Origin of the sequence: Streptomyces sp. NPDC048191 (assembly GCF_040652655.1) — a bacterium.
Lineage (GTDB): Bacteria > Actinomycetota > Actinomycetes > Streptomycetales > Streptomycetaceae > Streptomyces.
On the sequence record NZ_JBEZMO010000010.1, the window covers coordinates 210881 to 262495 of the forward strand.

Sequence of the window (51615 nt, forward strand, 5' to 3'; positions counted from 1 at the left end):
ATGACGGGCAGCGGCTGGCTGCCGGTGCCGTAACCGTCGGACTTCAGCGCGGAGATGATGCCGATGGAGATGCCGTCGTAGGGCGAGAGCACCGCGTCGACCTTGCCGCTCTTGTAGGAGGAGGTGAGGATGTCCTCCATGCGCTTCTGCGCGGTGGTGCCGTCCCAGCGCAGGGTGGTGACCTGGGTGAGCTTGGTCTGCCCGGACTTGACGACCAGTTCCTTCTTGTCGATGTACGGCTGGAGCACCTTCATCGCGCCGTTGAAGAAGTACTGGGTGTTGTTGTCGTCGTTGGACCCGGCGAACAGCTCGATGTTGAACGGGCCCTTCTTGCCGCTGTCCAGTCCGAGCTTGTGCACGATGTAGGTGCCCTGGAGGGTGCCGACCTTCTCGTTGTCGAACGAGGCGTAGTAGTCGACGTTCTTGGTGCCGAGGATCAGCCGGTCGTAGGCGATGACCGGGATGTTGGCCTGGGCGGCCTCCTGGAGCACGTTGTTCAGGGACTTGTTGTCGATGGCCGCGATGATCAGGCCCTTGACGCCCTGCGTGATCATGTTCTCGATCTGCGAGACCTGGGTGCTCGGGTCGTCCTCGCCGTAGACCAGCTTGGTCTTGTAGCCTTTGGCCTTGAGGTTCTTGACCATGTCGTTGCCGTCGTTGATCCACCGCTCGGAGGACTTCGTCGGCATCGCGATGCCGATCGTGGCGCCCTTGACGTCGCCCGTCTTCTCCTTGCTGCCGCCCGAGCCGCTCTGCCCGCAGGCGGTCAGGGTGAGGGCGAGCGAGGCGGTCGCGGATATCGCGGCGAGTGCGGCTCTGCGGTTGCGCATGGTGATCCGTCCTTGATTCGTGTCGGCGTTGAGAGGGGTCACGCGGTGATGGAGAAGCGGTTGAGCCTTCCGGGCAGCCGGGAGCCGAGCGGCGCCATGTCGCCGTCCGCGCCGTGCCGGGCGAGCAGGTCCAGGGCGAGCCGGCCGCGCCGCACCCGCTCCCGGGCGGTGTCCAGGGTCACGTCCCTGAGGTGGGTGCCCCACGGGTAGATGCCGGGCGCCTTGGACAGACCGAACTTCAGGTAGAGCGGGGCGCCGCGCCGGATCAGCTCCGCGACCTCGTACATGCGCACATAGCCGCCGAGGTCGTCGGGGGCCTCGATGTACATGTCCATGGGGGCGCCGGAGACCCGGCGGATCTCGGTGAGGTGATCCAGCGTCAGATCGCTGGGCACGTTGACGGAGTCGGCGCCGAGCCGCTCGAAGACGGCGTACGCGGCCGGGTTGACGGGGCCGATGAGCGCCGAGACCTTCAGCGTGGTGTCGGCCGGGATGATGCCGGTCTCCCGGGCCCGGTGCAGCGTCCACAGCACGCCCTCGTCGGCGACCAGCAGGCACTTGACGCCCAACTCGGTGGCCCGCACGGCGTCTTCGACGCACCCGGCGACGGCGTCGTGACCCCGTGCGCGCAGTCCGGCTCCCCGTGAGTCGGAGCGCACCGAGCCGCCGATGTCCCAGGTGCCGCGCGGGCCGGTGAACAGACAGAGTTCGATGTCGCGTTCGGCGGTGGCCTCGACCATCTCGGTGATCTCGGCGTCGGTGAGCATCCACACGCCGCTGCCCTGGCTGATCCGGTGGATCGGCACATCCAGGCGCGAGGACTCCTTCAGGACGACCGCCAGCGCTTCGGGACCCTCGCACGAGGGGATCTCGGTGCGCCAGCGGCCGCCGCCCGGGAAGCTGTGGGGAGAGGCGTCGGCGGGGTCGAGGGCGGGCGCGGCCAGGCCGAGCGTGGCGAGCACCTGCTCGCCGGGCCTGCGGGCTGCCGGAGCGGAAGCGTCGGTCACTAGCTGTCCTTAGTGTTCGGTATTTCGGACGAGGTTCGCAGCTCGGGGCGGGGGACGGCCCGGGTGGCGCTGCGAAAAAGGCGGCCGTGGTGGTACGCCGGTCAGGGCGCCGTCAGGTCACGTCCTGACCGGCGTACGTCTCTAGGGGCGCAGCAGCACCTTGCCCACCTTCGGATCGCCGGCCCCGACCAACTCGATGGCCTGCGGGAACTCGGTCAGCGGCAGCTCGTGCGTGACCAGCGGCAGCGGCTGGAGCAGCCCGGCCCCGAAGACCCGCACGGTGTGCGCCCAGGCGTCCGGCGGCGCCCCGAAGACGGTGTGCACCTCCAGCTGCCGTACGACGAGATCGGTGGGGTCGAGCCCGTCCGCGCCCGGTGCCGGGATCCCGGTCAGGACCAGCCGTCCGCCGCGCCGGAGCAGTGCGGCGGCGGTGCGTGCGGCGGAGGCCGAGCCCGCCGTCTCGACGACGACGTCGAAGTCGTCCGGGAGCTCCTGGTCCTTGAGCCGGAAGTCGGTCGCCCCGAACCGCCGTGACAGCGCTTCCCGGTCGTCTCTGGTGCCGACGACGAGCAGCTCCGCCGGTGAGACCGCTTTCAGGAACTGCACGGCGAACATCCCGAGGGTGCCGGTACCGACCACCGCGACCCGCTCGCCCGGCCGGGCGCCCGCCTTCAGGGCGGCGGCCGCGACACAGGCGGCCGGCTCCAGCAGGGCGGCGGCGGTCAGGTCGGCGTCGTCCGGCAGCACGTGCAGCAGCCGGGCCGGGAGGGTCAGGGTGGCGGCCATGGCACCCGGCTGGGTGAACCCGGTCTCCTCGTAGCCGTGGGCGCACAGGGTGGTCTCGCCGGCGTGACAGCGGTCGCACACCTGGCAGTTGCGGAAGCCCTCACCGACGACCTTGCGGCCGACGAGGCCCTCCGGCACCCCGGCGCCCACCGCGGCGACCGTCCCCGACCACTCGTGGCCGGGCGTGAGCGGGTAACGGACGTACCCCTCGGGCCGGTTGCCCTGGTACACCTCGCGGTCGCTGCCGCAGATGCCGACCGCGTGCACGGTCACCAGCGCCTCGCCGGGACCGGGCGCCCGGGGCGTGTGCTCCTCGACGCGGTGCCGGCCCGGAGCCTCGACGACGACCTGGGAACTCACTTCGTACCCTTCGGCTTGCGCTGCTCCCAGCCCTCGGCCCACAGGTCGAACCGGGCCTGCTGCTGCGGGAACTCGGCGGCGGCCTCGACGTCCAGCTCGACCCCGAGACCGGGCGCCTCGGACAGGTGGAAGTACCCGTCCACGACCTGCGGCGCCCCCTTGACCACCTTCTTGATCTCCGCGTCCGCGAAGTCGTTGAAGTGCTCGAGGATCTTGAAGTTCGGCGAGGTGAATCCGACCTGGAGGGAGGCGGCGGTGAGCACCGGGCCGCCGACGTTGTGCGGCGCGACCAGCATGTAGTGCGTCTCGGCGGTCGCCGCCAGCTTGCGGGTCTCCCAGATGCCGCCGATGTGGCCGACGTCGGGCTGGAGGATGTCCACGGCCTGGCTGTCGAAGAGCTCGCGGAACTCGATCCGGTCGTGGATCCGCTCACCGGTGGCGACCGGGACGTCCACCTTGGCCGCGACCTTCTCCAGCGCCTTGAGGTTCTCCGGCGGGACCGGCTCCTCCAGCCAGGCCGGCTTGAAGGGGGCCATCTCCTTGGCGAGCCGCACGGCGGTGGCGGGGGAGAAGCGGCCGTGCATCTCCAGCATCAGCTCGGCCTCGGGGCCGATCGCGTCCCGCACGGCCTCGATGAGGGAGACGGCGTAAAGGGTTTCCCGGTGATCCAGCTCGAAGTGCCCGGTGCCGAAGGGGTCGATCTTCAGCGCCTTGTATCCGCGCTCCATGACCCCCTGGGCGGCCTTGTGGTACGCCTCCGGCGTTCGCTCGGTCGTGTACCACCCGTTGGCGTACGCCTTGACCCGGTCCGTCACCTTGCCGCCGAGCAGCTGCCACACCGGCACGCCCAGCGCCTTGCCCTTGATGTCCCAGCAGGCCATCTCGACGACCGCGATGCCGGACATGACGATCTCGCCCGCTCGGCCGTAGTCGCCGTACTTCATCCGGCGTACCAGATCCTCGACCGCGAACGGGTCCGAGCCGAGGATGTGATTGGCCTCGGCCTCCCGCAAGTAGCCGATCAGCGCGTCGGTGTGACCGAGCATCCGGGTCTCGCCGACTCCCGTGATCCCCTCGTCGGTGTGCACCTGGACGTAGGTCAGGTTGCGCCACGGCGTGCCGACCACGTGTGTGCTGATTCCGGTGATGCGCACGGCAGTTGCCCTTCAGCTGTTCGAGATTTCGTCACACGTTCGAAATGTTGGCGTGACAGTAAGGACGGGGTGGCGGGGGTGTCAATGGGGCGAACAGGTAACGGTTTCGACAAGCCTTTCGAGAATTATTTCGGTGATCCACAAAACCTTCACAGACACCCCTAGGAACGTTACCGGCGAGGAATCTAGTCTTCCGGCGTCATGGACTACTGCCACCCGTGCCAACGGCACCTCAACGGCGCCCTGGCCTGCCCCGGGTGCGGGACTCCGGCGCGCCCGGCGGCCGATCCGACGGTCGCCTACGCGCACGCGCACGCGGGGACGGGTGGCATGCCGGGTCACGGCGGTCACGCGCCCGCCGAAGGCGCTTACGACACCCCGTCAGCGGGGTACGGCGGGTACGACGCGCGCATCCCGGCCCAGGGTCACGGCGCGCCCCAGGAGTGGGATGCGCGGTCCGAGCCCGAGCCCGCGGCCGACCACGACCACGACCACGACCGCGACCACGATCCCGACCCCGGCCCGGACGGCGACCCCGAGCCCACGGCCGGGTCCGAGTCCGGTGGCCGGGCCGCCCGGCGCAGGGCACGGGGCGGTGCCACCGTGAGCCCGGCCGACGCGGACTCCAGCCGTCGCGACCGCAAGGCCGCCGCGCACCGGCGCCGGCGCCGGCGTGCCGTGCTGATCACCGCGGGCTTCGTGCTGGCCGCGGGCAGCCTCGGCCTCGCCGAACTCGGCACGGACGCGCCCTTCTCGCCCTTCTCCAGCGCACAGCGCCCGGCGGGCGGTACCGCGGCCGACGGCGGCACGTCCTCGGCGTCCCCCGGCGGCACCGCCGACCCGGCCTCCGGCGCCTCCGGCACCGCCCCCGGCGCGCACGGCTCCGCGTCCCCGAGCGGCACTTCCTCCGCGTCCGCCTCCAAGTCGCCCAAGGACAAGCAGTCCAAGTCGCCCGAGGCGAAGGACACGGCCGCGGCGCAGCAGACCGCCGCGACCGGTTCCGGCGCCACACACCCTGCCCCGGTGCCCCCTGCCCCGTCCCGGCCGGCCGGCACCCCGACCAGCGCTCCGACGACCTCGCACCCGTCCCCGACGCCCGCGCCCAGCAGCACCTGCAGGCGTTTCCTGTGGTGGTGCTCCTGAGCGCTGCCGCGCTGGAGCGCGCCACCCCGCGCCATCCGCCATCCGGGGCAGCGGCAACACCCAGGGGCTCCCGCGGAGGTTGAGTCGAACGGGTGCATCGCGCCGTACCGGTCTCGGGAACGTCCGACGCGGGAACGGGCGTTGTGCGAGGGGGAGCAGCGAGCAGCGGCTCACTTGAGGAGAGCGGATGACGCAGCAGATCGGCGTACACGGCACGGTCGCCGAGGGTTTCGAGGTGGTGCGCGAGGAGTTCGCCGCCTTCGTCGCCGGAGAACGGGACGACTACGAGGGCCAGTTGTGCGCGTATGTACACGGGCGGCGGGTCGTCGACCTGTGGGCGGGCGGGGAGGCGGACTCGCTGTACGGCGTGTTCTCGTCCACCAAGGGCGCGGCGCACCTGGTGGTCGCGCTCCTGGTGCAGGACGGCACGCTGGAGCTGGACCGCAAAGTCACGTACTACTGGCCGGAGTTCGCCGCCGAGGGCAAGGGCGCGGTGACCCTGAGGGACCTGCTGGCGCACCGGGCCGGACTGATCGGGATCGACGCCGGGTTCTCCGCCGAGGAACTGGCCGACGACCGGGCGATGGCCGAACGGCTCGCCGACCAGAAGCCGTTCTGGCGCCCGGGGACGGCCTTCGGCTACCACGCGCTGGTGATCGGCGCGCTCACCGGCGAGGTGGTCCGCCGGGCCACGGGACGCACGCTCCAGGAGGTGTACGAGGAGCGGGTGCGCGCGCCGTACGGGACGGACTTCTTCCTGGGGCTGCCCGAGTCCGAGGAGCGCCGCTTCCGCACGGTCCAGCCGATGCTCCCCACCCCCGAGCAGCAGGCGCTGCTGGACGCCCTGCCGACCGGCCCGCACACGCTGAACTCGATCGCCTTCAACGGCCACGTCCCGTCGCCGGGCACGCTGGACGAGTACGCCAACTCCCGTCTCGTACGGGCCAAGGGACCGGCGTCGGCCGGTGGCGTCGCCTCCGCGCGCGGGCTCGCGACGATGTACGCGGCGGCGATCAGCGAACTGGACGACCGTCCCCCGCTGCTGAAGCCGGACACGGTGGCCGAGGTGGGTCAGATCCACTCCGTCGGCCACGACCTGGTGGCCCGCGCCCACAAGTCGTACGGCCTCGGCTTCCAGGCCACCGCCGACATGTGGCACCCGGTCCTGGGCGCGGGCACCTTCGGCCACAGCGGCGCGGGCGGCAGCCAGGCCTTCGCCGACCCCCGCAGCGGCCTGGCGTACGGCTACACACGCCGGCGGATGGCGTTCCCGGGCGGGGCGGCACCGGAGAACGACGGGCTGGTGAGAGCGGTGCACAGGGCGGCGCTGGCGAGCTGAGGAGCACCCCGTGGCGGACCCCCGCCGAAAGAAGAGACCGCACCCCACGTCCAAGGGTGCGGCCTCCGCTGTCTGAAACGACGGTGCTCAGACCAGCGTCACGGTGATGTTGCCCCGCGTCGCCTTCGAGTAGGGGCACACCTGGTGGGCCTTCTCCACGAGGTCCCGGGCCGCCTCGGCGGAAACGCCGGGAATGCTGGCCGAGATCTCCACGATGATCCCGAACCCGTCGTCGTTCTTGCCGATGCCGACCTTCGCGGTGACGGTCGACCCGGAGACGTCGGCGCCCTCGGCCCGGGCGACGACTCCCAGCGCCCCCTGGAAGCAGGCGCTGTAACCGGCGGCGAACAGCTGCTCCGGGTTGGTCCCGGCGCCGCTGCCGCCCATCTCCTTGGGCGGGTTCACGACGACGTCGAGCCGGCCGTCATCCGTGGCGACCCGGCCGTCCCGCCCGTTCTCGGCGGTGGCGACGGCGGTGTACAGGACGTCGGACTGTGTGATGGGCATGCGGTTGTCCTCTTCCTCGGTCCGCCACGACTCGCGCCCACGATCGACGGCGGATTTCGGAAAGAAGTTACCGCATGACGAAAACCCAGCAGAAGCCGTGGCCCGTCAGAGCTTGACGATCATCTTGCCGATGTTGTCGCCGCGCAGTACCCCGAGGAACGCCTCCAGGTTGTTCTCGATGCCCTCGACGACCGTCTCGCGGTACTTCAGCTCGCCCGAGGCGACCCACGGGCCGACCTTCTGCACGAACTCCGGCTGCAGGTCGTAGTGGTCGCCGACCAGGAAGCCCTCGATGCGGCCCCGGGTCTGGATCAGCCGGGCGAGGTTGCGCGGGCCGGGCGCGGGCTCGGTGTTGTTGTAGACCGAGATCATGCCGCAGACGGCGATGCGGCCCCCCTCGCGGAGCGAGCCGATGGCGGCCTCCAGGTGGTCACCGCCCACGTTGTCGAAGTAGACGTCGATGCCGTCGGGCGCGGCCTCCCGCAGCTGCTCGCTCACCGGGCCGTTCTTGTAGTTGAACGCGGCGTCGAAGCCGTACTCCTCGACCAGCAGCTTGACCTTCTCGTCGGAACCCGCCGAGCCGATGACCCGGGAGGCGCCCAGCAGTTTGGCGAGCTGACCGACCTCGCTGCCCACGGCACCCGCGGCGCCGGAGACGAACACGATGTCGCCCTCCTTGAAGGAGGCGGTGCGCAGCAGGCCGGCGTAGGCGGTCAGGCCCGTCATGCCGAGGACGCCGAGGTACGCCGACAGGGGCACCTCGTGGGCCTTGTCGTCGACCTTGACGGCCGGGATGACCGCCGGGCCCACCTTGACGGCGTTCCTGGCGTCCACGACCGCGTACTCGCGCCAGCCGAAGAAGTGCAGGACGTGGTCACCGGCCTCGATGCCCTCGGCGTGGGAGGTGATCACCTCGCCGACCGCGCCGCCCTGCATGACCTTGCCCAGCTCGAAGGGGGCGGCGTACGACTTCGCGGCACTCATGCGGCCGCGCATGTACGGGTCCACCGAGAGGTACTTGTTCCGTACCAGCACCTGGCCCTCGCCCGGGGCCGGGACCGGGGTCTCGACGAGGGCGAAGTCCTCGGGCTTCGGCCAGCCGACGGGGCGGCTGAGCAGGTGCCACTCGCGGTTGATCATGACGCGCCTTTCCTCTTGCTTCGGGCTGATTGTTTCAGAACCTGAAACAACCATGCGCTTCAATATTTCATGATGTCAAGTAAGCGGGTATCGTGGCAGGCATGGCCACATCACCGAAGCCCCACCGCCCCGACGCCCTGACGATGGAGGTCGTCGAACTCATCGGAGACGTGGTGGCCCGCTTCTACGCGGACTACGAGGAGGCCGCGGGCGAGCACGCGCTGACCGGACCGCAGGCCCGGCTGCTCAGCCTGCTCTCGGTGGAGCCGCTGCCGATGCGGAAACTGGCGCAGAAGCTGAAGTGCGAGCCGTCGAACGTCACGGGCATAGTGGACCGCTTGGAGAACCGGGGCCTGGTCGAGCGCCGTCCCGACCCGGACGACCGTCGGGTCAAGGTGGCCGCCGCCACCGACGAGGGCCTGGCCGTCGCCCGTGACCTGCGCGAAGGCCTCCATTTCGCCCGCGAACCCCTCGCCGGCCTCTCGGACGACGAACGCCGCTCCCTGCGCGACCTGCTGCGCCGGATGCTGACCGGCTGACCGGACGCGGGCCGGCCGCCTCGGAGTCCGGGTACCGGACGGCCGGACCGATCGGCGGACAATCGGTAAAGTGCCCGCCATGCACGATCTTGGGGCGGGATTCGGTTATCTGCTGAAGGGCCAGCGCTGGATGGCCCGGCACGGCCGCAGTTACGGCTTCGGGCTGCTGCCCGGGCTGGTCACCCTCGTCCTCTACGCGGCCGCGCTGGTCGCGCTCGCGGTGTGGGGCGAGGACGCGGTCACCTGGGCGACGCCCTTCGCGGACGACTGGTCCAGCCCCTGGCAGGGCCTGTTCCGCGGCTTCCTCACGGCCGTCCTGTTCGCCCTCGGCCTGCTGCTGGCCGTGCTGACGTTCACGGCGGTCACCCTGCTGGTCGGCCAGCCCTTCTACGAGAACCTGTCGGAGACGGTCGACGCCGACGTCTCGCCCGACGGCACCGCCCCGCGCTCGGAGCTGCCGCTCTGGCGCGAGCTGTGGATCTCGGCCCGCGACAGCCTGCGCGTCCTGGTGCGGGCCGCGCTGTGGGGGGTGCTGCTCTTCGCTCTCGGCTTCCTGCCGTTCGCCGGGCAGACCGCCGTACCCGTGATCGGCTTCTTCGTCACCGGTTTCTTCCTCACCGAGGAACTGACCGCCGTGGCCCTGCAGCGCCGGGGTGTCGAACTGCGCGCCCGGCTCGCCCTGCTCCGCTCCCGCAAGACCCTGGCCTGGGGCTTCGGTGCGCCCCTCGGCCTGGCCTTCCTGGTCCCGTTCGTCGCGGTGTTCCTGATGCCGGGCGCGGTCGCGGGCGCCACGCTCCTCGCCCGCGACCTGCTCGGCGAGGAGAACGCCGGCGACGGCTCCGCTCCCGACGGGGAGCCCCAACCGGAGGACGTCACCCCGTGACCCAGATACTCGCCGTCGGCGTCATCACGGTCCTCGCCGTCATCGCGCCCGGCGCCGACTTCGCCATGATCGTCCGCAACAGCTATCTGTACGGCCGCCGCACCGGCCTGTTCGCCGCCGCGGGCGTCGCCGCCGGCGTCCTGGTCCACGTCACCTACACCCTGCTCGGCGTCGGCCTGCTGATCGCCTCCTCCACCGCCCTGTTCACGGTGATCAAGCTGATCGGCGCGGCCTACCTCGTGTACGTCGGCATCCGCACCTACCGCACCCGCGGCGAGCTGAAGATCGACCTCGACGACCGCCGCGAGCTGACCCCGTTCGCCGCGCTGCGCACCGGCTTCCTCACCAACGTGCTCAACCCGAAGACCACCCTCTTCGTCGTCTCCACCTTCGCCCAGGTCGTCGGCCCCGACACGCCGCTCTACCGGCAGGTGGGGTACGGCCTGTTCATGTCGCTGGCCCACCTGCTGTGGTTCGGCGTGGTCGCCACGTTCTTCTCGCAGGCCCGGATGCGGGCCCTGATGCTGCGCGGGCAGAAGGTCCTCAACAAGGTCATCGGCTCGGTCCTGGCAGGCCTCGGCATCAGCCTCGCGCTCGCGCCGTCCCACTGAGCGGCGCCCGGTCAGCCCGGGATCCGTTCCGCGACGCGCGGCCGGAACCCCTGCCGCACGGCCGCGTCCAGGAGGGTGCCCTCGGGGCGTGGGCTGCCGGAGGCCCGGTCGGCGTCGGCGAGCCGGGCCGGCCGCACCGGTGCGCCGGCCACCAGCATGACCTTCGAGGTCCCGCGGCTGTTCCGCCCGGAGGCACAGGTGGAGGTGGAGGTGGAGGTCGTGGCGGCCGTACGACCCGCGTGAGGGGGAAGGGCCGGCCTCAGTCCGCCGGCTCGCCCAGCAACCGCAGGAAGTCCCTGAACGCCCCCGGCATGTCCACCGATTCCGGATCCAGGAGCCACTGGTACTGCAACCCGTCCATCACCGCGACCAGCAGCGGAGCGGTCCGCTCGGGGGTGAGCCCGTTCGGCAGCCGGTCGCCGTACTCCGCGCGCAGGACCGACGCCATGGACTCCCGCACCCGGCCGTACCGCTCGGTGAAGTACCCCCGCGCCGGATGCCCCTCCGTCACGCTCTCCCCGAGCAGCGCCGAGAAGGTCTGGATGATCGCCGGCCGCATCGCGTTGTAGTCCACCAGGGAGGCCAGCAGGTCCACCCGCCACTGCGTCGTGTCCGGCACCGCGTCCCACCGGTCCCGCTCCTGGAGCACGGCCACCAGCAGGGCGTCCTTGGTGGGGAAGTAGTGCAGCAGACCCTGCTGGGTGAGGCCGACGCGCTCGGCGACCGCGGACAGGCTCGCGCCCCGGTAACCGCGCTCGGCGATCACCTCCAGGGCCGCCCCGACGATCTCCGCGCGCCGCTCCTCGCCCCTGACCCTCGCGTTCATGCCATCAACCTACGGCATCACCCCTCCGGAAAAATAACGGCAAGATAACGAAACCTACCGCTCTACAGGTAACGGATGCACGATGGAGGACACCTGCACGGACGTCAACGAGGAGGCACCGCGATGGCGGGATCCCAGCCCACCCCGGCCGACACGGCCCGCGAGGCGGTCGTCGAGGCCGCTCTCGGCACGCTCGACCTGGAGGCCAAGACGCGGCTGCTGGCCGGTCAGGACATGTGGACCCTGCCCGCTCTGCCGGAGATCGGCCTGGGGTCCCTCGTCATGTCCGACGGCCCGATCGGCGTCCGGGGCGTGCGCTGGACCGCCGACGACCCCTCCGTGGCCCTGCCCTCGCCCACTGCGCTCGCCGCCACCTGGGACCCCGAACTCGCCCGCCGGGCCGGTGTGTTGCTGGCCCAGGAGGCCCGGCGCAAGGGCGTCCACGTACTGCTCGCGCCCACGGTCAACCTGCACCGCTCCCCGCTCGGCGGCCGGCACTTCGAGTGCTACAGCGAGGACCCGTACCTGACCGGCGTCATCGCAGCCGGTTACGTCTCCGGCGTCCAGTCCGGCGGAGTCGGCACCACGGTCAAGCACTTCGTGGCCAACGACGCCGAGACCGACCGCTTCACCGTGAACAACCTGGTCTCCGGGCGCGCCCTGCGCGAGCTGTACCTGGCACCCTTCGAGGCCGTCGTCGAGAACGCCCGTCCGTGGGGCATCATGACCGCCTACAACAGGGTCAACGGCACGACCATGACGGAGCACCACCACCTGGTCAACGAGGTCCTGCGCGGCGAATGGGGTTTCGACGGCTTCAACGTCTCCGACTGGATGGCCGCCCGGGACACGGTCGGCGCCATCGACGGCGGTCTGGACGTGGCCATGCCCGGACCGCGGACCGTCTACGGCGCCGCCCTCGCCGAGGCCGTGCGGGACGGCAGGGTCGCCGAGGCCACCGTCGACGCCGCCGTACGGCGCGTGCTGCGGCTGGCGGCCCGCGTCGGCGTCCTGGAGGGTGCCGAACCCGTCGTACCCGAACCCCCGGCCCCGGTCGACGGCGAGGCGCTGGCCCGCGAGATCGCCCGCCGCTCCTTCGTCCTCGTCCGCAACGAGAACGCCGCACTGCCGCTGCGGCCGAACGGCACGGTGGCGCTGATCGGCGCCGCCGCCCGTGACGCCCGTGTGCTCGGCGGCGGCTCCGCGACCGTCTTCCCGGCCCGGATCGTCTCCCCGCTCGACGGCCTCACCGCCGCCCTCCCCGAGGGCGCGCTCAGCTATGCCGTCGGCGCCGACCCCGCCACCGAACTCGCGGTCGCCGACCGGGGGTTCGCCCTCAGGGCCGTCTGCCGCGACGCCGCCGGCAACGTGATCGGCACCCGCTCCGCCCCGAACGGACTGATCCAGTGGATGGGCTCGGACCTCCCCGACGGCGTCACCCACGACACCCTGCACACCGTCGAGCTGACCGGCACCTTCATCCCGCGGGCGACCGGCCCGCACACCTTCGGCATCAAGGGCATGGGCGCCTTCACCCTCACCCTCGACGGCACCACGTACTTCGACGACGTCCAGCGCCCCGGCAAGGACGACCCCTTCGAGGCCTTCTTCGGCGCCCCCGTGCCCCGCGCCCAGGCCGAACTCACCGCCGGCGAACCGGTCGACGTCTCCCTGACCCACGTCGTCCGGCTCCCCGACGACGTCCCGATGAAGGTCGTCACCTTCGCCCTCGCCCACAGCGAGCCGCAGCGCGACGCCGACGAACTGATCGCCGAGGCCGCCCGGACGGCCCGGAACGCCGACACGGCCGTCGTCGTGGTCGCCACCACCGACCGCGTCGAGTCCGAGGGTTTCGACCGTACGGACCTCGGGCTCCCCGGCCGCCAGGACGACCTGGTCCGCGCGGTCGCCGCCGCCAACCCGAACACCGTGGTCGTCGTCAACTCCGGCTCCCCGGTGGAACTGCCCTGGCGCGAGGAGGTCGCCGCCGTCCTGCTCGGCTGGTTCCCCGGCCAGGAGGGTGGTGCCGCCCTCGCCGACGTCCTCACCGGCACCCATGAGCCCGGCGGCCGGCTCCCCACCACCTGGGGCTCCCTCGCCGACGCCCCGGTCACCCGGGTCACCCCGGCCGACGGCGAACTGCCCTACACCGAGGGTGTGTTCATCGGCCACCGCGCCTGGGAGAAGGCCGGCCGGACCCCGGCCTACCCGTTCGGGCACGGCCTCGGCTACACCGACTGGGCCTACGAGTCCCTGGACGTCGAAGCCACCACCGCGCGCATCCGCCTGCGCAACACCGGCGAGCGGCCCGGGCGCGAGGTCGTCCAGGTTTACGTCTCCCCGGCCGCGCCCGACCCCGAGCGCCCGGCCCGGCAGCTCGCCGGCTTCGCCTCCGTCGAGGCCGGTCCCGGCGAGAGCGCCGAGGTGACCGTCGCCCTCCCGCGCCGTGCCTTCGAGGTCTGGGACGAGAAGGCGAACGCGTGGGCGTTTGTGAAGGGTTCGTACGAGATCGCTGCCGGACGCTCGATCACGGACCGCAGGCTCACCGCGCCGATTAACGTCTGATCCGGGACAAGTCCCCCACGAGCAGCCCCGGTCCGGGACCTGACCCCTGGACCGGGGCTCGTCGTCTGCCGGTACGTATAGACTCCCGGCCCGCGAACACCGGAACACACCGGGCACGGGGGAGAGACGACGTGTATCCAGGCCAGCAGCAACAGCCGGGCCCGTACGGGCAGCAGCCACCGCCGGCCCCCTACGGGCAGCAGCCACCACCGGGCCCGTACGGGCAGCCACCGCAGTACCCACAGCCGTACCCGCAACAGCCCTACGCGCCGCAGCAGCCGTATCCGCCCCAGCAGTCCGCCCAGCCGCCCGCGCAGCACCTGGGCGAGGGCCGGATGCGGCTGGACCCCAGCCTCACCCCGGCCCAGCGGGAGCTGGCGCTGAGGATCCAGGCCAAGTCCAAGCCCATGGCCTACGGCATGGTCCTCGGCATCCCGCTCACCTTCGGCGGCGCCCACTACGGCATCACCCAACAACCCCTCGGATTCGTCGCGGCCCTCGCCGGACTGGGCCTGCTGGCCTTCGGTGTCTTCTCGCTGCTGCAGATGCAAGCACTCAAGCGGCAGCTGCGCCTGATCACGGCGGACGCCTGGCGTTCCCCGGCCGCGCATCTGCCCGGCGCCCGCAAGGCCGCCACCCAGGCCGCCTATCTCAACGGCCTGCTGGTCCTGCTCTCCCTCGCCGCGACGGGCTACCTGCTCTACAAGGGCGCGGGCTGGGGCGCGTACGGCAACTCCCTCGGCTTCGGCGCCCTGACGCTCGCCGCCGCCCTGCCCTTCGGGATGGCGCTGGCCGCCGCGACGACCGTCCCGCAGCTGCTCCAGGTGATCCCGGCCGGGGCGAAGGTGGGGCGGAGCCTGTACTCGATCATCTTCGTGCTGGCGACGACCGTGACGGGTGAGGGCATCAAGGGCCACGACGCCGGTGCGGTCGCGGGCGGTGTCGCGACCCTGCTGATCTGCGGCGGCGCGATGTCCCTGCTGGGCAAGGCGGCGAAGCGGATGCGGGGCGAGACCCCCTAGCGGACCCCGAACGCGTACACCGTCTCCGACCGGAAGACCTCCCCCGGCCGCAGCACCGTGCTCGGAAAGCCCGGACGGTTCGGGGAGTCCGGGAAGTGCTGGGTCTCCAGGGCGATGCCGTCGCCCGGGGCGAACGGGTCGGACAGGTGGCCGGCGGTGTACAGCTGGAGGCCCGGCTCGGTCGTCGCCACGGTCAGGGTCCGGCCGGAGGCCGGGTCGTGCAGCTCGGCGACCTCCTCCGGGACGTCGGTCACGCCCTTGTCCAGGACGAAGTTGTGGTCGTAGCCGGAGCCGACCTTGCGGGAGGCGCGGAAGTCGAACCCGGATCCCGTCACGTCCTGGAGAGTGCCCGTCGGGATCAGGTCCGCGTCGACCGGCGTGAAGCGGGAGGCGGCGAGCCGCAGTTCGTGACCGCCCGCGTGGCCCGAGCCGGCCAGGTTGAAGTAGCTGTGGTTGGTGAGGTTGATCACCGTCGGCGCGTCGGTGACCGCCTCGTAGGCGATCCGCAGCGCACCGGAGGCGTCCAGCGAGTACGTCGCCGACACCTCGACCCGGCCCGGAAAGCCCTCCTCGCCGTGCGGGCTCACCCGGCGCAGCCGCACCCCGTGCGCCCCGTCCTCGAGGGGTTCCGCCTCCCACACCCGCTTGTCGAAGCCGAGTGCGCCGCCGTGCAGGGAGTTCGGGCCGCTGTTCCGCTCCAGGGCGTAGACGGCACCGTCCAGCGGGAAGCGGGCATGCGCGATCCGGTTGGCATACCGGCCGACCAGGGCGCCGAAGTAGGGCTCCGGGTGTGCGAGATAACCGTCCAGGCCGGCGAAGCCCAGCACCACGTCGGCCGTCCGGCCCTCCCGGTCCGGCACCTCGACGGACCGCACGATCCCGCCGTACGTCAGGACCTCCACCCGTGTCCCGGCGCGCTCCAGCGTCCAGCGGTGGACCTCGGTACCGTCGGAAAGTGTGCCAAAAAGTTCGCTCATGTGGAAAACAGTAGGCGATCGGTGCCTCACGCAACCGGATGGGCCGCCGTGATCGTCCGGTACGCGATCGACGCGAGCCGGGCCTGGCCGTCCCTGCTGGGGTGGAACCAGTCCCAGTGGCTGAGCTGGTCGGTGCCGAAGCGGTAGTCGTAGACCGCGTTGCCGTCGAAGCGGCAGCGGCTGTCCTTGGCGCAGACCTCCTTCAGCACCTGGTTGTACTCCACCACCCGCTGCTGCACCCGGTCCCGGCGCACCACGGCCGCGCTGGTCAGGTCGTCCGCGTCGGACAGCATCGACGGACAGATGCCGAGCTTCCACACCTCCTTGCCCAGCGGACTGGCCCGCCCCTGCGACCACAGCCGCTTCAGGTTCGGCACGCTCGCCACGTACACCTGCGTCCTCGGCCGGCTTTCGCGCAGCGTGCGCAGCGCCTCCTCGAAGTCGGCACGGAAGTCGGCCACCGGGGTCATCGCCGACGCCGAGGCCCGGCAGGCGTCGTTCGCGCCCACCATCACCGTCACCAACTCCGGGTCGCGCCGAGCCGCCTGGGACATCTGCTCCGGCAGATCCGCCATCCGGGCGCCGGTCACCGCGTAGTTCCAGCTGCGCTCCGCCGCGCCCGCGGCCCCGAGCAGCCGCACCGCCAGGCTGTCGACCCGCGAGTCGCTGCCCGTGGCCCAGGACACCTCGGGGCAGTCCGACAGCACCGTGCACGCGTCGAAGCCGCGCGTGATGGAGTCACCGACCGCGGCGATCGAGTCCGGGCTGCGGTTCCACAGCGGCGCGGGTCTGACGGCGCGCGCCTTGGTGCCCCCGGGTGCGGGTGAACCGCCCCCGGCGTCGCATCCGGCGACGCCCAGCACGGCGGCCGCCATGACGGCGAGAGCGACCCGCGCACGGCTGCTTCGCTTCCGCATCCCCTGGTGATCCCCTCGTCGTCGGACCCGGGCGTCGTCGAATCCGGTGTTTGCGGTGCTCCCTCCCATAACAACGTGCGAGGGTTCCCGACCGGGCACCTTGGAACGGAGCACCCCCGTACAAGCGTCCCCCTGGGTGAATGGCGGAGGTTTCCTGGCGCCGGGACCGACGGTACGTCACACTCCTTGCACCGCCGCAGGGTAGCCTCGCCATCAACGCGGCCGTCGTGCCACAGCCGCCAGCCAGCCAGCAAGATGTCCCGCTCTGCCCGGAGGTTCCGGTGACGACACGTGGAGTTCTGTACGTGCACTCCGCGCCGCGCGCGCTGTGCCCGCACGTCGAGTGGGCCGTCGCCGGGGTGCTCGGCACGCGCGTCAGCCTCGACTGGATCCGGCAGCCCGCGGCCCCCGGCACCTGGCGCTCGGAGTTCTCCTGGCAGGGCGAGGCCGGTACGGCCTCCAAGCTCGCCTCCGCGCTGCGCGGCTGGCACCTCCTGCGCTTCGAGGTCACCGCCGAGCCCTGCCCGACCGCCGAGGGGGAGCGCTACAGCTGCACCCCCGAGCTCGGCATCTTCCACGCCGTCACCGGCATCCACGGCGACATCCTCATCCCCGAGGACCGTCTGCGCGCGGCGCTGACACGGTCTCAGCGCGGGGAGACCGACCTGGAAGCAGAGATCGCGAAGCTCCTCGGGAAGCCCTGGGACGACGAGCTGGAGCCCTTCAGGTACGCCGGCGAAGGTGCCCCGGTCCGCTGGCTGCACCAGGTGGTGTGAGTTTCTCATCCGGACGTGCGCGAGGGCCCCTGCCGGTCGGCAGGGGCCCTCGCGCACGTTCTCAGACGGTCCGGAACGCCAGGACGACGTTGTGTCCGCCGAAGCCGAACGAGTCGTTCAGTGCGGCGATGCGGCCCTCGACGGGCAGCTTGCGGGCCTCGCCCCGGACGACGTCGGCGTTGGCCTCCGCCTCGGGGTCGATGTTCTCCACGTTGATCGTCGGCGGCGCCACCCGGTTGTACAGCGCGAGCACGGCCGCGACCGACTCCACGCCGCCCGCGCCACCGAGGAGGTGACCGGTCATCGACTTCGTCGCGGAGACCGCCATGTGGTCCGCGTCGTCGCCGAACACCTTCCGCAGCGCCTTCAGCTCGGCGATGTCACCGGCCGGCGTCGACGTGGCGTGCGCGTTGACGTGCACGATCTCGGACGGGTCCAGGTCGGTGTTGTCCAGCAGGTTCTGCAGCGCGTGCGAGATGCCGCGGCCCTCGGGCTCCGGCTGCACGATGTCGTGGCTGTCGGCGGAGATGCCCTGCCCGACAGCCTCCGCGTACACCCGCGCCCCGCGCTTCGCGGCGTGCTCGGCGGACTCCAGGACGATCACGCCGGCGCCCTCACCGAGGACGAAGCCGTCGCGGTCGACGTCGTAGGGACGCGAGGCACCCTGCGGGTTCTCGTTGTTCTTGGACATCGCCATCATGTTGCCGAACGCGGCGATCGGCAGCGGGTGGATGGCCGCCTCCGTACCGCCGGCGACGACGACGTCGGCGCGGCCGGTACGGATCATCTCGATGGCGTAGCCGATGGCCTCGGCGCCCGAGGCGCACGCGGAGACCGGCGTGTGCACGCCCGCCCGGGCGCCCACGAGCAGGCCCACGTTGGCCGAGGGGCTGTTCGGCATCAGCATGGGGACGGTGTGCGGGGAGACGCGGCGCACGCCCTTCTCCCTGAGCACGTCGTACTGGTCGAGCAGTGTGGTCACGCCGCCGATGCCGGAGGCGATGACGGCGCCCAGCCGGTCCGGGTCGATGCTGCCGTCCTCGCCGGCCTTGCCGGTGAAGCCCGCGTCCTTCCAGGCCTCCTGAGCGGCGATCAGCGCGAACTGCGCGGAACGGTCCAGCTTGCGGGCCTGCGGCCGCGGGATGACCTCGGTCGGCTCGACGGCGACCGGGGCCGCGATCTTGACGGCCTGCTCGGCCGCCCAGTCCTGCTCCAGGGGCCGCACACCGGACTTGCCGGCGATCAGACCCTCCCAGGTAGAGGCTGCGTCGCCACCCAGCGGTGTGGTTGCGCCGATACCGGTGACGACCACGGTGCGATTGGTCGGGCTCACGGGAATTCTTTCTCCAACGGATGCGGGATTCTACGGCGCCACCGCCGGGTGGCGGGGCCTTGCAGCCTGGGACCTAAGGGGTGACTCAGGCCTGGTGCTTGAGGATGTAGTCGGTCGCGTCACCGACGGTCTTGAGGTTCTTGACGTCCTCGTCGGGGATCTTCACGTCGAAGCGCTCCTCGGCGGCGACGACGACCTCGACCATGGACAGCGAGTCGACGTCCAGGTCGTCGGTGAAGGACTTGTCCAACTGGACGTCCTCAACCGGGATGCCAGCGATCTCGTTGACGATATCGGCGAGACCCTTGACGATCTCTTCCTGAGTGGCGGCCATGTTGGCGCTCCTTCTTGATGTTCAGACGGTTTGTGGCGATTGCTTCCGTGCCCGATCACAAGATCCGGCACGGAGTGCCTAGGGGAGGGTAACGACCGTGGCGGCGTAGACGAGACCCGCCCCGAATCCGATGACGAGCGCGGTGTCACCGCTCTTCGCCTCCCCGGTCGCCAGGAGCCGCTCCATCGCGAGCGGAATCGAGGCGGCCGAGGTGTTGCCGGTGGTACGGATGTCCCGGGCGACCGTGACATGCTCCGGCAGCTTGAGAGTCTTCACCATCGAGTCGATGATCCGCACATTGGCCTGGTGCGGGATGAAGACGTCCAGGTCGTCCGGGCTGATCCCGGCCGCGTCCAGCGCCTGCTGGGCGACCTTCGCCATCTCGAACACGGCCCAGCGGAACACCGCCTGGCCCTCCTGCGTGATCGCGGGGAACTTGACGTTGCCCTCGCTGTCCAGGGGCAGCGCACCGAGGTCGCCGACCCTGAACCGGTCCCAGGGGACGGTCTGCTTGATCGTCTCGGCCTTGTCGCCCTCGGAACCCCACACGGTCGGGCCGATCGCCGGCTCCTTCGAGGGGCCGACGACGACCGCGCCGGCGCCGTCGCCGAACAGGAAGGCCGTGGCCCGGTCCTCCAGGTCCGTCAGGTCGCTGAGCCGCTCCACGCCGATGACGAGGACGTACTCGGCGGAACCTTCCACCACCATGCCCTTGGCGAGGGTCAGGCCGTAGCCGAAGCCCGCGCAGCCGGCCGAGATGTCGAAGGCGGCGGCCTTGTCCGTGCCCAGCTTGTCGGCGATCTCGGTCGCGACGGCCGGGGTCTGGCTGAAGTGCGAGACCGTCGAGACGACCACGGCACCGATCTGCTCGGCGCCGATACCTGCATCCGCGATCGCCTTGCCGGCCGCCTCGACCGACATCGCGGCCACGGTCTCGTCGGGACCGGCCCAGTGCCGGGTCTCGATGCCGGACCGCGAGCGGATCCACTCGTCGGACGAGTCGATCTTCTCCAGGATCACCTCGTTGGGCACCACCCGCGTCGGCCGGTAGCCGCCGACACCGAGGATGCGCGCATACGGGGCGCCCTTGCTGGGCTTGATCTTTGCCATGTACGGCTCCTTAGGCACCGGCGCCGGCGTGCTCTGCGATGAGCTCGCGGGCCGCGTCGAGATCGTCGGGGGTCTTCAGGGCCAGCGTCTTGACGCCGGGCAGCGCCCGCTTGGCCAGGCCGGTCAGCGTGCCGCCCGGGCACACCTCGATGAGCGCGGTGACGCCCAGCTCCTTGAAGGTCTCCATGCACAGGTCCCAGCGCACCGGGTTGGCGACCTGGCCGACCAGCCGCTCCAGCACCTCGGTGCCCGTCGCGACGGCCCGGCCGTCCTTGTTCGAGACGTAACGGACCTTCGGGTCGGCCGGCGTCAGCTCCGCGGCGGCCTTGGCCAGCGTCTCCACCGCGGGAGCCATGTGGTGGGTGTGGAAGGCGCCGGCGACCTTCAGCGCGACGACCTTGCGGACGCCCTCGGGCTTGTCCTCGTTCAGCGCGGCCAGTTGCTCCAGGGTGCCCGCGGCGACGATCTGACCGGCGCCGTTGATGTTCGCCGGGGTCAGGCCGAGCTTCTCCAGGTGCGCCACGGAGACCTCGGGGTCGCCGCCGAGCAGCGCCGCCATGCCGGTCTCGGTGATCGCGGCGGCCTCGGCCATCGCCAGACCCCGCTTGCGGACCAGGCCGAGCGCGGCACTGTCGTCCAGGACGCCCGCGAAGGCGGCGGCGGTGAACTCACCGACGCTGTGACCGGCGACGGCCACCGGCGCGATCTCGGTCACGTCACCGAGTGCCGCGCCGGACAGGATCCCGGCGGCGACCAGCAGCGGCTGGGCCACCGCGGTGTCGCGGATGGCGTCGGCGTCGGCCTGGGTGCCGTAGTGGACCAGGTCCAGTCCGATGGCCTGCGACCACGCGGCGACGCGGTCGGCGGCACCGGGGAGGTCGAGCCAGGGAGTCAGGAAGCCGGGCGTCTGGGCGCCCTGGCCGGGAGCGACGAGTACGAGCACTCTCACACTCTCTCTTGGGGACGGCCAGGGCCGCCCGTGAGGACAGGGACGAAGAACACGAAGGGCTTTTGTGGGCCCCCGACAAAACTCTATGCGGGGGCCTCGCCGTCGACCAGACGCCCCAGGATGAGCGCGATCCGCAGCGTGAACGCGGATCGTACATCCGAAGGTGACCATCCGGTGACGTCAGTCACACGTCGGAGCCGGTAGCGCACGGTGTTCGGGTGAACGAAGAGCATCCGAGCCGCGCCTTCGAGACTGCTCGCCTGCTCGAGATAGACACTCAGGGTTTCCAGCAGCGCGGAACCCGCTTCCTCCAGCGGTCTGTAGATCTCCTCCACCAACTGCTCGCGGGCGCCCGGATCACCGGCGATCGCGCGTTCCGGCAGCAGATCGTCCGCCAGCACCGGCCGCGGCGCGTCCTGCCAGGCGGAACACGCCTTCAGGCCCGCGGCGGCGGCCTGCGCGGAGCGGGTGGCGGCCAGCAGGTCCGGTACGACGGGCCCGGCGACGACCGGCCCGGCGGCAAAGGGCCCGATCAGCGACTTGGCGACGGCGAGCGGGTTGTTGCTGCCGCCGGCGATGACGACGAGCCGGTCCCCCAGAACCCCGGTGAGCACCTGCAGCTTGGCGTGCCGGGCGGCCCGCCGGATGGCCTCGACGGTCAGCTCGCTGTCGCCGTCGGGCGCGGTCCCCAGCACGACGCACACGTGCTCGGGAGAGTTCCAGCCGAGCGCGGCGGCCCGGCTGACGGCGCCTTCGTCCGCCTCCCCGCTCAGCACGGCGTTGACGACCAGCGACTCCAGCCGCGCGTCCCAGGCACCGCGTGCCTCGGCGGCCTGTGCGTACACCTGGGCGGTGGCGAAGGCGATCTCCCGCGCGTACACGAGCAGCGCCTCCCGCAGCACGCTTTCGTCACCCGGCGCCGCGACCTCGTCGATCGCGCTCTCCATGACCTCGATGGTGGTCCGCACCATCTCCACGGTCTGCCGCAGCGTGATGGCCCGGGTCAGCTCGCGCGGCGCGGTCCCGAAGACGTCGGTGGAGATCGCCTGCGGGGCGTCCGGGTGCCGGAACCACTCGGTGAAGGCGGCGATGCCCGCCTGAGCCACGAGCCCGATCCAGGAACGGTTCTCCGGGGGCATGGCCCGGTACCACGGCAGGGTCTCGTCCATCCGCGCGATGGCCTGAGCGGCGAGCGACCCGGAGGACTTCTCCAGCCGCTTCAGGGTCGCGGCGTGCGGGTGGACGTCGTGTGCGTGGGGACCGGCGTGCGGATCACTGCTGCGGGATTCGGGTTCGGGCACGGGGACAAGACTGCCTTATCCGGACGCCGGCGTGCGCCGCCGGGTCGGGGGTGCGGGCGCCGCGTGGCCCGCGGCCGGTCTACGGTGGTGCGCGTGATGGACGTACGGCGCGCGGGTGAGCGCTATCCAGGGGGCGATGCGGAGTCCGGGATCGAGTCGTGGCACGCCTTTTCCTTCGGGCCGCACTACGACCCCGACAACCTGCGGTTCGGCGCGCTGATCGCCTGCAACGAGGAGCGGCTGGCACCCGGTGCCGGATTCGGCGAACACCCGCACAGCCACACCGAGATCGTCACGTGGGTCGTGGAGGGCGAGCTGACCCACCGCGACTCCACCGGCCACGAGACCCGGGTACGCCCCGGCGACGTGCAACGGCTCAGCTCGGCGGCGGGCGTCCGGCACGTGGAGCGCAACGACGGGTCGTCGCCCCTCACCTTCGTCCAGATGTGGCTCGCCCCGCGGGACCCCGGCGGGGAGCCGTCGTACGAGATCATCCCGGGGGTGGCCGACGCCACGCCGTACGCCGTCCCCGAGGCCGGCGCGATGCTGCACGTACGGCGGCTGGGGGCGGGGGAGCGGACGGCGGTGCCCGCGGCGGCGTACGTGTACGTGCACGTGGTGCGGGGCGCCGTCCGGCTGGGGGAGGAACGGCTGGGCGCGGGGGACTCGGCGCGGATCACCGGGGCGGAGGGCCTGGCGGCGGTGGCGGTCACGTCGGCCGAGGTGCTGCTGTGGGAGATGGCGGCGTAGCGGGCCTCGTTCGCCCTCAGTCCCGCAGCTCCGCGAGCACCGCATCCGTGAACACCGGCCACGCCTCGACCGCCCACGGTCCGAACGCCCTGTCCGTCAGGGCGACCCCGGCCGCCCCCGCGTCCGGGTCGACCCACAGGAACGTACCCGACTGCCCGAAATGCCCGAACGTGCGCGGCGACGAGGAACCCCCGGTCCAGTGCGGCGACTTGGCGTTCCGGATCTCGAACCCCAGCCCCCAGTCGTTCGGGTTCTGGTGCCCGTACCCCGGCAGGACGCCCTTCGTCCCCGGGTACTGCACGGTCATCGCCTCCGCGACCGTCCGCGGATCCAGCAGCCGCGGCGCCTGCACCTCCGCCGCGAACCGCAGCAGGTCGGCCACCGTGGACACGCCGTCCTTGGCCGGGGAACCCTCCAGCGTCGTCGCCGTCATCCCCAGCGGCTCCAGCACCGCCTGCCGCAGGTACTCCGCGAACGGGATGTCCGTCGCCTTGGCGATGTGGTCCCCGAGCTGCTCGAACCCGGCGTTGGAGTAGAGACGGCGCTCACCGGGAGGCGCCATCACCCTGTGCTCGTCGAAGGCCAGCCCGGAGGTGTGGGCGAGGAGGTGGCGGACGGTCGCACCGGGCGGCCCGGCCGGTTCGTCGAGTTCGATCGCACCCTCCTCGTAGGCGACCAGGGCCGCGTACGCCGCCAGCGGCTTGGTGACCGAGGCGAGGGCGAAGCGGTGCCCGACGGGGCCGTGCGTCCCGAGGACGGTCCCGTCGGCTCGTACGACGCCCGCCGCGGCGGTGGGCACGGGCCAGTTCTCGATCGACGCCAGGCTCGGCAAGCTGTTCAACGACATGGGCCGAGCCTATGCGGCTCACAGCAGCAGCCGCATGGACGGGTCGGGGTCGCGCGTGAAGCCGAGCGAGGCGTACAGCGGCTCGGCCTGCGGGGAGGCGTTCAGCAGCACATGCCCCGTGCCGCGCTCGCGGAACCAGGCCAGCAGTTCCTCCATGCATGCGCGCGCGTAACCGCGCCGCCGGGCGTCCGGGTCGGTCGCGACACTGAAGACGTGCCCGACCCGCCCGTGCGGATTGCCGGCCTTCCCGATGCGGTACTCCAGCGTTCCGGCGGCCAGCGCGGCCAGCGCCCCCGGCCGGTCCGGACGGTCCACGACGAAGGCGACGAAGTCGCCGTCCGGCTCGGCCAGCCGTCCGCGCAGCGTCGGCAGCGACTCGGCGTGCCAGTCCGTCGGACCGCCGCCTCCCGCGCTCCACAGCGAGTCGATCATCACCTGCCGCAGACGCAGCAGTTCCTGGGCATCCTCGGGCAGCGCCCGGCGTGCAAGACTCATGTGCCGCACGCTAATCACCCGTCACGGGTCGTGTCCGCGCTTTTCTTACCGAATCCGCTTGCTTGGAGTGCACTCCAACCCCATAGCGTGGTGGCCATGACGGTGATGCAGACCACGCCAGCGGACACCGCACGAACGGCCCCCGCCGACATCTGCTCCGCCCCGCCCAGACGCCATCCACGACCCGACGGCGAGGACCGCTACACGATCAGCGAGGTCGTCGCGTTCACCGGCCTGACCGCGCACACCCTGCGCTGGTACGAGCGGATCGGCCTGATGCCGCACGTCGACCGCTCGCACACCGGTCAGCGGCGCTACAGCAACCGCGACCTGGACTGGCTGGACTTCGTGACCAAGCTGCGGCTGACCGGGATGCCGGTGGCGGACATGGTGCGGTACGCGGAGCTGGTGCGGGAGGGCGAGAGCACCTACGCGGAGCGGCAGGCCCTGCTGGAGTCGACCCGCCGGGACGTCCTGAACAGGATCGCCGAGCTGCGGGACACGCTCGCCGTACTCGACCGGAAGATCAGTTTCTACGCGATGGAGGGGACCACGCGATGACCGACGCCAGGATTCCGACGGTACGGCTCGGCGAGGGCGGACCGGAGGTCGGCGTACAGGGCCTCGGCTGCATGGGCATGAGCTTCGCGTACGGGCCCACGGACGCCGGCCAGGCGCGCGCCACGCTGGAGCGGGCGCTGGAGCTGGGCGTGACGCTGTACGACACGGCGGACGCCTACGGCGACGGGGACAACGAGCGGTTCCTGTCCCCGTTCTTCAAGGCGCACCGGGACGAGGTGGTCATCGCCACCAAGTTCGCCCTGTCGATCCCGGAGGACGACCCGACCAAGCGGATCATCCGCAACGACGCGCCGTACATCCGCGGGGCCGTCGAGGCCAGCCTGAAGCGGCTCGACGTCGACGCGATCGACCTCTACTACATGCACCGCCGCGATCCGGACGTCCCCGTCGAGGAGACGGTCGGCACGATGGCGGAGCTGGTCCGGGAGGGCAAGGTCAAGCACCTCGGGCTGAGCGAGGTCACCGCCGACGAGCTGCGCACCGCGCACGCCGTGCACCCGATCGCGGCCGTGCAGTCGGAGTGGTCCCTGTTCAGCCGGGACATCGAGGAGAAGGTCGTACCGGCCGCGCGGGACCTGGGCGTCGCCCTGGTGCCGTACTCGCCGCTCGGCCGAGGCTTCCTCACGGGCTCCTTCACCAATGCCCAGCAGGAGCTCTCCGCCGACGACTTCCGCCGCCTGCAGCCGCGCTTCACCGGCGCCAACGCGTCCGCCAACGCGGCCCTCCTGGAGCCCCTCCGCGCGATCGCCGAGGCCCATGGCGCCACCCCCGGCCAGATCGCCCTGGCCTGGGTGCAGCAGCGCGCCACGATCGACGGCCTCCCGGTCGTCCCGATCCCCGGCACCCGCAAGCCGAACCGGGTGGAGGAGAACGTGGCGGCGAGCGCGATCACCCTGACCGCCGAGGAGCTGGCCCTGCTGGAGCCGATCGCGGGCAAGGTGGCGGGCGACCGCTACGCGGACATGTCGTTCACGTCCGCCGGCCGGGAGTAGGTCACAGTTCCGCCAGCAACTCGGCCTTCTTGGAGGAGAACTCCTCGTCGGTGACCAGCCCGGCCTGGTGCAACTCCCCGAGATGACGGATCCGTTCGGCGATGTCCGCCGGGTCACGCCGGGACGGGGCCGGTGCCACGGGCACCGGCCCCCGCGTGCGTACGGCGGCGAGGACGGCCGCGGCGAACGGCAGCGACTCGTGCACCGGGCCGTATCCCAGCCCGAAGACGACGGAGGCCGGATCCTGATCGGGCTGTGCGGCCGGCGCCGACTCGGCGGAGCGCCGGAGCAGCCGGAGGTGTCCCTCGAAGACCTCCGGAGACCGCCACTCCACCCCGCTCAGCTCCGTGACCGGAAAGCTCTGGTCGCCGGCCTTCCACTTCGCCGACGACGCCCCCGTCCACGACCAGCGGAACTGCACGGACGTCCCGTCGAAGGCCGCCTTCCCGTCGTACGCCTTGAAGTGCAGCGGCGCCTCGGGCACCGGCACCAGGAACCGCTCGGCGGGCCCGGACCCGGACTCGGCCAGCAGGCCCTTCAGTTCGTCGGCGTAGTACTCGGCGAGCGTCTCCCGCTCGGTCGGCAGCACCAGCCGGTACGGATCCGAGCCCTCCTTCAGCTGACCGGCCGCCGCCTCCATCAGCGGATCGGCGCCGGCGCGCGGCAGCAGCCGCAGCACGACGGTGCCGCGCCTGCCCGGGCCGAGCGTGACGCCCTCGAGCGCGGACAGCGGAATACGCCGTTCCCCAAGCGCCTGGAACAGCTTCGGTGTTCGAATCCCCCGTTCGTAGCGGATGAGCACGGAGTCGGACTCGAACTCCCAGACGGCATGAAAACCCGCCAGTACGTCACCCATGCGGCTCATCGTATGCGGCACGTGCTCCTCCGTCGCCACCCGCGCAGACCGCACTTCCTGCTGTTTCTACGCGCGTCCGGCCGTGGTGGTGCCGGGCGCACCGGCCCGGCACACGTCGTTCTCGCGTGCGCACGTCACCGCGTCGTACGCGCCGACGGCCACGTCGGCGAGGTTGCGCAGGCTGTCCGTGCCCGGCTGGAAATAGCCGGCGTGGCCGTGCGCGTCCCGCGCGGACAGCACGCGCGCGCCGAACTCCGAGGACACCGGGTCGGCGCCGTGCCCGAGCCCGCCGAGCTCCAGGTACGGCACGTCCTGGATCCAGTCGCTGGAGTCCCGCATGGCCCACACCCGGGCCCCGGTGCCCAGGTGGGAGGCGCTGGAGACCCGCATGCCGGGGCTCGCGGCCACCGCTATGTCGGTCACCCTGCGGGGCATGGAGTGCGCGGCGACTCCGCAGACCACGGAGCCGTAGCTGTGGCACACCGCCGTCACCGGCGCCCGGCCGGGCAGACCGCGCAGCAGGGCGTTCAGCCGTACGGCGCCCTCCTCGGCGCGCAGTCCGGTGGCCGCGTCCACGCCGAGCCCGTCGGGGGAGGTGTAGTCGGCCCACGCGATCACGGCCGTACGCGTCGTGGGGCTCTGCGCGCGCTCCGCCGCGTACAGCGCCTTGGCCATGCCGACCGGGGCGGTGTACTGGCGGTAGGACTTCTGGAAGGTGAGCAGATCGGTGTCGACGCCGGGGACGACGACCGAGATCCGCTGTGCCTTGTCCAGGTTCCCGAACACCTCGGCGATGCGGCCCGAGCCCTCGGGGTCGAAGGCCAGGATGTGCCGGCAGGGGGACAGCAGGGCCTCGTAGCGGTGCATACGACGGCCCGCGTCCTGCTGGCCGGCCACGCTGAGCCGGCTGTCGTGCATGCGTTTCTTCTCGACCTTGCGCTGCTGATCCAACGCGATGTGGTTGGCGCGGTAGCGCAGGGTGACGGGGGCGCCGTTCATGTTGCCGACCGCGAGCGGGTAGCGGTGGGCGAGACGGCTCTGGTCCTCGGGACCGAGCGAGGTGAAGAAACGGCTGAGGGCGGCCGGCGCGGCCTCGGGGTCCGGCAGGTGGAGGCCGTGGACGCTGCCGTGCCGCCACTTGGCCAGCGAGGCCTGCAGCGCGGTCGACTCCCGGTGGGCGTGCAGGGCGGTCCAGCCGGTGGTCGCGAGCATCACGAACACCACGGCCAGCGCCAGCAGTGCGCGCCAGACGTTCAGTTGCGGGGAGGTGTCGAAGGAAGTCACTGGGAGGACACACTAGGAGAACGGGAGGGTCTCGGGGTAACCGAGTGACAGGTATCACGTTTCGTCAGGCATCGAACGCGTCGTCAACGATCTTCCGTGGAGCCCCAGTTCCCGGTCAGTGCCGAACCCACCTGATCGAGGTGGGACGCGGTGAGTTGACGCATGGCGTCCAGGCTGACGTCGTCGCCCGTGCACCACTGCCGTTCGGTGACCCTCATCACTCCGCCGAACACGGCCACGGCCAGCCGCGGCCGCGGGTCGGTGTCCACGTCCACGCCCTCACGCTCGGCCAGCAGGCGCGCGATCGTCTCCTCCGTGGCCGCCGAGCGGAGCAGATGGGCGGCGAGCAGTGCGGGCGTCGACTCGATCGTGCGGTACATGCGCAGGTACAGCTCGACCGGAACGGCCGACTCGACGGTCTCGCGGATCGCGTCCCAGCCCTCCAGGACCGCCTGCCGCAGGGCCTCCAGCGGCGCCTCGTGGGCGGGCCGCGCCCGTACGGCGGCCACGAAGTGCTCCTCGGTCATGGTCTGCACCGCGAAGGCCACGTCCTCCTTGCCGGCGAAGTAGCGGAAGAAGGTGCGCTGCGAGACGTCGACGGCCTCGACGATCTCGTCCACGGTCGTCCGCTCGTACCCCTGGGTCGTGAACAGCTCCAGAGCGGCCCGCAGCAGCGCCTCCCGGGTGCGCTGTTTCTTCCGTTCGCGCAGCGTTTCCATACCTGTCAGTTACTGACGCATGAAATTGTTTGTCAAATGTCAGAGGCTGTCACTAGCCTCGAACGTATGACTAGTCGGACCACCATCGACGCGACGGAGCCGGGGGACGCGAGCCCCGCGGCCGCGCCCGCGTCGCCCCCGGCCGCGGGGCTGCGCGGCCATCCGTGGCTCACCCTGATCACCGTCGCCGTGGGCGTCATGATGGTGGCCCTCGACGGCACCATCGTGGCCATCGCCAACCCGGCGATCCAGAAGGACCTGGGAGCCACGTTCGCCCAGGTGCAGTGGATCACCAACGGCTACTTCCTGGCCCTCGCGGTCTCCCTGATCACCGCGGGCAAACTCGGTGACCGCTTCGGCCACCGGCAGACCTTCCTCATCGGCGTCACCGGCTTCGCCGCCGCGTCGGGCGCCATCGGCCTGTCGAACAGCATCGCCGCGGTCGTCACCTTCCGCGTGTTCCAGGGCCTGTTCGGCGCCCTGCTGATGCCGGCCGCGCTCGGCCTGCTGCGGGCCACCTTCCCGGCCGAGAAGCTCAACATGGCCATCGGCATCTGGGGCATGGTCATCGGCGCGTCCACCGCCGGCGGCCCGATCCTCGGCGGTGTCCTCGTCGAACACGTCAACTGGCAGTCGGTGTTCTTCATCAACGTGCCGGTCGGCGCGCTCGCCCTGATCCTGGGCCTGCTGATCCTGCGCGACCACCGCGCCGCCCTCGGGCGGAGCCCGCTCGGTGAACAGAGCGCTCCGCGCTCCTTCGACCTGCTGGGCATCGCGCTGCTCTCCGGCGCCATGTTCTGCCTGGTCTGGGCGCTCATCAAGGCCCCGGCCTGGGGCTGGGGCGACGGCAGGACCTGGCTGTTCATCCTCGCGTCCGTGGTGCTCTTCGCCGCGTTCGCCTTCTGGGAGACGAGGGCCGCGGAGCCGCTGATCCCGCTGGGCCTGTTCCGCTCGGTGCCGCTCTCGGCGGGCGTCGTGCTGATGGTCCTCATGGCCATCGCGTTCATGGGCGGCCTGTTCTTCGTCACGTTCTACCTCCAGAACGTGCACGGCATGAAGCCCGTCAACGCCGGCCTGCACCTGCTGCCCCTGACCGGCATGATGATCGTCGGCTCGCCCCTGGCCGGCGCCGCGATCACCAAGCTCGGCCCGCGCGTCCCGCTGGCCGGCGGCATGGTCGCCACCGCCGTCGCCATGTACGGCATGTCGACGCTCAAGGCCGACACCGGCAGCGGTGTGATGTCCATCTGGTTCGCCCTCCTCGGCCTCGGCCTCGCGCCGGTCATGGTCGGCGCCACCGAGGTCATCGTCGGCAACGCCCCCATGGAGCTGTCCGGCGTCGCCGGCGGTCTCCAGCAGGCGGCCATGCAGATCGGCGGCAGCCTCGGTACGGCGGTGCTGGGCGCCGTGATGGCGTCCAAGGTCGACAGCGACCTGCCGGGCAACTGGACCGGGGCCGGACTCCCGCGGCTGACCCCGGGCCAGCTGGACAAGGCCTCCGAGGCGGTGCAGGTCGGTGTGGCCCCGGTGCCGAAGGGCGTCCCGGAGCAGGTCGCCGCGAAGATCACCGAGGTCGCGCACCACACCTTCATCTCCGGCATGAGCCTCGCCTCCCTGGTCGCGGCGGGCGTGGCGGCGGTCGCCGTCCTCGTCGCGCTGCTCACCAAGAGGGGCGCGAACGCGGAGGCGGGCGCGGGCGTGGGCCACATCTGAGGGCATCCGCCCGGGCGTTCAGCCCGGGCGTTCAACTCGGGCGTTTCATGGGCAGGGTTCCCCTATCAGGGTGACTCCGCTAAAGATCGCTCGCGCCGGGCGCGCGCCGCAGGTCACAGTGGGTCAAGTCCTCCGCAGGGCATGGGAGGACGGCCGGGCCGCGGGCGCGCGCCGTGGAGGGGGCGGCGCGCGCAGGTCTGCCCGGCCGGAACCGGGGTACTCGCACCGTGAAGCCGAACTGTCCATGATCCCGAGGGAGTTGATGATGGCGGGCTTCGGACACGGAACGCGCGGGTACCCCCGGTCACGTGGCCGGACGTGGCAACGGACCGGGCCGGACCGGGCGACACTCGGCATCATCGGCACGATCTGTGCCGTGGCCGGCTTCTTCGCACTGGGCGTCGTGCTGGGCCCGGTGGCGATGCTCTGCGGCTGGCAGGCCATGGGCCGCAGGTGGTCCAACGACCGCAACATCCCGGCGCTGGTGGCGTTGATCCTGGGCGCGATAGACACGCTGCTCGCCATCGTCGCCCTGTCGGGCGCGGCCGTGTGGGGCCACGGGCCGTTCTAGCCGGCGGTTCCTCGCCGCGGGGCTTGGGGCCGCGGTCTGCGGCTGCGGGCGCGCGGGGGTGGACCGGGCTGTTCCCCACCCCCGTTCGGGGCTCGCGGCCGCAGCGGCTGCCGCCCGGTCAGCTCCGCTGCCCCTCCCGTTCGTCCACCAACCGGGCCACCTCCGCCCGCAGCAGCCGGACCTCCTCCGTCAGGGAGGCGATCGCCTCCGTCTGCCGCCGCTCCTCCACGTCGTCCTTCTCGAACCGCGCGATGAACCACGCCGCGATGTTCGCGGTCACCACACCGAGCAGCGCGATCCCGGAGAGCATCAGGCCGACGGCGATCATCCGGCCCAGCCCGGTCGTCGGCGCGTGGTCCCCGTATCCGACCGTCGTCATCGTGGTGAAGGACCACCACACGGCGTCACCCAGCGTCCGGATGTTCCCCTTCGGCGAGTCCCGCTCCACGGACAGCACCGCCAGCGAGCCGAACATCAGCAGCCCGACCACCGCCCCGCCGACGTACGTCGTGAGCCGGATCTGCGAGGCCATCCGCGCCCGCCGCCCGACCAGCAGCAGCGTCGAGACCATGCGCAGCAACCGCAGCGGCTGCAGCAGCGGCAGCACCACCGCGCACAGGTCCATCCAGTGCGTCCGGACGAACTCCCGGCGCCGCGGGGCGAACGCCAGCCGCATCAGGTAGTCCACGGCGAACGCTCCCCACACCACCCACTCGGTGACGGTGCAGAGGTCCGTCAGCAGCCGGCTCGCAGGGTTGTCCACGATCGGCACGGCATAGGCCACCGCGAACGCCACCGCCAGCGCCAGCAAGGGGCGTTGGGTATGGCGTTCCCAACGTGCCTGGGCCGACCGATCGTTCATGTGCGCATCGTAAGGAAAAAGCAACGAGGGCGGCGCCCGCGGCACCGCCCTCGTGCGGCCGGTCGACCCGGACGGCAACGACTACGCGTCGCCCCCGGCCGCGCCCGGATCCGCCGCCGACACGTCCAGCAGCTGGTACCGGTCGATGGCCTGCTTCAGCGCATGGCGGTCGATCTTGCCCTCCCGGGCCAGCTCGGTCAGGACCGCGACGACGATCGACTGCGCGTCGATGTGGAAGAACCGGCGCGCCGCGCCCCGGGTGTCGGCGAAGCCGAAGCCGTCCGCGCCGAGCGACTGGTACGTCCCGGGCACCCACCGCGCGATCTGGTCGGGAACCGATCGCATCCAGTCGGACACGGCCACGAACGGACCCTCGGCGCCGCTGAGCTTGCGTGTCACGTACGGCACGCGCTGCTCCTCCTCCGGATGCAGCAGGTTGTGCTCCTCGCACGCCACCGCCTCGCGGCGCAGCTCGTTCCAGGAGGTGGCCGACCAGACGTCGGCGCGTACGTTCCAGTCCTCGGCGAGGATCCGCTGCGCCTCCAGCGCCCACGGGACCGCCACGCCCGACGCCATGATCTGCGCCGGGATCGAGCCCGCCGTACCCCCGCTCAGCCGGTGGACGCCCTTGAGGATGCCCTCGACGTCCACGTTCGCCGGCTCGGCGGGGTGCTGGATGGGCTCGTTGTAGACGGTCAGGTAGTAGAAGACGTCCTCGCCGTGCGGGTGCTCGGCGTCGCCGCCGTACATGCGGCGCAGGCCGTCCTGGACGATGTGCGCGATCTCGTACGCGTACGCCGGGTCGTAGGCCACGCACGCCGGGTTGGTCGAGGCGAGCAGCTGGGAGTGGCCGTCCGCGTGCTGCAGACCCTCACCGGTCAGGGTCGTACGGCCGGCGGTCGCACCCAGGACGAATCCGCGCGCCAACTGGTCGGCCATCTGCCAGAACTGGTCGCCGGTGCGCTGGAAACCGAACATCGAGTAGAAGACGTAGACCGGGATCAGCGGCTCGCCGTGCGTGGCGTAGGCCGAGCCCGCCGCGATCAGGGAGGCCGTGCAGCCCGCCTCGGAGATGCCGTCGTGCAGCATCTGCCCGGTCGGCGACTCCTTGTAGGCGAGCAGCAGCTCACGGTCCACCGACTCGTACTGCTGGCCCAGCGGGTTGTAGATCTTCGCGCTCGGGAAGAAGGAGTCCATGCCGAACGTGCGGTACTCGTCCGGCGCGATCAGCACGAACCGCTTGCCGATCTCCTTGTCCCGCATGAGGTCCTTCAGGAGGCGCACAAAGGCCATCGTCGTCGCGATGGACTGCTGGCCCGTGCCCTTCTTCACCGTCGCGTACGTCTTGTCGTCGGGCAGCGGCAGCGGCTGGGAGCGCACGACGCGCGTCGGGACGTACCCGCCGCACTGCTGGCGCATGTCGTGCATGTACTGGATCTCGTCGGTGCCCCGGCCCGGGTGGTAGTACGGCGGCGCGCCGGACTCCAGCTCCTTGTCGGAGATCGGCAGGTGCAGGCGGTCCCGGAAGCGCTTGAGGTCGTCGACCGTCAGCTTCTTCATCTGGTGCGTGGCGTTGCGGCCCTCGAAGTTGGGGCCCAGCGTCCAGCCCTTGATCGTCTTCGCGAGGATGACCGTCGGCTGGCCCTTGTGCTCCTTGGCCGCCTTGAACGCCGCGTAGATCTTGCGGTGGTCGTGGCCGCCGCGGCCCAGGTGCAGGATCTGGTCGTCGGTCATGTTCTCGACCATCGCGCGCAGCCGGTGGTCGTCACCGAAGAAGTGCTCGCGGATGTAGGCGCCCGACTCCGTGGCGTACGTCTGGAACTGGCCGTCCGGGGTCGTGTTCATCTTGTTGACGAGGATGCCGTCCCGGTCCTGCGCGAGCAGCGGGTCCCAGGTGCGGTCCCAGATCAGCTTGATCACGTTCCAGCCGGCGCCCCGGAAGATCGACTCCAGCTCCTGGATGATCTTGCCGTTGCCGCGCACCGGGCCGTCCAGCCGCTGCAGGTTGCAGTTGACCACGAAGGTCAGGTTGTCCAGGCCCTCGCGGGCCGCGAGGGACAGCTGGCCGAGCGACTCAGGCTCGTCCATCTCGCCGTCGCCGAGGAACGCCCACACGTGCGACCTGGAGGTGTCGGCGATGCCGCGCGCCTCCATGTAGCGGTTCATCCGCGCCTGGAAGATCGCGCCGAGCGGGCCGAGGCCCATGGAGACCGTCGGGAACTCCCAGAAGTCCGGCATCGAGCGCGGGTGCGGGTAGCTGGACAGGCCGTTCGGGTACTTCGACTTCTCCTGGCGGAAGCCGTCCAGCTGGTCCGCGGTGAGCCGGTCGAGCAGGTACGCGCGCGCGTAGATGCCGGGGGAGGCGTGGCCCTGGAAGAAGACCTGGTCGCCGCCGTCGCCCTGGTCCTTGCCGCGGAAGAAGTGGTTGAAGCCGACGTCGTACAGCGAGGCGGAGGAGGCGAAGGTGGCGATGTGCCCGCCCACGCCGATGCCGGGCCGCTGGGCGCGCGAGACCATCACGGCCGCGTTCCAGCGGGTGGCGTTGAGGATCTTGCGTTCGATCTCCTCGTTGCCCGGGAAGAACGGCTCGCTCTTGGTGGGGATCGTGTTGACGTAGTCCGTGCTGCGCATCTCGGGCACGGCCACGCGCCGCTCGCGGGCCCGCTCGATCAGCCGGAGCATGAGGTAGCGGGCCCTCTCCCGGCCGCGCTCGTCCACGGCGGCGTCGAGGGAGTCGAGCCACTCCTGGGTTTCCTCGGGATCGAAGTCAGGAACCTGACTCGGAAGGCCGCCAATGATGATCGGATTGCGATCGGATCCGGAAGCCACGCTGTTCCTTACCTGTCAGAGGGCCGATTTCTTGCTCGTGCCTACACCGTTCCCCATCGTGTACCGCGGGACGGCGTACGTCATCTCCTCGTGTCGGCATCGGTCAAAACGCAACGATACGCCCGGCGCGTGACGGGCTTGGCAAAGGTGTTCGATGCGCGTATCACTGGATGATTCCGAGATGATTCCGAACGGAGCAAACCGGGCACATCGGTGTGATGTGGGTCGCTCGGAATCGGGATACGGTGCCAGGAGTTGCGGCGACACGGCCGGGATCGTCACCGTTTCGGCGGTCCGGACGGCCGGGTACTTGCGCGATCCGTCCCGCCCGTGTGGACTACGGCCAATGCTTCGCGCACGCGCGTGGCTGAGATATTCACCAAGACATGATCAGGAGGCAACCCGTGAGCGCGACCGCGGACCACGCGGAGGAGCGGACGAACCCTGCCGCCAGGCTGGGGTTCCAGCCCGGGCAGGTGGTCCAGGAGATCGGCTACGACGACGACGTCGATCAGGAGCTCCGCGAGGCCATTGAGGAAGCCGTCGAAGGCGACCTGATGGACGAGGACTACGACGACGTGGCCGACGCCGTTGTGCTGTGGTTCCGTGACGACGACGGAGACCTGACGGATGCGCTGGTGGATGCCACCACGTACATCGAAGAGGGCGGTGCGATCCTGCTCCTCACGCCGAAGACAGGCCGTTCGGGATACGTGGAGCCCAGCGACATCCAGGACGCCGCCACGACGGCCGGCCTGACGGCGTCGAAGAGCGTCAGCGTCGGCAAGGACTGGAGCGGCTCGCGGCTGGCGACGCCGAAGGCGGCCAAGTCCAAGAAGTAGATCTCCTCAGCAGCACCGGACGGGCCGGTTTCGCCCCGGCCCGTCCGGTGGCCCCGGTGATCGCTGCGTAGGGTGGACCCGAGCGTCAGCTGTGCGCTCACCCGAACAGCCCACCGAAGGGATGCACGACGATGGCGATCCAGGTCGGCGACAAGGCGCCCGACTTCGAGCTCAAGGACAACCACGGCCGCACCGTGAAGCTCTCCGAGTTCCGCGGCGAGAAGAACGTGGTCCTGCTCTTCTACCCCTTCGCCTTCACCGGTGTCTGCACCGGTGAGCTGTGCGAGGTGCGCGACAACCTTCCGAAGTTCGCGGACCGTGACACCCAGGTGCTCGCCGTCTCCAACGACTCCATCCACACCCTGCGTGTCTTCGCCGAGCAGGAGGGCCTCGAGTACCCGCTGCTCAGCGACTTCTGGCCGCACGGCAACGTCTCGCGCGCGTACGGCGTCTTCGACGAGGACAAGGGATGCGCCGTACGGGGAACCTTCATCATCGACAAGGAGGGTGTCGTGCGGTGGACCGTGCTCAACGGCCTGCCGGACGCGCGCGACCTGAACGACTACGTGAAGGCGCTCGACACCCTGTAGGCCGACCGTGGCCGACACCTGTGATTCTTCGGGTCCAGGGTCTGCGGGGGCCGGGAACCCGTCACTAGGATCGGCTCGTTGATCCCGTATCCGTAGTACGACGGGGCTCCCCGCCCCTGGACACCACATGGAGGACCCGTGGGAGTCAGCCTCAGCAAGGGCGGCAACGTATCGCTGACGAAGGAGGCCCCGGGCCTGACCGCCGTCATCGTCGGCCTGGGGTGGGACGTGCGGACCACGACCGGTACCGACTTCGACCTCGACGCCAGCGCGCTGCTGCTGAACAACTCCGGCAAGGTCGCCAGCGACCAGCACTTCGTCTTCTTCAACAACCTCAAGAGCCCCGACGGCTCCGTCGAGCACACCGGTGACAACATCACCGGTGAGGGCGAGGGCGACGACGAACAGATCAAGATCAACCTGGCCGGCGTCCCGGCCGACATCGAGAAGATCGTCTTCCCGGTGTCGATCTACGACGCCGAGAACCGCCAGCAGTCCTTCGGCCAGGTCCGCAACGCCTTCATCCGCGTCGTGAACCAGGCGGGCGAGCAGGAGATCGCCCGCTACGACCTGAGCGAGGACGCCTCCACCGAGACCGCCATGGTCTTCGGCGAGCTGTACCGGCACGGCGCGGAGTGGAAGTTCCGCGCCATCGGCCAGGGCTACGCCTCCGGTCTGCGCGGCATCGCCCAGGACTTCGGCGTCAACGTCTGACGTACGACAGCCCGTGGAATCCGTCCGGCGCCGCACCGTTTACGGTCGGCGCCGGACGCGCAGGACAACCAGGGAAGCACCACTAGGGGAGGACCACCAATCATGGGCGTCACGCTCGCCAAGGGAGGCAACGTCTCCCTCTCCAAAGCCGCACCGAACCTCACCAACGTCATGATCGGCCTCGGCTGGGACGCGCGGTCCACCACCGGCGCCCCCTTCGACCTGGACGCCAGCGCCCTGCTGTGCGGCGCCGGCAACCGCGTCCTGGGCGACGAGTGGTTCGTCTTCTACAACCAGCTCAAGAGCCCCGACGGCTCGGTCGAGCACACCGGTGACAACCTCACCGGTGAGGGCGAGGGCGACGACGAGTCGATCCTGGTGGACCTGCCCAAGGTGCCGGCGCACTGCGAGAAGATCGTCTTCCCGGTCTCCATCCACATGGCGGACGAGCGCGGCCAGACCTTCGGCCAGGTCTCCAACGCCTTCATCCGGGTCGTGAACCAGGCCGACGGCCAGGAACTGGCCCGCTACGACCTGAGCGAGGACGCCTCCACCGAGACCGCCATGATCTTCGGCGAGCTGTACCGCTACCAGGGCGAATGGAAGTTCCGCGCGGTCGGCCAGGGCTATGCGTCGGGCCTGCGCGGCATCGCCCTCGACTTCGGGGTGAACGTCTCGTAGCCGAGACCGCCCACAGGGGCCTGGCCTGTGTCTTTCCGGTGAGGGTTGCCCTGGACGGTACCGCCGGTAGGGTGCACCTCTAGACTCGGGGTCAACGTTTAGCAAAGCCGAGTACGGCGCGGGGGAACCCCTCCCCCAGACAGGATTGGGTAGCCAGTGCTTCTGAAAACCTTCGGCTGGTCGTTCGCGATCACCGCGCTCGGCCTGGTCGCCGCGGTCTTCTACGGGGGGTGGGAGGCCTTCGGCGTCGTGGCGATCCTCGCCGTCCTCGAGATCTCCCTGTCGTTCGACAACGCGGTGGTCAACGCCGGGATCCTGAAGAAGATGAACGCCTTCTGGCAGAAGATCTTCCTCACGGTCGGCGTCCTCGTCGCGGTCTTCGGCATGCGGCTGGTCTTCCCGGTCGTCATCGTCGCCATCACCGCCAAGCTCAACCCCTACGACGCGGTCCACCTGGCCCTCACCGACAAGGACCGCTACCAGCAGCTGGTCACCGACGCCCACCCGGCGATCGCCGCCTTCGGCGGGATGTTCCTGCTGATGATCTTCCTGGACTTCATCTTCGAGGACCGGGACATCCAGTGGCTGCGCTGGATCGAGCGGCCCCTGGCCAAGCTCGGCAAGGTCGACATGCTGGCGGTCTGCATCTCGCTGATCGTCCTGCTGATCACCTCCTTCACCTTCGCCACCCACGCCCACCAGCACGGCGGCGCCCACGCCGACAAGGCGCAGACCGTCCTGATCGCCGGCATCGCCGGCCTGATCACCTACATGATCGTCGGCGGTCTGTCCGGATACTTCGAGGACCGGCTGGAGGAAGAGGAGGAGCGCGAGCACGAGGAGGAGGAAGAGGCCGCCCGCACCGGCAAGAAGAAGTCGGCGGTGCTGCTGGCCGGCCAGGCCGCGTTCTTCATGTTCCTCTACCTGGAGGTCCTGGACGCGTCCTTCTCCTTCGACGGCGTGATCGGCGCCTTCGCCATCACCAACGACATCGTGATGATGGCCCTCGGCCTCGGCATCGGCGCCATGTACGTCCGGTCCCTCACGGTCTACCTGGTCCGCCAGGGCACCCTCGACGACTACGTCTACCTGGAGCACGGCGCCCACTACGCCATCGGCGCCCTGGCCGTGATCCTCATGGTCACCATCCAGTACGAGATCAACGAGGTCGTCACCGGTCTCGTCGGCGTCGTCCTGATCGCCTGGTCCTTCTGGTCCTCCGTCCGCCGCAACCGCGCGCTGGCGGCCACGGGCGAGGCCGACGAGAAGGCCGAGGTCTCCTCAGGGGTGTGATCCTCCATCCCGTACGGGACAGATCCGGGCCGTGACGGGGTGTGGCACCCCATCCGGCGAGGAACGCTCTGAATCGGGGCGGCCGACGCGGTCGGCCGCCCCGAGGCGTTCACCTCACGACCAGGGGGCGGGAATGGGCTTCTTCGACGGGCTGCGAGGCGCCAGCGCTGCCGACTTCGACTCGGGCAGCGCCGCGACCAACGCCATCGAACTCACCAGGCGGCACCAGACGGTGTCCCTCACCAAACAGGGCGCGTCCACCGGGCACCTGCGCATCAACCTCACCTGGCGGATGCGCACCTCCGACTTCGACGGCAACCAGCGCACCAGCCTCTTCCGGCACCCCTTCAAGGCCCTCAGGCCACCGGAGGTCCTCGGCCACGGCCAGAGCATGGTCAACGTCGACCTCGACCTGGGCTGCCTGTACGAGCTGGCCGACGGCACCAAGGGGGTCGTCCAGCCCCTGGGCGGCTATCTCGGCGACGTCAACGCGCCGCCGTACATCAAGCTCAGCGGCGACGACCGGTTCGGCTCGGCGTCCGGCGAGACGATGTACGTCAACCTCGACCACCTCGACGCCATCAAACGCCTGCTGGTCTTCGTCTACATCTACGACCAGACCCCGGCCTTCGACCGCACCCACGCCATCGTCACGCTGTACCCCAGCAACGGCCCCCGCATCGAGATAGGCCTCGACGAACGCCATCCCCAGGCCCGCTCCTGCGCGGTGGTGCTGATCGAGAACGTCAAGGGCGAGCTGGTCGTCCGCCGCGAGGTGAAGTTCGTGTACGGGTTCCAGGGGGAGCTGGACCGCTTGTACGGATGGGGACTGCAGTGGGGCAGGGGCTACAAGACCAAGGTGGAGCGGTGAGCCGCCCGGCTACCGCCCGATGAACTGCGGCCCCTGCGGAGGCAGCCGGAAGTTCGGGTCCACCGGTCCCGCGGCCACCGGCACCGGCGCGGGCTGCGGGTAGCCGTACGCCGGCGGAGCCGACGTCGGCTGCGGATAGCCGTAGGCGGGCGGCTGCTGCGGCACGACGGACGTCGGCTGCTCCGGAGGCAGCGGCTGCGAGGAGCCCGCTTCCTCCACCTCCGACTCGTCCACCGAGATGCCGAAGTCCGTGGCGAGCCCCTTGAGCCCGTTGGAGTACCCCTCGCCCAGCGCGCGGAACTTCCAGCCCTCGCCGCGCCGGTACAGCTCACCGCAGATCAGCGCCGTCTCCGCACCCGTCTCCGGCTTGATCTCGAACCGGGCCAGCGGCTCGGCGTCGGCGACCGTGGCGTCGTACAGCAGGATGCACAGCGCCGGCACCCGGTCGAAGGTGACCCCGTCCGCGGAGGCGACCAGCAGGATCCGGCCGACGTCCGGCTCGACGCCGGGCAGATCCGACTGGACCGTGTCCGTCAGCCCCTCGGCGACCCGCTTCTTGCCCAGCCGCCACACCTTTCCGGAGGGGTGCCGGGGCTGGTTGTAGAAGACGAAGTCCTCGTCGGAGCGCACACGGCCGTCGGGGCCCAGCAGCAGCGCCGAGGCGTCCACGTCCGGAACGTCCGAGCCGGGGGTCCAGCGCAGCACGGCGCGGACCATGGTGGCTTCCAGCGGGACGTTCGACCCCTTCAGCATCGCGTGCGTCATGCGGTCATCCTGCCTTCTCCGTCCTGGTCACGACAATGCGGGGGTGGTGTCCAGCGTGCTCCCGACACGGGCGGGTTACCGGAAATTCATGCCCGCCGGGAACCCCCGACATGGATCCCTACGTACTATTACCGGCCACCCTTTACCGAACACTGAGACTCGGGCCGCGCCCTGAAGGAGTCCTATGCGTCATTTCGGGCACATCGCCCCCGAGGTGCGGCAGCGCCTCTTCCACCGGGAGCCGAGCGCGTTCACCGCCGACTCTCCGGCCCGGCTGCTCGCCGCCGCCCTCGGCGCCACCCTGTACAGCCCGGCCACCCGGCCGCGGCTCGCCGACGACATCGTCAAACAGGCCGGGAACGGCGTGGTCTCGATGGTGCTGTGCCTGGAGGACTCGATCGACGACGCGGACGTCCTGGCCGGCGAGGAGAACCTCGTCGGGCAGTTCGCCGACCTGGCGGCCCGGCCGGGAGCCGAGCTGCCGCTGCTCTTCATCCGGGTCCGCACCCCCGGGCAGATCCCCGACCTCGTCCGGCGCCTCGGCGCGTCCGTGCGGCTGCTGTCCGGATTCGTGCTGCCGAAGTTCACCGAGGAGCGCGGCATCCCCTTCCTGGAGGCCCTGGCGGCCGCCGAGGCCGCGAGCGGGTGCCGGCTGTTCGCCATGCCCGTCCTGGAGTCCCCCGAGCTGCTCTACCGCGAGTCCCGCGTGGACACCCTGGAGGGCATCGCCCGCGCCGTCGACAAGTACCGCGACCGGGTCCTCGCGCTGCGCCTGGGCGTCACCGACTTCTGCTCCAGCTACGGCCTGCGCCGCGCCCCGGACATGACCGCCTACGACGTCCAGATCGTCGCCTCGGTGATCGCCGACGTCGTGAACATGCTGGGCCGCGCCGACGGCACGGGGTTCACCGTGACCGGGCCGGTGTGGGAGTACTTCCGGGTCTCCGAGCGCATGTTCAAGCCGCAGCTGAGGCAGAGCCCCTTCCTGGAGGTGCAGGCCGTGGAGCTGCGCGAGAGGCTGATCGAGCACGCCATGGACGGTCTGCTGCGGGAGATCTCCCTGGACCAGGCCAACGGCCTGCTCGGCAAGACCTGCATCCACCCCTCCCACGTGCTGCCCGTGCACGCGCTGTCCGTGGTCAGCCACGAGGAGTACAGCGACGCCCAGGACATCCTGCGGCCGGAACGCGGCGGCGGGGGTGTACTCCGGTCGGCCTACACGAACAAGATGAACGAGGTGAAGCCGCACCGCGCCTGGGCCGAGCGGACCCTGCTGCGCGCCGAGGCCTTCGGCGTGGCTCACGAGGACGTCGGCTTCGTGGAGCTGCTCGCCGCCGGGATACCCGGCTGAGCCGCGATGTCCGGCTGATCCTTCCCATATCGTCCAAGGAACGCATGAAGAACGCAGTGAACGACGGGGTCTGGTCCGGCAGCTGGGTCGCCGAGCGGCTCGGGGTCGAACTCGTGGGTGACGACGGCCTGCCGGCCCTGCTCGGGCTCGCCCTGCGCCGCAACCCCAAGCGGGCCCATCTGCTGGTGTCCAACGTCCTCGGCAAGCACGTGCCGCAGTCGCCGACGGTGGTCTACGACCACGGTTACCGCCTGGGCCGAAGGGTCCGTGACCTGCTCGGTGAGGCGGAGGCCGCCGGTGCCGTGGTCCTGGGCTACGCGGAGACCGCGACGGGACTGGGCCACGCCGTGGCCGACGGTCTCGGTACGGCGCCGTATCTGCACTCCACGCGTCGGCCGGTGGCCGGGGTCGCCCCGGCAGGCGGGTTCGAGGAGAGCCACTCCCACGCCACCTCCCATCTGCTGCTCCCCGAGGATCCGGGGCTGCTGGCCGGGGACGGTCCGCTGGTCCTGGTCGACGACGAGTTCTCCACCGGGAACACGGTCCTGAACACCATCCGTGAGCTGCACGAACGCTATCCACGCAAGCGTTACGTCGTGGTCGCTCTGGTCGACATGCGCTCGCCCGGGCACGCCGACCGGATGGAACGATTCGCCACCGGCATGGGTGCCCGGGTGGACCTGATCGCCACTGCCCGCGGGACCGTACGGCTGCCCGAGGGCGTGCTGGAGCGGGGACAGCGGCTGGTCGCCGAGCACGACCAGCGGCACGACGCGCCCGAGGCGCCGTACGGCGGTGTCACCCGGGTGGAGCTCCCCTGGCCCCACCGCCTCCCCGACGGCGGCCGGCACGGCTTCACACCCGCTCACCGCGCCCGTCTCGAGGCCGCGCTGCCCGCCATGGCCGCCCGGTTGGCCGAAGCCCTCCCGGCCGGCGCCCGACGCATCCTCGTCCTCGGCTTCGAAGAGCTGATGTACGCCCCCCTGCGCCTCGCCCGTCAGCTGGAGCAGGCCACGGACGTCGAGGTGCGCTTCTCCACCACCACCCGTTCGCCCGTCCTCGCACTGGACGACCCCGGCTACGCGATCCGCACCCGGCTGGCCTTCCCCGCCCATGACGAACCGGCCGACGGCCCTGGCGAGCGCTACGCCTACAACGTCGCGGGCGGCGGCTTCGACGCCGTCGTCGTCGTGGTCGACTCCGTCGCCGACACCCCCGCCCTGCACGCCCCCGACGGCCTGCCGGCCCGCCTCGCCGCCCACACCCCGCACGTCCTGCTCGCGGTCGTCCCGTCGTACGTACCGCACGCTCCCGAAAGGCCGGCCATGCTGCCCGAGCCCCTCCGCGGCCCCGCGTTCTCCTCCTACGCGCCCGAGGAGGTCGGCTGGCTGCTGCAGGACCTCTCCGGCGTCACGCTGGAGGCGCCGACCGAGGAGCGGGAGGAGGCCATCCAGAGCGGCGGTGCGCACTACGCCGAGTCGCTGCCGGTGGAGTACCAGCCGAGCGAGCAGTACCAGGAGCTGTTCCACTCGGCCCTCGACGCCTCGGCCGCCCGGATCGCCCAGGCGGTCGGCGTGGTGACCGAGGCCGTCATCGCCGAGCGGTCACCGCGCCCGGTGCTGGTCTCGCTCGCCCGCGCGGGCACCCCGGTCGGCGTCCTGATGCGCCGCTGGGCCCGCTACCGGCACGGCCTCGACCTGCCGCACTACGCCGTGTCCATCGTGCGCGGCCGCGGCATCGACGCCAACGCGCTGCGCTGGCTCGCCGCCCACCACGACCCCCGGGACGTCGTCTTCGTCGACGGCTGGACCGGCAAGGGCGCCATCACCCGCGAACTCACCCAGGCCGTCGAGGAGTTCGAGCGGACGGAGGGAGTCGGCGGCTTCGACCCGGAGATCGCCGTGCTCGCCGACCCGGGCTCGTGCGTGCGCACCTACGGCACCCGCGAGGACTTCCTCATACCCTCCGCCTGCCTCAACTCGACCGTGTCCGGCCTGATTTCGCGTACGGTGCTGCGCGCCGACCTGGTCGGCCCGGACGACTTCCACGGCGCGAAGTTCTACCGCGAACTCGCGGACGCCGATGTCTCCGTGGCCTTCCTCGACGCCGTCTCCGCCCGCTTCCCCGAGGTCGCCGACGCCGTGGGCACCGCGGTGAAGGAGCTGATGGCCGAGGACCGCACCCCGACCTGGGCCGGCTGGCGGGCCGTCGAGCGGATCAGCGAGGAGTACGGCATCCACGACGTGAACCTCGTCAAGCCCGGCGTCGGCGAGACCACCCGGGTGCTGCTGCGCCGGGTGCCCTGGAAGATCCTGGCCCGGGAAGGGGCCGGCGCCGACCTCGACCACGTCCGCCTGCTCGCCGCGCAAAGGGGCGTCCCCGTCGAGGAGGTCGGCGAACTGCCGTACACCTGCGTCGGGTTGATCCACCCCCAGTACACGCGCGGGGCCACGGGCGCCGACGGCAGGGCGGTGAACGCCTGATGCCGGTGCTGGTGGCGAGCGATCTCGACCGTACGCTGATCTACTCCTCGGCGGCCCTCGCGCTGACCATGCCGGACGCGCGGGCCCCCCGGCTGCTGTGCGTGGAGGTGCACGAGGCCAAGCCGCTCTCCTACATGACGGAGACCGCGGCCCAGCTGCTGACCGACCTCGGTGACACGGCCGTCTTCGTGCCGACGACGACCCGGACGCGCAAGCAGTACCAGCGGATCAACCTGCCGGGGCCGCCCCCGAAGTACGCGATCTGCGCCAACGGTGGGCATCTGCTGGTCGACGGGGTCACCGACGCCGACTGGCACGCGGGCGTGCAGGCCCGGCTCGCCGACGAGTGCGCGCCGCTGGCGGAGGTCCAGGAGCACCTGCTGCGCTCCGCCGACCCCGTCTGGGTGCGCAAGCACCGGGTCGCCGAGGACCTGTTCGCCTATCTCGTCGTCGAGCGCGAGCTGCTGCCCGAGGAGTGGGTGAAGGAGCTGGCGGTGTGGGCGGAGAACCGCGGCTGGACCGTCTCGCTCCAGGGCCGCAAGATCTACGCCGTCCCGCAGCCGCTCACCAAGAGCGCCGCCGTGCGCGAGGTCGCCCGCCGCACGGGCGCGGAACTGACGCTGGCGGCGGGCGACTCCCTGCTGGACGCCGACCTGCTCCTCGCGGCCGACCGGGGCTGGCGCCCGGGACATGGGGAGCTGGCCGACACGGGGTGGGCCGCGCCGGAGATCGGCGCGCTGCCGGAGCGGGGGGTCCTGGCGGGGGAGCGGATCGTACGGGAGTTCCTCCGGGCGGCACGGCAGGCGCCCTGAAGGGGCGCGGGTCCGCATCCGCCGGGTGACTAACCGCAGCAGCCCCCACCACAACAGCCCCCGCCCCCACCGGGCGCGGGGGCGGGCGCCCCGGCCTTCCCGGCCACGGCCACCGTGGACAGCAGCTTCACGGTGTCGTCGTGTCCCGCGGGGCACGAGGCGGGGGCGGCGGACTCCGCCATGGGACGGCTCAGTTCGAAGGTGTCGCCGCAGGTACGGCAGCGGTACTCGTAGCGAGGCATGGGCACAGACTAGCCGCCGGCCGGGGGACGCTCCCGCTCGCCGGCATCGGGATGGCGGGCCCGCCAGTACGGGTTGTCGTGCGGCAGGGTCGAGCCGACCCGGCCGTACATGCCGAAGGTCATCAGCAGCAGGCCCACGATGAAGCTGAAGATCACGTTCTGGATCTTGAACGCCAGGAAGTTGTAGTCGCCGTCCAGCAGGGCGAGGTTCAGGAAGCCGTTCAGCAGGAACAGCACCCCGAACACCATGTTCAGCGTGGAGGCCACGTTCCCGCCGATCACCATGCCGGCCAGCAGGATCGCGCCGACGACGATGGACAGGATGCTCAGCGTGCCGTTGGTGTTCAGCCCGGCGACCGAGTTACCACCGGTGTCGAAGAAACCGATGTGGTTCATCAGACCCAGGATGCCGAAGGCGACCAGGAACGCGCCGATCACGCCCGCGCCGATCCGGTAGACCGTGTTCAGCCGGTGGTCGACGGGCAGGTGCTTGTCGAACTCCGTCCGCCGCCGCGGTTTCGTGTGCACTGCGTGTGTGGCCATGTCCGCCTCCCTCGGGCGCTAGCGGAGGCCATCCGTCCACCCAATATCCGCCTGCCCGACCCACGTGGCAACACACGCATCCCTGCCGCGGTCCCGGTCAGTGGCCCCCGCCCCGCTCCTCACGGATCTGCGCCACCACCCGGGCGGCGGCCTGCCGAACCGCGTCCGTCTCGGTCAGGAAGTGCCAGTAGTCGGGATGGCGGCCGGTCTCCAGCGAGCCGGCCGCCCGCTCCAGCCGGGCCACCGCGTCGTCCAGCGGGCGGGCGTGCCGGGGGTCCGGGGCCGTACGGCCCGTCATGGCCAGCCGCTGGGCGTCCCGGATCGCGAACCGCGTGCGCTCGATCTCGGCCTGCGGATCCTTCTGCACGGCGTTCAGCCGGGCGAGCCGGTCCCCGGCGGCCGACACGGCCTCGTCGGTTGCGTTCAGCAGGGCCCGTACCGTCGACAGCAGCGAGGTGGCGTCCGGCCAGCGCTGGGCGTCCCGCGCGGCCTGTGCCTCGCGGAGCTTCAGCTCGGCCTGCCGTACGTTCTCCTCGGCCTGCGCGGGCACCTGCTGCAGGTCCTGCCAGCAGGCGGCCGCGAACCGCCGGCGCAGTTCGCTCAGCACCGGGTCGACCTGCCCGGCCCGGGTGGTCAGCGCCTGGGCCCGGGTGCGCAGGCTGACCAGCCGGTGATCGATCTCGGCGGCCTTCTCCGGCAGCCGGTCGGCCTCGGCCCGTATCGCCCCGGCCTCCCGCTGCACCCGTTCGGCCCGCTCCAGCGTCTGCGCGATGCCGTGCTGCCCGGCGCCCTGGTTCAGCTTGGTCAGTTCCGGGGACAGCGCGGCGAGCCGGCCGGCCAGGTCGTCGGCGCGCAGCCCCTGTTCCCGTACGGCGTCCAGGGCGTTGCTCGCGCCCAGCAGCGCCTGCCGGGCCCGCTCCACGGCGGGCGCCAGCCGGGCCAGCTGGGTCTCGGCCTTGCCGAGCAGCGGCCCGAGCGAGCTGCCGAAACGGTCCAGCTCCTGCCTGACCCGGACCAGTTCGTCCTTGGCGGACGTCAGCTCCGCACGGGCCCGGGAGGCCGCCGCGGCCTCCAGGTCGTCCCGGTCCAGGTCATGGGCGTCGACGGCCTGGATGTACCGCTGACTGACCTCGTCGATGCGCTGTCCGAGCGCCGTGAAGTCGGAGACGGCGCGCCGCGCGGCGGGGGAGTCGTCCACGGCCGTGATGGTCTCGATGGAGATCCTGAGGTCCCGCTGGGCGGTGTCCAGCTCGTAGAAGGCGGCCGCCGCGGCGTCCTTCGCGGCCTGCGCCTCGGCCCGCTGGCTCTCGGCCCGGCCGCCGAACCAGCGCCGGGTGCCGCCGCCCGCGAACGCGGCGGGCAGGGCCAGCGCCGCCAGCAGGGGCAGGCTCATCAGGGTGAGCGTGTCACGCAGCGCCGTGGAACCTGACCGGTCCCGGACGGTCGACGGCGGGTACGACCGCGTCGCTGGCGTGCCCGGTGTCGCCGTCACATGCCTCTCCCGTGCTGTGCTTCGCCGTGGGTGGTGTCATTCTCCCACCCGTTGTGGACGAAACACACGGGCCGGTCGGTTCGCGCCGCCGCACCCTCACTTTGCCGTCCGGACGGTCACCTTTCCGTCCGCGGAGTGGGCCGAGACCCGGTGCGCGCTGCTGTCGTCGCGGGGCACGGACACCGAAACGCCGCCGTCGTCGGAACCGGCCGACACCCGGTAGGCGCCCTTGGGCAGGTCGACCGTGACCGCGCCGTCCTTGCTGGAGGCGTCCACCAGGTCGGGCGCGCCGGACAGCGTCACGTGCACGGAGCCGTCGCCGGAGCCCGCCTTCACCCGGCGGGAGGAGACGTCCGCGCGGACCGCACCGTCGTGCGACCTCAGGTCGAGCGGCCCACTGGAGTCGGTGACGCGTACGGCGCCGTCGCTGGTGACGATGCTGAGCGGGTCCCGGAATCCGTGCGCCCGCACGCTGCCGTCCGCGTCGTCGACGCGCACGGTGACCCCGCGCGGTACCTCGATCCGGTGCCGGGCCGCGCAGTCGGCGATGAATCCCGAGCAGTGCACCCGCAGCACCAGCCGGTCGTCCTTGAAGGACCAGTGCACCGTCGGGTCGCCGCCGACGACGACCGACCCCTGGAACCAGCGGGTCACCTGGACCGTGTCGGCCCTGGCGGAGTCGGTGGCGACGACCTCCAGCGCGGAGTCGTCGGAGTCGACGGTGAGGGTGCGGCCGTGCAGGGCGAAGGACCGGTGGTCGGGGTGGGTGTCGTCGTCGGCGGAGGCGCCGCAGGCGCTGAGCCCCGTGACGAGCACGCCGGTGACGAGGGCCATGGCGGCAGCGCGGACTGGAACGGAACGGGCCATGCGAATCTCCCCCTGTACCGGCTCGCCGGGTCGTGGCGGCCGGAGCAACTCTGTCTCCGCCGACCCTAGGTGATCACCGCGCGGCCCCCGATCCGGCAGCCTCCCGGACCCGTGGTGGGGTTAACCCCCGCACGCTGGCCCGGCGCCCGTGACCCGGCGTTACGGGTTTGCGGTGCACCAGCCCCGGCAAGGTAGGCTGTCGACTCGTCCTGGGCGCGCAGCCCGGATGCCGGGTGCGTAGCTCAGGGGTAGAGCGCCTGCCTTACAAGCAGGATGTCGGCGGTTCGAAACCGTCCGCGCCCACCAGGGGAGCCCCCGGCCGTGCGGCCGGGGGCTCTTTCTCATCCCTCTCCGCCCTCCGCGCCGGACTCCCCGCCCTCCGCGCCGCCGCCCGACCGCTCGTGGGCGTGCTTCAGCTCGGTGCGGGCGGCCACGCGGTCCGCTCCCGCGACCTCGGCCCAGAAGCGGTGCGTGCTGACGAACACCGCCAGCTCGTGCTCGCGGCGGCGCAGTTTCTCCACCTCGGCCTGCTCGTCCGCCGTCCAGCCCGGTGACGCGGGCCGCTCGACCTTGCGCCAGCCGGTGTCGTCGCTGAAGCCGTCGAGCGGCTCGACGGACCAGGGCAGCCGCTTGAGCAGAGCCGACAGCTCGGCGCGGACCTGATGCAACTCCTCCTGACCGGCGAGGAGGTCGCTGGGGAACTCAAAGGTCGTAGCCACACGGCAATGCTACGCCTGTTCGATTTTGGGTGGCGAGTTCGGTCGTGAGGTTCACGCGAACGTGTGGGCCCGCCGGTCGCCGCTCGCCGGCCACGTGCGGGCCAGGAGTTCGTGCCCCCGGTCGGTGAGGGTGAGTGCCCGGCGACGGCGCTCCACCGTCCCGCTCGGCACGGTCGCGCTGCTCGTCGCGGGCCCGGCACGGCTGGGCGACGCCGTGATGGGCGCCGCCCGCCGGGCCACCGGCATGTTGATCACCGTTGGGTGGCCGTCCAGTGGTTGCTGAGTCGACGGATGTCCTCAGTGGGCGGTGGTGCGCAGTTCGGTCACCAGGCGGGTCGTCACCGGGACCGGTACACCGTGCCGGTCGGCCGCGCGCAGCAATGCCCCGCCGATGGCGTCGAGTTCGAGCGGCCGGCCCGCCTCGGCGTCGCGCAGCATGGAGGACTTGGCGCCGGGCGGGAAGGCGTCGTACCGGGCCAGGGCCCGGGCCGGATCGGCGGGGGCACCGCACGCGCGGCTGACCGCGGCGGTCTCGGCGACCAGGGCCTGCAGTTCCTCGCGGTGACGGGTGCGGGCCTCGCCGAGGGGGAGGGCGTACCGGGTGGTGAGCAGGGCGAACGGGGCGAGGAAGGCCATCTTGGCCCACAGGGACGCCGTCTCGTCCTCGACCACACGGGCGGTCGTGCCGGCCGCGGCGAGGGCGGCCGCCAGGGCGTCGAGGCGGGAGCGGGGCACGCCGTCCCCGGCCAGGTCGATCTCCGTGAACGGGCTGCCGTGCTCGATCACGCCCGGCGCGACCCGGGTGGACTCCACCCGGATCACCGCCGGCGCCACCCGGTCGGGACGGTAGCGGGCGCGGAGCCGCGCGGGGTGTTCGACGCCGTTGAGCAGCGGTACGACGAGGGCGTCGCCCAGGGCCGCGGGCGGCACCCGGGTGAGGGCCGCGTCGAGCGTCGTGTGCTTGACGGCGATCAGGCAGGCGTCCACCGGTTCGCGCAGCTCGGTGTCCGCCTCGACGGGGGCGGTGAACTCGCCGAACTGCGCGCTGTGCACCGTGATTCCGGTGCTGCGCAGGGTTTCGGCCGTCTCTTCCCGGGCCAGGCAGACGACGCGGTGGCCGGAGCGGGAGAGCAGGGCGGCGAGCAGGCCGCCGGTCCCGCCGGGGCCGAGGACGGCCACGGTGTGCGCAGTGGTCATGAGGCTGCTCCTCTCGACGGTCGGCCCCGGGAGTCGGTGGCCGCCTTCGGCGTGATCATTCCACCGGGGTGCGGTCTGCGTGAGACTGGGGGCATGTGCCGGAGTATCAAGACGCTGCGTCCGCCCGTGCTGCCCGAAGAGGCCACGGAGGAGGACATCCACGCCGCCGCGCTGCAGTACGTGCGGAAGGTCTCGGGGTTCCGCGCTCCCGCCGCCCACAACCGCGAGGTCTTCGACCGTGCGGTGGCCGCGGTTGCCGAGGCCACGGCCGAGTTGCTCGCCGGGCTGGAGGTGCGGGGGCGGTCGGCGCGCTCGGTCGCGCCTCCGGATGCCGATGTGGCCAAATGTTGAACTTGCAAGCACTGGTTAGGTAGACCTAACCTGGTCCTCCATTCGGTACCGCCGCCCCCACGACCGGCCATCCGCACCACCGTCCCCGGCCGGCCCGACCGACACCGAAGAGGAGAACCCCTCATGTCCGCACGTCTCAACGCCGCTCAGCCCTATGCCCTCGGACTCTTCCGCATCGTCGTGGGCCTGCTCTTCGCCGTGCACGGCGCCGCGTCCCTCTTCGGCGTCCTCGGCGGCGCGGCGGGCACCCAGGGCGGCACGATCCCGGCCGGCACCTGGCCGGGCTGGTACGCGGCGGTGATCCAGCTGGTCGCCGGCGCGCTGGTGCTCCTCGGGCTCGGCACCCGCGGGGCCGCGCTGATCGCCTCGGGCTCGATGGCGTTCGCGTACTTCGACGTCCACCAGCAGGCCGCGCTGTGGCCCATCCAGAACGGCGGCGAACTGTCCGTCCTGTTCTGCTGGTCGTACCTCCTGCTGGTCTTCACCGGCTCTGGCGCCTTCGGCCTCGACCGGCTCGTCGCCCGCCGCACGGCGGAGGACGGCGGTGCCGCCGCCGAGCGGTCCCCGATAGCCGCCTGACCGTACGGCGCTCTTATCGCGCCCACGGCTCACGCCCCGGCTCGCGCGTACGGCGCCCTTCCCCCGTCAGGAGAGGGAAGGGCGCCGTCCCGGTGTACGGCCGTCCCGAGTACGGCCGGCCGCCGCGCCTACGACGCTCCGCCGAACGGCACGGTGAAGCAGGCCACCCTGGCGCCCTTGGTGCCGGGCTCGCTGTGGATCACCACGGAGGACGCCTGACCCTTCCGGAAGGCCCAGGTGTGCGTGGCGGTGGCGCGGCCCATGCCGGCCCCATCGGACTTGAAGTCCAGCCACACCTCGTTCTTGGCGTTGAC

Annotated in this window: 54 protein-coding genes, 1 tRNA gene and 2 pseudogenes (1 of these 57 running past the window's edge); 26 read left to right on the top strand and 31 right to left on the bottom strand. The window is 71.2% G+C overall.

Features of this window, described 5'->3' with window-relative positions; all coding sequences use genetic code 11:
- The 4 genes from chvE to AB0D93_RS19150 all read right to left on the bottom strand — a co-directional run.
- Positions 1-830, bottom strand: the 5' portion of a protein-coding gene (chvE, locus tag AB0D93_RS19135; protein ID WP_362120718.1) for a multiple monosaccharide ABC transporter substrate-binding protein. It extends 280 nt beyond the left edge of the window; 830 of the gene's 1110 nt are visible here — the first part of the coding sequence; the start codon lies at positions 828-830; the stop codon falls past the left edge of the window.
- A 38-nt stretch (positions 831-868) separates the two neighbouring features.
- Positions 869-1837: a hypothetical protein gene (locus AB0D93_RS19140; protein WP_362120720.1), complete on the bottom strand. Its 969-nt coding sequence runs from the start codon at positions 1835-1837 to the stop codon at positions 869-871.
- Between the two features lie 141 nt (positions 1838-1978).
- On the bottom strand, positions 1979-2983 hold the full coding sequence (locus AB0D93_RS19145; protein WP_362120722.1) for an alcohol dehydrogenase catalytic domain-containing protein: 1005 nt from the start codon (positions 2981-2983) through the stop codon (positions 1979-1981).
- Positions 2980-4137 carry a mandelate racemase/muconate lactonizing enzyme family protein gene (locus AB0D93_RS19150; RefSeq protein ID WP_362120724.1) on the bottom strand — a complete coding sequence of 386 codons (1158 nt, stop codon included), beginning with the start codon at positions 4135-4137 and terminating at the stop codon, positions 2980-2982. Before AB0D93_RS19150 ends, AB0D93_RS19145 begins: the two co-directional genes overlap by 4 nt.
- A gap of 201 nt (positions 4138-4338) precedes the next feature.
- Between AB0D93_RS19150 and AB0D93_RS19155 the strand changes: the two genes are divergently transcribed.
- Complete coding sequence (locus AB0D93_RS19155) at positions 4339-5280, top strand: hypothetical protein (protein WP_362120726.1); 942 nt, start codon at positions 4339-4341, stop codon at positions 5278-5280.
- Positions 5281-5467: 187 nt separating this feature from the next.
- On the top strand, positions 5468-6619 hold the full coding sequence (locus AB0D93_RS19160; RefSeq protein WP_362120728.1) for a serine hydrolase domain-containing protein: 1152 nt from the start codon (positions 5468-5470) through the stop codon (positions 6617-6619).
- Positions 6620-6706: 87 nt separating this feature from the next.
- Here AB0D93_RS19160 and AB0D93_RS19165 read toward each other — a convergent pair whose 3' ends face one another.
- Entirely contained in the window at positions 6707-7126 is a 420-nt protein-coding gene (locus tag AB0D93_RS19165; RefSeq protein ID WP_362120730.1) for an organic hydroperoxide resistance protein, read from the bottom strand.
- A 105-nt stretch (positions 7127-7231) separates the two neighbouring features.
- Positions 7232-8266, bottom strand: coding sequence for an NADP-dependent oxidoreductase (locus AB0D93_RS19170; RefSeq protein ID WP_362120732.1), 1035 nt, complete (start codon positions 8264-8266; stop codon positions 7232-7234).
- Positions 8267-8367: 101 nt separating this feature from the next.
- Between AB0D93_RS19170 and AB0D93_RS19175 the strand changes: the two genes are divergently transcribed.
- The 3 genes from AB0D93_RS19175 to AB0D93_RS19185 all read left to right on the top strand — a co-directional run bounded on the left by AB0D93_RS19175 (position 8368) and on the right by AB0D93_RS19185 (position 10299).
- Complete coding sequence (locus tag AB0D93_RS19175) at positions 8368-8805, top strand: MarR family transcriptional regulator (RefSeq protein ID WP_362120734.1); 438 nt, start codon at positions 8368-8370, stop codon at positions 8803-8805.
- A 79-nt stretch (positions 8806-8884) separates the two neighbouring features.
- Positions 8885-9688 (top strand): EI24 domain-containing protein, encoded by an 804-nt coding sequence (locus AB0D93_RS19180; RefSeq protein ID WP_362120736.1) that lies wholly within the window; start codon positions 8885-8887, stop codon positions 9686-9688.
- Entirely contained in the window at positions 9685-10299 is a 615-nt protein-coding gene (locus AB0D93_RS19185) for a LysE family transporter (RefSeq protein WP_362120738.1), read from the top strand. Before AB0D93_RS19180 ends, AB0D93_RS19185 begins: the two co-directional genes overlap by 4 nt.
- An 11-nt stretch (positions 10300-10310) precedes the next feature.
- Here the strand turns inward: AB0D93_RS19185 and AB0D93_RS19190 are convergent, their stop codons facing one another.
- A complete protein-coding gene (locus tag AB0D93_RS19190; protein WP_362120849.1) occupies positions 10311-10451 on the bottom strand; it encodes a hypothetical protein in 141 nt (46 codons plus the stop codon).
- On the opposite strand from AB0D93_RS19190, the pseudogene AB0D93_RS19195 reads away from it, so the two are divergent.
- Positions 10435-10542, top strand: a pseudogene (locus AB0D93_RS19195) (RidA family protein); the annotation flags it as partial. The gene AB0D93_RS19190 and the pseudogene AB0D93_RS19195 sit on opposite strands and share 17 nt — an antisense overlap.
- 16 nt (positions 10543-10558) lie before the next feature.
- On the opposite strand, the gene AB0D93_RS19200 reads toward AB0D93_RS19195, so the two are convergent.
- Positions 10559-11125, bottom strand: a complete 567-nt coding sequence (locus AB0D93_RS19200; RefSeq protein WP_362120740.1) for a TetR/AcrR family transcriptional regulator — start codon at positions 11123-11125, stop codon at positions 10559-10561.
- A 123-nt stretch (positions 11126-11248) separates the two neighbouring features.
- On the opposite strand from AB0D93_RS19200, the gene AB0D93_RS19205 reads away from it, so the two are divergent.
- Positions 11249-13690, top strand: coding sequence for a glycoside hydrolase family 3 C-terminal domain-containing protein (locus AB0D93_RS19205; RefSeq protein WP_362120742.1), 2442 nt, complete (start codon positions 11249-11251; stop codon positions 13688-13690).
- Between the two features lie 131 nt (positions 13691-13821).
- The gene (locus AB0D93_RS19210; protein ID WP_362120744.1) at positions 13822-14712 is read left to right on the top strand and encodes a hypothetical protein; all 891 of its coding nucleotides are present in this window, start codon (positions 13822-13824) and stop codon (positions 14710-14712) included.
- On the opposite strand, the gene AB0D93_RS19215 is transcribed toward AB0D93_RS19210, so the two are convergent.
- Complete coding sequence (locus AB0D93_RS19215) at positions 14709-15689, bottom strand: aldose epimerase family protein (RefSeq protein ID WP_362120746.1); 981 nt, start codon at positions 15687-15689, stop codon at positions 14709-14711. The genes AB0D93_RS19210 and AB0D93_RS19215 overlap by 4 nt on opposite strands.
- Before the next feature lie 26 nt (positions 15690-15715).
- A complete protein-coding gene (locus AB0D93_RS19220) occupies positions 15716-16606 on the bottom strand; it encodes an SGNH/GDSL hydrolase family protein (RefSeq protein ID WP_362120748.1) in 891 nt (296 codons plus the stop codon).
- A gap of 281 nt (positions 16607-16887) precedes the next feature.
- Between AB0D93_RS19220 and AB0D93_RS19225 the strand changes: the two genes are divergently transcribed.
- A complete protein-coding gene (locus AB0D93_RS19225; protein ID WP_362120750.1) occupies positions 16888-17382 on the top strand; it encodes a DUF3145 domain-containing protein in 495 nt (164 codons plus the stop codon).
- Between the two features lie 61 nt (positions 17383-17443).
- Here the strand turns inward: AB0D93_RS19225 and AB0D93_RS19230 are convergent, their stop codons facing one another.
- The 5 genes from AB0D93_RS19230 to fasR all read right to left on the bottom strand — a co-directional run bounded on the left by AB0D93_RS19230 (position 17444) and on the right by fasR (position 22409).
- Entirely contained in the window at positions 17444-18715 is a 1272-nt protein-coding gene (locus tag AB0D93_RS19230; RefSeq protein ID WP_362120752.1) for a beta-ketoacyl-[acyl-carrier-protein] synthase family protein, read from the bottom strand.
- 85 nt (positions 18716-18800) lie between these two features.
- Positions 18801-19049, bottom strand: coding sequence for an acyl carrier protein (locus tag AB0D93_RS19235; RefSeq protein WP_361244522.1), 249 nt, complete (start codon positions 19047-19049; stop codon positions 18801-18803).
- Between the two features lie 78 nt (positions 19050-19127).
- Positions 19128-20159, bottom strand: coding sequence for a ketoacyl-ACP synthase III (locus tag AB0D93_RS19240; RefSeq protein WP_362120755.1), 1032 nt, complete (start codon positions 20157-20159; stop codon positions 19128-19130).
- Positions 20160-20169: 10 nt separating this feature from the next.
- Positions 20170-21102 (bottom strand): ACP S-malonyltransferase, encoded by a 933-nt coding sequence (locus AB0D93_RS19245; RefSeq protein WP_362120757.1) that lies wholly within the window; start codon positions 21100-21102, stop codon positions 20170-20172.
- 89 nt (positions 21103-21191) lie between these two features.
- Positions 21192-22409 (bottom strand): fatty acid biosynthesis transcriptional regulator FasR, encoded by a 1218-nt coding sequence (gene fasR, locus AB0D93_RS19250; RefSeq protein WP_362120759.1) that lies wholly within the window; start codon positions 22407-22409, stop codon positions 21192-21194.
- A gap of 96 nt (positions 22410-22505) precedes the next feature.
- Between fasR and AB0D93_RS19255 the strand changes: the two genes are divergently transcribed.
- Entirely contained in the window at positions 22506-23159 is a 654-nt protein-coding gene (locus AB0D93_RS19255) for a pirin family protein (protein ID WP_362120845.1), read from the top strand.
- 16 nt (positions 23160-23175) lie between these two features.
- Here AB0D93_RS19255 and AB0D93_RS19260 read toward each other — a convergent pair whose 3' ends face one another.
- Both AB0D93_RS19260 and AB0D93_RS19265 read right to left on the bottom strand, forming a co-directional pair.
- Positions 23176-24006 carry a serine hydrolase domain-containing protein gene (locus tag AB0D93_RS19260; protein WP_362120761.1) on the bottom strand — a complete coding sequence of 277 codons (831 nt, stop codon included), beginning with the start codon at positions 24004-24006 and terminating at the stop codon, positions 23176-23178.
- A gap of 18 nt (positions 24007-24024) precedes the next feature.
- Positions 24025-24501, bottom strand: a complete 477-nt coding sequence (locus AB0D93_RS19265) for a GNAT family N-acetyltransferase (RefSeq protein WP_362120763.1) — start codon at positions 24499-24501, stop codon at positions 24025-24027.
- Positions 24502-24597: 96 nt separating this feature from the next.
- On the opposite strand from AB0D93_RS19265, the gene AB0D93_RS19270 reads away from it, so the two are divergent.
- Entirely contained in the window at positions 24598-25062 is a 465-nt protein-coding gene (locus tag AB0D93_RS19270; protein WP_362120765.1) for a MerR family transcriptional regulator, read from the top strand.
- Positions 25059-26075 carry an aldo/keto reductase gene (locus AB0D93_RS19275; protein WP_362120767.1) on the top strand — a complete coding sequence of 339 codons (1017 nt, stop codon included), beginning with the start codon at positions 25059-25061 and terminating at the stop codon, positions 26073-26075. Before AB0D93_RS19270 ends, AB0D93_RS19275 begins: the two co-directional genes overlap by 4 nt.
- 1 nt (position 26076) lies before the next feature.
- Here the strand turns inward: AB0D93_RS19275 and AB0D93_RS19280 are convergent, their stop codons facing one another.
- From AB0D93_RS19280 to AB0D93_RS19290, 3 genes are all read right to left on the bottom strand, one after another.
- Complete coding sequence (locus tag AB0D93_RS19280; RefSeq protein ID WP_362120769.1) at positions 26077-26931, bottom strand: DUF4429 domain-containing protein; 855 nt, start codon at positions 26929-26931, stop codon at positions 26077-26079.
- Between the two features lie 66 nt (positions 26932-26997).
- The gene (locus AB0D93_RS19285; RefSeq protein ID WP_362120771.1) at positions 26998-28215 is read right to left on the bottom strand and encodes an alpha/beta hydrolase; all 1218 of its coding nucleotides are present in this window, start codon (positions 28213-28215) and stop codon (positions 26998-27000) included.
- A gap of 83 nt (positions 28216-28298) precedes the next feature.
- The gene (locus tag AB0D93_RS19290) at positions 28299-28934 is read right to left on the bottom strand and encodes a TetR family transcriptional regulator (RefSeq protein WP_362120773.1); all 636 of its coding nucleotides are present in this window, start codon (positions 28932-28934) and stop codon (positions 28299-28301) included.
- A 66-nt stretch (positions 28935-29000) separates the two neighbouring features.
- Between AB0D93_RS19290 and AB0D93_RS19295 the strand changes: the two genes are divergently transcribed.
- Positions 29001-30647 (top strand): MFS transporter, encoded by a 1647-nt coding sequence (locus AB0D93_RS19295; RefSeq protein WP_362120775.1) that lies wholly within the window; start codon positions 29001-29003, stop codon positions 30645-30647.
- 265 nt (positions 30648-30912) lie between these two features.
- Positions 30913-31218 carry a small hydrophobic protein gene (locus AB0D93_RS19300; RefSeq protein ID WP_362120847.1) on the top strand — a complete coding sequence of 102 codons (306 nt, stop codon included), beginning with the start codon at positions 30913-30915 and terminating at the stop codon, positions 31216-31218.
- 118 nt (positions 31219-31336) lie between these two features.
- Here the strand turns inward: AB0D93_RS19300 and AB0D93_RS19305 are convergent, their stop codons facing one another.
- Together AB0D93_RS19305 and aceE are read right to left on the bottom strand one after the other, a co-directional pair.
- Positions 31337-32080: a potassium channel family protein gene (locus tag AB0D93_RS19305; RefSeq protein ID WP_362120777.1), complete on the bottom strand. Its 744-nt coding sequence runs from the start codon at positions 32078-32080 to the stop codon at positions 31337-31339.
- 81 nt (positions 32081-32161) lie between these two features.
- A complete protein-coding gene (aceE, locus tag AB0D93_RS19310; RefSeq protein WP_362120779.1) occupies positions 32162-34909 on the bottom strand; it encodes a pyruvate dehydrogenase (acetyl-transferring), homodimeric type in 2748 nt (915 codons plus the stop codon).
- A gap of 404 nt (positions 34910-35313) precedes the next feature.
- On the opposite strand from aceE, the gene AB0D93_RS19315 reads away from it, so the two are divergent.
- The 6 genes from AB0D93_RS19315 to AB0D93_RS19340 all read left to right on the top strand — a co-directional run bounded on the left by AB0D93_RS19315 (position 35314) and on the right by AB0D93_RS19340 (position 39900).
- Positions 35314-35751 (top strand): DUF3052 domain-containing protein, encoded by a 438-nt coding sequence (locus tag AB0D93_RS19315; protein WP_362120782.1) that lies wholly within the window; start codon positions 35314-35316, stop codon positions 35749-35751.
- A 131-nt stretch (positions 35752-35882) separates the two neighbouring features.
- Positions 35883-36341: a peroxiredoxin gene (locus AB0D93_RS19320; RefSeq protein ID WP_362120784.1), complete on the top strand. Its 459-nt coding sequence runs from the start codon at positions 35883-35885 to the stop codon at positions 36339-36341.
- A gap of 138 nt (positions 36342-36479) precedes the next feature.
- Positions 36480-37055: a calcium homeostasis/redox stress adaptation protein gene (locus tag AB0D93_RS19325; RefSeq protein WP_061920108.1), complete on the top strand. Its 576-nt coding sequence runs from the start codon at positions 36480-36482 to the stop codon at positions 37053-37055.
- A 102-nt stretch (positions 37056-37157) separates the two neighbouring features.
- Complete coding sequence (locus AB0D93_RS19330) at positions 37158-37736, top strand: TerD family protein (RefSeq protein ID WP_362120787.1); 579 nt, start codon at positions 37158-37160, stop codon at positions 37734-37736.
- 156 nt (positions 37737-37892) lie between these two features.
- The gene (locus AB0D93_RS19335) at positions 37893-39029 is read left to right on the top strand and encodes a DUF475 domain-containing protein (protein ID WP_362120789.1); all 1137 of its coding nucleotides are present in this window, start codon (positions 37893-37895) and stop codon (positions 39027-39029) included.
- A gap of 133 nt (positions 39030-39162) precedes the next feature.
- A complete protein-coding gene (locus AB0D93_RS19340) occupies positions 39163-39900 on the top strand; it encodes a Tellurium resistance (protein WP_362120791.1) in 738 nt (245 codons plus the stop codon).
- 9 nt (positions 39901-39909) lie between these two features.
- On the opposite strand, the gene AB0D93_RS19345 is transcribed toward AB0D93_RS19340, so the two are convergent.
- Complete coding sequence (locus AB0D93_RS19345) at positions 39910-40665, bottom strand: TerD family protein (RefSeq protein WP_362120793.1); 756 nt, start codon at positions 40663-40665, stop codon at positions 39910-39912.
- Between the two features lie 184 nt (positions 40666-40849).
- On the opposite strand from AB0D93_RS19345, the gene AB0D93_RS19350 reads away from it, so the two are divergent.
- Genes AB0D93_RS19350 through AB0D93_RS19360 form a run of 3 tightly spaced genes read left to right on the top strand, consistent with a single transcriptional unit; the run spans position 40850 to position 45311 of the window.
- On the top strand, positions 40850-42016 hold the full coding sequence (locus AB0D93_RS19350) for an HpcH/HpaI aldolase/citrate lyase family protein (RefSeq protein WP_362120795.1): 1167 nt from the start codon (positions 40850-40852) through the stop codon (positions 42014-42016).
- Positions 42017-42060: 44 nt separating this feature from the next.
- On the top strand, positions 42061-44499 hold the full coding sequence (locus AB0D93_RS19355) for a phosphoribosyltransferase (protein WP_362120797.1): 2439 nt from the start codon (positions 42061-42063) through the stop codon (positions 44497-44499).
- Positions 44499-45311, top strand: coding sequence for an HAD family hydrolase (locus AB0D93_RS19360; protein WP_362120799.1), 813 nt, complete (start codon positions 44499-44501; stop codon positions 45309-45311). Before AB0D93_RS19355 ends, AB0D93_RS19360 begins: the two co-directional genes overlap by 1 nt.
- A gap of 29 nt (positions 45312-45340) precedes the next feature.
- Here the strand turns inward: AB0D93_RS19360 and AB0D93_RS19365 are convergent, their stop codons facing one another.
- The 4 genes from AB0D93_RS19365 to AB0D93_RS19380 all read right to left on the bottom strand — a co-directional run bounded on the left by AB0D93_RS19365 (position 45341) and on the right by AB0D93_RS19380 (position 48455).
- On the bottom strand, positions 45341-45553 hold the full coding sequence (locus AB0D93_RS19365) for a zinc ribbon domain-containing protein (protein WP_362120801.1): 213 nt from the start codon (positions 45551-45553) through the stop codon (positions 45341-45343).
- Between the two features lie 9 nt (positions 45554-45562).
- Complete coding sequence (locus AB0D93_RS19370) at positions 45563-46096, bottom strand: DUF4383 domain-containing protein (RefSeq protein WP_362120803.1); 534 nt, start codon at positions 46094-46096, stop codon at positions 45563-45565.
- 97 nt (positions 46097-46193) lie between these two features.
- Entirely contained in the window at positions 46194-47588 is a 1395-nt protein-coding gene (locus AB0D93_RS19375) for a hypothetical protein (RefSeq protein WP_362120805.1), read from the bottom strand.
- 96 nt (positions 47589-47684) lie between these two features.
- Positions 47685-48455, bottom strand: coding sequence for a DUF4097 family beta strand repeat-containing protein (locus tag AB0D93_RS19380; RefSeq protein ID WP_362120807.1), 771 nt, complete (start codon positions 48453-48455; stop codon positions 47685-47687).
- Positions 48456-48686: 231 nt separating this feature from the next.
- On the opposite strand from AB0D93_RS19380, the gene AB0D93_RS19385 reads away from it, so the two are divergent.
- Positions 48687-48761, top strand: a tRNA-Val gene (locus AB0D93_RS19385).
- Between the two features lie 35 nt (positions 48762-48796).
- Here the strand turns inward: AB0D93_RS19385 and AB0D93_RS19390 are convergent.
- Genes AB0D93_RS19390 through AB0D93_RS19400 form a run of 3 tightly spaced genes read right to left on the bottom strand, consistent with a single transcriptional unit; the run spans position 48797 to position 50371 of the window.
- Positions 48797-49174, bottom strand: coding sequence for a hypothetical protein (locus AB0D93_RS19390; RefSeq protein ID WP_362120809.1), 378 nt, complete (start codon positions 49172-49174; stop codon positions 48797-48799).
- Between the two features lie 51 nt (positions 49175-49225).
- A complete protein-coding gene (locus AB0D93_RS19395) occupies positions 49226-49420 on the bottom strand; it encodes a hypothetical protein (protein ID WP_362120811.1) in 195 nt (64 codons plus the stop codon).
- A 51-nt stretch (positions 49421-49471) separates the two neighbouring features.
- A complete protein-coding gene (locus AB0D93_RS19400; RefSeq protein ID WP_362120813.1) occupies positions 49472-50371 on the bottom strand; it encodes a 2-dehydropantoate 2-reductase in 900 nt (299 codons plus the stop codon).
- A gap of 93 nt (positions 50372-50464) precedes the next feature.
- Here AB0D93_RS19400 and AB0D93_RS19405 point away from each other — a divergent pair, with 93 nt between their 5' ends.
- Both AB0D93_RS19405 and AB0D93_RS19410 read left to right on the top strand, forming a co-directional pair.
- Entirely contained in the window at positions 50465-50722 is a 258-nt protein-coding gene (locus AB0D93_RS19405) for a DUF2277 domain-containing protein (RefSeq protein ID WP_362120815.1), read from the top strand.
- A gap of 123 nt (positions 50723-50845) precedes the next feature.
- Entirely contained in the window at positions 50846-51301 is a 456-nt protein-coding gene (locus AB0D93_RS19410) for a DoxX family protein (RefSeq protein WP_362120817.1), read from the top strand.
- Positions 51302-51429: 128 nt separating this feature from the next.
- Here the strand turns inward: AB0D93_RS19410 and AB0D93_RS19415 are convergent.
- Positions 51430-51615: pseudogene (locus AB0D93_RS19415) on the bottom strand (superoxide dismutase family protein); the annotation flags it as partial.

Coding starts and splice junctions, on each gene's coding strand:
- AB0D93_RS19215 (WP_362120746.1), bottom strand. CDS start 15,689: ATGAGCGAACTTTTTGGCACACTTTCCGACGGTACCGAGGTCCACCGC.
- AB0D93_RS19300 (WP_362120847.1), top strand. CDS start 30,913: ATGGCGGGCTTCGGACACGGAACGCGCGGGTACCCCCGGTCACGTGGC.
- AB0D93_RS19155 (WP_362120726.1), top strand. CDS start 4,339: ATGGACTACTGCCACCCGTGCCAACGGCACCTCAACGGCGCCCTGGCC.
- AB0D93_RS19280 (WP_362120769.1), bottom strand. CDS start 26,931: ATGGGTGACGTACTGGCGGGTTTTCATGCCGTCTGGGAGTTCGAGTCC.
- AB0D93_RS19360 (WP_362120799.1), top strand. CDS start 44,499: ATGCCGGTGCTGGTGGCGAGCGATCTCGACCGTACGCTGATCTACTCC.
- AB0D93_RS19365 (WP_362120801.1), bottom strand. CDS start 45,553: ATGCCTCGCTACGAGTACCGCTGCCGTACCTGCGGCGACACCTTCGAA.
- AB0D93_RS19290 (WP_362120773.1), bottom strand. CDS start 28,934: ATGGAAACGCTGCGCGAACGGAAGAAACAGCGCACCCGGGAGGCGCTG.
- AB0D93_RS19260 (WP_362120761.1), bottom strand. CDS start 24,006: ATGTCGTTGAACAGCTTGCCGAGCCTGGCGTCGATCGAGAACTGGCCC.
- AB0D93_RS19235 (WP_361244522.1), bottom strand. CDS start 19,049: ATGGCCGCCACTCAGGAAGAGATCGTCAAGGGTCTCGCCGATATCGTC.
- AB0D93_RS19370 (WP_362120803.1), bottom strand. CDS start 46,096: ATGGCCACACACGCAGTGCACACGAAACCGCGGCGGCGGACGGAGTTC.
- AB0D93_RS19400 (WP_362120813.1), bottom strand. CDS start 50,371: ATGACCACTGCGCACACCGTGGCCGTCCTCGGCCCCGGCGGGACCGGC.
- AB0D93_RS19205 (WP_362120742.1), top strand. CDS start 11,249: ATGGCGGGATCCCAGCCCACCCCGGCCGACACGGCCCGCGAGGCGGTC.
- AB0D93_RS19255 (WP_362120845.1), top strand. CDS start 22,506: ATGGACGTACGGCGCGCGGGTGAGCGCTATCCAGGGGGCGATGCGGAG.
- AB0D93_RS19405 (WP_362120815.1), top strand. CDS start 50,465: ATGTGCCGGAGTATCAAGACGCTGCGTCCGCCCGTGCTGCCCGAAGAG.
- AB0D93_RS19350 (WP_362120795.1), top strand. CDS start 40,850: ATGCGTCATTTCGGGCACATCGCCCCCGAGGTGCGGCAGCGCCTCTTC.
- AB0D93_RS19170 (WP_362120732.1), bottom strand. CDS start 8,266: ATGATCAACCGCGAGTGGCACCTGCTCAGCCGCCCCGTCGGCTGGCCG.
- AB0D93_RS19160 (WP_362120728.1), top strand. CDS start 5,468: ATGACGCAGCAGATCGGCGTACACGGCACGGTCGCCGAGGGTTTCGAG.
- AB0D93_RS19200 (WP_362120740.1), bottom strand. CDS start 11,125: ATGAACGCGAGGGTCAGGGGCGAGGAGCGGCGCGCGGAGATCGTCGGG.
- AB0D93_RS19355 (WP_362120797.1), top strand. CDS start 42,061: ATGAAGAACGCAGTGAACGACGGGGTCTGGTCCGGCAGCTGGGTCGCC.
- AB0D93_RS19345 (WP_362120793.1), bottom strand. CDS start 40,665: ATGACGCACGCGATGCTGAAGGGGTCGAACGTCCCGCTGGAAGCCACC.
- AB0D93_RS19270 (WP_362120765.1), top strand. CDS start 24,598: ATGACGGTGATGCAGACCACGCCAGCGGACACCGCACGAACGGCCCCC.
- AB0D93_RS19275 (WP_362120767.1), top strand. CDS start 25,059: ATGACCGACGCCAGGATTCCGACGGTACGGCTCGGCGAGGGCGGACCG.
- AB0D93_RS19180 (WP_362120736.1), top strand. CDS start 8,885: ATGCACGATCTTGGGGCGGGATTCGGTTATCTGCTGAAGGGCCAGCGC.
- AB0D93_RS19295 (WP_362120775.1), top strand. CDS start 29,001: ATGACTAGTCGGACCACCATCGACGCGACGGAGCCGGGGGACGCGAGC.
- AB0D93_RS19395 (WP_362120811.1), bottom strand. CDS start 49,420: ATGCCGGTGGCCCGGCGGGCGGCGCCCATCACGGCGTCGCCCAGCCGT.
- AB0D93_RS19165 (WP_362120730.1), bottom strand. CDS start 7,126: ATGCCCATCACACAGTCCGACGTCCTGTACACCGCCGTCGCCACCGCC.
- AB0D93_RS19320 (WP_362120784.1), top strand. CDS start 35,883: ATGGCGATCCAGGTCGGCGACAAGGCGCCCGACTTCGAGCTCAAGGAC.
- AB0D93_RS19380 (WP_362120807.1), bottom strand. CDS start 48,455: ATGGCCCGTTCCGTTCCAGTCCGCGCTGCCGCCATGGCCCTCGTCACC.
- AB0D93_RS19175 (WP_362120734.1), top strand. CDS start 8,368: ATGGCCACATCACCGAAGCCCCACCGCCCCGACGCCCTGACGATGGAG.
- AB0D93_RS19305 (WP_362120777.1), bottom strand. CDS start 32,080: ATGAACGATCGGTCGGCCCAGGCACGTTGGGAACGCCATACCCAACGC.
- AB0D93_RS19410 (WP_362120817.1), top strand. CDS start 50,846: ATGTCCGCACGTCTCAACGCCGCTCAGCCCTATGCCCTCGGACTCTTC.
- AB0D93_RS19240 (WP_362120755.1), bottom strand. CDS start 20,159: ATGGCAAAGATCAAGCCCAGCAAGGGCGCCCCGTATGCGCGCATCCTC.
- AB0D93_RS19330 (WP_362120787.1), top strand. CDS start 37,158: ATGGGCGTCACGCTCGCCAAGGGAGGCAACGTCTCCCTCTCCAAAGCC.
- AB0D93_RS19265 (WP_362120763.1), bottom strand. CDS start 24,501: ATGAGTCTTGCACGCCGGGCGCTGCCCGAGGATGCCCAGGAACTGCTG.
- AB0D93_RS19220 (WP_362120748.1), bottom strand. CDS start 16,606: ATGCGGAAGCGAAGCAGCCGTGCGCGGGTCGCTCTCGCCGTCATGGCG.
- AB0D93_RS19340 (WP_362120791.1), top strand. CDS start 39,163: ATGGGCTTCTTCGACGGGCTGCGAGGCGCCAGCGCTGCCGACTTCGAC.